Below are 41,669 nucleotides of genomic sequence, written 5' to 3'. Positions count from 1 at the left end.
TGGAGAGTCGGCGCAGTCAGGCCGCTCGATGAAGCAGGAACCCACCGAAGCGACCCGTAGATCATCACGCGGCGCCGTAGGAATCCCCTTCCTTTAGGACGGGGAGGATGTCAAATAGGCGACGGTCTTTTTCACCATTGCCTCGGCCTCCGTCTTGGTAACGAAATCGTCGGCTGCGGCGGGCAAGGCCAACGCGCACAGTAGGGTCAGCGGCAACAACGTGCGTACACGCAAGGATTGGACGATGTACATTGAAGCTCCCTGGAAAGAGCGCCCGGTTGGCGCAAGGTCCACGCTAGCACGCGTGCCGGTGCGGCGGTACACTCAGCACTGCTAGTGTCCTGAGTGTGCGCGCCAGGGCGGGACCTTAGTTGAAGCTCAAGCCGCCGGGATTGGCGTTGGTGACGGTTTTCGCCTTCAGGTCCACCGTAAAATGATCGCTTGGCTTGGCCGAGCCGAGTCCCTTGAAGATCGAGAACACCTGCTTGAACTGGTCCTGGAACAGTACGTGGACAGGGTTCTGGTCCGACGGCTGGGCGCCCACCCTGGCCGGAGCCGCCGGCTTGGCAGGAAACGCCGCCATCAATACCTTGTACATGCGCACCCGCTCCGCGCCCATGTCGCGCAGGGCCAGTTCGCCCGCATACACGGTGCGGTGGAAGTCGCCGTGGAAGTCGTAGGCGGAGACGTTGGCAAAGTCGTCCAGTTGCAGGCCCGCCGCCGCCGCCAGCTTGCCGGCGCGGCTGGTGGCCTCGGCCCAGTCGGTGGCCAGTTGCGCGGCCGGTGTTGGCGTGCCGGCCGCCGTTCCCTTGGCCGCGCATGACGCGGTGAGCGGCACGATGCCCGGCGCGTCCTTGAGCTGCGCCAGCGTGACCCTGGTGTCTAACTGCGACAAAATCAGCATCTGCTTCGCATTCAGGCTGGTCGCCGCTTCCTTCATCTCGCACGGCCAGTATTCATCCATGAAGCGCAGGCGCGACAACTCGCCGAAATAGTAGCGCGTAAATTCACCGTACGACCTGGTATCGAGGATGGCGTGGTTCCAGCGCTTCTTGATATCGACCTCGGCGCCGCTGCCTTGCAGGTAGGCGTACTCGCTCTCGTACAGCGCAAAGAGCTCGTTAAAGCGCGGCACGTTGGCCAGGGCCACGGTGCTCACGTCGACCGTGTCGGCATCCTTGTAGGTGAGCACCTTGTACGAGGCGCCGTACACGGCCAGCGACGGCGACTGCACATTGACCAGGAAGTTACCCGCAGCATCCTGATAGTCGTTGGTGCCGTTAAAGTGCATGTGACCGCCCACATGCAGGCGCAGGCCGGTGGCCGCCAGCGCCGCCGTGGTGGCCGCCGCCGGCACGCGCGCCGTCTGGAACGCGCCCGGCTTGAACACGGCCTTCATGGCGTCGGTCTGGTTGGCGTAGAAATCCATGGTCGGATAGTGCGAGAACGCCATCAATTGCTTGCCTTCGGCCCTGGCGCGCGCGGTGACCGACTTGATCCACTCCATCTGGTGCCGCTTGTGCGTGAGGACCTTGTTCCAGCCCGCATTGCCGGCGCCATCGAAACCCTTGAACGCCTTCGGGTTGGCCGGGTCGAACGAGGCGTTCGGGATAAACACGTTGGCATCGATCGACAGCAGCCACAAGCCCTTGACCGGCTCGACCAGGTAGCTCGAATCGATGATGTCGCTGCACTTCGTGTAAGGCTTGCCGAGGGCTTTTTCGCCGTCGGCCCGGTACATGCCGCCTTCGCCTTCGGCGCACATTTCGAACTGGCGGTTGCGCACGTCGCCGCCGACCATCGCTTCGGCGTAGCTGTATTTGCCACCCGGGTATTTGCTGAACGGGGTTTCCCAGTGCAGGTCGGCCTTGTTCGGCATGTAGCCAAAATCGGACAGCTTGGCGATCAGCTTTTCGTAGCCCATCTCCAGCAGTTCGTTGGTGCAGACGACGGCCGGGTCCTTGGCCTTGCAGCCCGCGTTCGCGCTGGCGAACACCTTCTGCTCCTTGCCGTCCCTGGTCAAAAAATCGCTCTTGCCGGCTTCGTCATCGTCGTACGGCTCGTTGGGGTCGTGATTGCCTGGTGCGATAAAGAAGCGCATGCCCTTGGCCTGGTACTCGTGCAGGATGGCGCTGATGCCGTTGATGTTGATCGGCTGCGCATCGTCCGAATAGTCGCCCGGCAGCGCGACCAGGCGGATGCCCCTGGCGAACGCGTCGTCCAGGGCGGCGCGGAAGGCGAAGTAGTTTTCGTTGAACAGGCGCGTCGAGGTGAGCTGCGCGTACATGGTGCGGATGGTGGCGTTCTTGCCATCCTTGGTGGGAATGCCGCTGAACTGCGCGCTCTTGAAGTCGCCGTACACGTCTTCGAAATGCACGTCCGTCATGAAGGCGACGCTCGGCGTCGCGGCCGGCGCCGCCACCGGGGCGGGCGCCGGCGCGGCGGCAGGTTCGTCCTCGCTGCTGCAAGCGGCCAGCAGCAACAGCGAGGCGGCGGCCAGGCCAAGGGACGGGCGAACGGAAAGTGTGATTCTCATGCATCGACTCCGGTGGACCGGCACCTGGCCGGGCGGGGTGGGGAAGCGCGCATTCTTGCATCGCAAAATGACCTGCTCATGACAGTCGCCTTGCGCAAGCACGCGCGATGCGCAAGAATGGTTCTCTTTCAACGACACTGCCGGCGTCCCGCGCGCCCGGCCTGGCACCATGTTGCGTCAATCTCTTGCTGTATTTATCGGGCCGGCACGCGCCATCGCGATGCTGGCCTTTGGGGTGGGCGCCTTGAACGTACACGCCGCGCCGGCCAGCCAGTGCTTCGGCAGCGTGAGCAAGGGACGGCTCGAAGGGGGCGTCCAACTGCCGGTATCGGGGCCGAACTTTTCCGCCTACAGCGCACAGGCGATCGCCGCCGGCCGCACCCACGTGCATGCGACGGTGGCGCGCATCATCCTGGACGCGTACGCGGGTGCGCAGGCGGCAACGCCATCGGCCAGGTTTGTTTACGGCGAGACCGGCATGGTCAACGGCGGGCCGTTCGCGCCGCACAAGACCCACCAGAACGGGCTGTCGGCCGACTTCTTCGTGCCGCTGCGCGATGCGCGCGGCGCGCCGGCCTCGCTGCCGGCCAGCGCCCAAAACCACTACGGCTACGACATCGAATTCGACGCCGACGGCCGCTACCAGGACTACCGCATCGACTTTGCCGCCTACGCCGAGCACCTGTACCAGCTCGACGCGGCCGCCAGGGCGCACGGCGCGGCGCTGGGGCTGGTGATCGTCGATCCGCGCTTCATGCCGGCGCTGCTGGCCAGCGCGCGCGGGCCGTGGCTGCGAACGCACATCCCGTTCATGAAGGGCAAGCCGTGGGTGCGCCACGACGAGCATTTTCATATCGATTTCAAGCTCGCCTGCGCGCCGCTTGGCGCCGCACCTGCAAGCCGTCGGCCATGATCAGCGCCACGCTGGAGGGCGAGCCACGGCGGGCCGATCAGGTTCGCGCCAGGCAGGCGCTGCTGGCGCCTTCGAAGCGGTCCAGTATCTCCATCTGCTCCGCGCGGCATGGCAGCTGTTCCAGCGCCTTGAATTGCGCAACCGTTTGCTGCGCAAGCGGCAGGGGGCTTAACAACAGGATGAACATGGCGCCCCAGAACGGCAGCGAGACGCAGCTGAAATGCGCAGCGTTGCGCGGCCGGGCCGATGTGTGCCAGTCGTCCTGGATGAAGTCCAGGCAATTGAACGCGGCGCAGATGCGCTCCACCACGCGCTTGTCGCCGGCGAATGGAACGAAACGTTCCGGCTTGGCCAGCATGCCCGGTATGCTCGAGTACTTGCTGATTTGCTGGTATGCCGCGCGATGCAGGAGATAGTCCTCCAGGCCGGCGTTCGATGCAATGTCGCCAAGATGGTCGGAGCCGAAGATCATCAGTCCCTGCAATCGGCCCATCGAGCTGGTGAAGTGGTCGGCGCACGGCTTTTTCATCAGTGGAGCATGGCGCCGGTAGGCGGCATCGAGCAGATGATAGTGCTTTCCGACCTCCGCGCCGGGCAGGAGGTTGCGCCGGCACAGAAAGTAATAGAACTGCGACTGTTCGCTCTCGTCGAGCAGCGACGGCGCTTTCTTGATGTTGTTCGTGAGGCTGGGCCAATTCTGGGGATACCAGTCGGGGTCGACGCCCTTGGCAAGGCCGGCTTCCTCTGTTGCAATAAAGGTCATGAAAATACCTTTGATTTCTTCCTTCGTGGCCATCGCTCCTCCTTCGCTAATAAGGAATCGGCCATATTACCTTAATGACAAGGTCGCCGCAGCTCGGAAGATACGCTCACAAGCTGTGGCCAAAAACTCACGAGGCGGGGCCTAACGCATCGCCAGTCGGAATGTTTACTTTCTTTGGCGACATGAAAATGGTACCCTGCGCTATTATGCGAAAAACATCATTATCTCCGCCGCCAGTCACCATCGAAACACTATGAACAAGAAAAAGTTGGGAATCATCGCCGCGGGCGTCGCCCTGTGCGCCGCCGCCGTGGCTGGCTATGCCATGTTCGGCTGGAAGAAGGCGCACCACGGCAAGGGCCTGAACATCGACCTGTCGCAGCCCGACGCGCTGATCGTGACCAAAAGCCTGTCGTCGCTGCCGCGCGACCTGCTCACCATTGCGCTGGCGCGCGACGTGCTGCGCGAGGATTTTGTGTTCTATTATGAGCAGAATGGCGACAAACTGGGCCTGCAGGGCGCCTTGCGCCGCATCGCCTACGAACATCAACTGGGCTGGGGCGACCAGTTGATCCGCACGGTGCTCGACGAGCCGGCCGACGTGGCCTTGTGGCGCGAGGAAGACGGCTCGCTCAAGCACTTTGCCATCGCCGTCTCGCGCAACAGCATGACGCGCCTGCTCGAACAAGCGGGCAAGGTCGCGCTCAAGGACACCCAGATGACGCTGGCCGGCGAGATTCGCGTCGAGGGCGACAAGGTCGCGCTGTACTCGCTCAATTATGCCCACAATCGCACTTTGCTGATCGCCGCGCGCGGCACCCGCATGGTGATCCTGTCCGATCCGGCCATGGTGTTCGGCGCCGACGGCAAGGCCGACGGCAAAGCCGAAGCGACCGTGGCCAACCTGCTCGCCGCCGATCCGAAAAAGCAGCAGGCCTTGCGCCAGCAGTTCCACCTGGACGCCCAGCCGGCCGACGGCCACAGCGTGGCGGTCAAGGCCGACGTGCTGGCCTTCGGCTACCAGCCGTTCTTCGGCGCGCTCGACGCGCTGCGCTTCGACTTTAGCAAGGGCCAGTGGCAGACGCGCGCGCTGGTCGACGCCGGCAAGCTGGCCGCCGGCGGCTACGACAACCGCGCCCTGTGGCCGGTGCTGCCGCATAATCCGGCCGCCTGCTTCGCCTTGCCCGCGGATTGGGCCGCCATGAAGACGGTGCTGGGCGACGTCGACGCATCGTCCAACGTGGCGCCCCTGTCCGAACAGTTGACGGGACCAGCGGCGGTCTGCTGGTACGGCACGTCGCGCCTGTACACGCCGCTGGTGGTGGCCACCCGCAAGGCGGGCGGCGGCGACGAACTGTATGGCGCGCTGTTCACGGCCGCCATCGGCAACAAGAAAAGCGGTGCGGTGCAAAAAACGGCCGGCCCGAACGGCGCCACGCTGTGGCAGCGCGAAGTCGCCACCGGCATCGGTCCCCAGCATCCGACCCTGGCGGTGAGCGGCCAGACCGTGCTGTTTTCGCCAGACCGCAAGCTGGTCGAACAGGCGCTCGCGGTCGCCCGCAAGCAGGCCCCGGCGATCGCCGACCGCCTGAGCGATTCCTCGCGCACGGTGGGCCTGATCGCGCCGTCCGCGCTGGCCGAGTTGATCCGCAAGGAAGCCTTCGACGCGCTGCCGTCCGCGCGCGAGCCGGTGCTGCGCGCCGCCGCCGATGCGCACCTGGTGCCGCGCCTGAACGCGCTCAAAAAATATCCGCCATACCGGCTCGTGCTCAAGTCGCTGCCCGCCAGTGGCGTGAGCTGGCAGCAGGTCGAGTGGCAGGCGATCGATAAATGATGGCAGTCACCCGCCGTCGCCTGTTGGGCCTCGCCGCCGGCTGCGCCGTGCTGCCGTGGGCGCGCGCGCTTACCGGCGCCCCGGCCGCCGTCATGCCCGCCTGCCTGTCGAAGGCGCAGAGCCGCGCCTTCCAGGCGTGGATGCTGCGCATCGTGAACGCGCAGATGGAGCAGGGCCCGTCGCCGCGCTGGCAGCACCGCGACTGCGCCGGCCTGGTGCGCTTTGCCGTGAACGAGGCGCTGACCGTGCATGACGCCAGGTGGATGCGCGCCAACGGCATCGGCAGCGATGGCCAGCTGCCTCCCGAACTCGAACTGACGCCGGCCCAGCAAGTGCTGCGCAACCGCTGGGTGCAGACCGGCGGCACGGTCGGCCATTATGTGTCGGCCATCGGCCTGGTGCAGAACAACAGCCGCTTCATCGGGCGCGACGTCAATCAGGCGCAGCCCGGCGACCTGCTGTTTTTCGACCAGGGCGACGAACATCACCTGATGGTCTGGATGGGCGCGCGCATCGCGTACCACACCGGCACCGTCACACCGAACGACAACGGACTGCGTACCGTTGATGTCCCACAACTCAAAACCTGGAAGGACACGCGGTGGCAACCAGCGGTCGACAATCCCAATTTCGCCGGCATGTTCCGGCTGGCGTTTTTAACATGAACAATCCAATCACACGCGTCATGGCGCTGCTGGTGCTGCTGTGTACCCTGCAACCGGCGCTGGCGCCGGCCCAGGAGGCCGAGGCGGTCGAGGTCCAGGCCAAGCCCGCCGCGGCCGGCGCCGCGCCGTCCGGCACCAATTACACCAGCTTCAAGGGCGAACCGTTCTTCCTGCTGTCCGACGCGGCCTACGGCAGCGGCGAAGTGGCCAAGGTGCGCCTGGAAGTGCCGGGGCGCGATATGGCGCGCTCCAACCTGGAGGAGTACGGGGGCGTCGATGTGCTGGTGTACCGCGTGCCCGAGCCGCTCGAGTTCCTGAAAAAGCAGCGCAACCTGCACCGCGTGCAGGTGGCCGGCAATTACAAGGGCGAGGGCTTGCTCAACACCCTGACCATGCTGTGGGACCGCTGGTGGAAGCAGTCGCGCATGGCCTGGCGCAAGCTGTTTTCGAACGATGCGCGCGAGGCGGTCACCAGCGCCCAGCCCAAGCTGGCCACCAGCGAGTCGATCACGCGCCCGGTGCCGTTCCGCCAGCAGCCGCAGTACGAGCCGCTCAAGGGCTACGATCTGGTCGACCGCTTCCGCTATCCGGTCTGGAAGGCGCAGATCGTCACGCCGCCGGCCGGCATCAAGATGGAAGGCTCGAGCAGCGAATTTATGGCCACCAGCGCCGGCAACGTGATGATCCCGATCGGCCAGCGCAAACCGGGCCTGTACCTGGTCGAGGCGATCATCGGCGAGCACCGCGCCACCACCCTGGTGTTCGTGTCGGACACGATGGCCATTACCAAGGTGTCCGCCAACCAGATGCTGGTGTGGGCAGCGCGGCGCGACAACGGCGCCGCGGTGCCGGACGTCGACGTCACCTGGACCGACGGTAGCGGCGTGCTGCAATCGGGCCGCACCGGCGCCAATGGCGTGGTCTCGCTCGATCGCGGCAGCCCTGAGCACACCTATGTGATGGGGGAAGACCGCAGCGGTGGCGTGTTCGTGTCCGAGAATTTTTACTACGACAGCGAAATCTATAACACCAAGGTGTATGCCGTTACCGACCGTCCGCTGTACCGGCCGGGCGACGAAGTCAACGTCAAGTTCATCGGCCGCGAATTTACCGGCGCGCGCGCGTCGCAGGCGGCCGTGACGGCGCCGCTGGCGCTGACCGTGTTCGATCCGAACGGCACGCCGCTGCTGACGCAGTCGCTGCAACTGACCGGGGAAACCGGCAGCGATACGCGCTTCCGCCTGCCCGACAACGCCGGCGCCGGCGGCTACGAACTGCGCTTCACCTACCGCGACACCCAATACGGCGCCGCCTTCCGCGTGGCCGACTACGTCAAGCCGCATTTCGAGATCAACCTGGTCCCGGCCAAGGCCGACTTCAAGACCGGCGAAGACGTCAAGGGCCGCATCGAACTGCGCTACCCGGACGGCACGCCGGTCGCCAAGGCCAGCCTGTCGTTGACCCTGCGCGCCCAGAAGAACGCCATGGTCGAAGGCGAATTGCGCTACAGCGGCGCGTTCCCGGTCGAATTGAAGACCCAGGAACTGGTCAGCGACGGCAAGGGCAATGTCGATTTCGTCCTGCCGCAGGCCAAGGACCCGTCGCGCTACATCCTCACCGTGCTGGCCTCGGATGGCGCGGCCTACCGCGTCAAGAGTACGCGCGAACTGATGATCGAGCGTTCGGCCAGCCAGTACACGCTCAAGGCGCAGCGGCGCTTCTCCGCGCCCGGCGAAACGGTGCGCTTCGACGTTGCGGCCGAGGCCACGGCGGGCGCCAAGCCGGTGCGCTGGGAGATGATCCAGTTAGAGAAGCAGACCAGGACCGAGGGCGTGTTCGACGCGTCCAGGCCGACCTGGGATGTCAACTTCCCGGCATCGGGTTCGTATCAACTAAGCCTGCGCGACGCCCAGAACAACCTGGTCGGCGGCACCAGCCACTGGGTCAGCGGCCAGGGCCTGGCCGCCACGCCGGGCAGCATCGAGATCGTGCTTGACCATGAACGTTACCGCGCCGGCGACACCGCCGAAGCGCTGATCACCTTCGCCGACCCGGTCGACCAGGCCTTGCTGACGCTTGAACGCGACAAGGTCGAACAGCTTGGCCTGCTCAGCGCCGGCGCCGACTGGATCAAGCCGGTGCGCGTGGCGCCGAACCAGTGGCGCGTGAGGATTCCCATCAAGGACGACTACGGCCCGAACATCACGTTCTCGGTGGCGTACACGCGCAAGGGCGACTTCGTGTTCCAGAACGCCGGCATCCAGATCGTCGAGCCGCGCATCGCGCTGCAGTTCAAGACCGACAAGGAAGTCTACCAGCCGGGCGAGAAGGTCACCATCGACGTCACCGCGCGGATGGACGGCAAACCGGTATCGACCCTGGTCACGCTGGGCGTGGTCGACGAAATGATCTACGTGCTGCAGCCGGAGATCGCGCCCGATATCGGCGACTTTTTCTATCACCCGCGCCGCAACAACGTGCGCACCACCGCCAGCCTGTCGTTCATCAGCTACGACCTGGCCGCCGGGCGCAGCGCCGGCGCCCCGGCGCGCCATAACTACAACGAGCGTGGCGTCAAGGTGCTGGAACGCCCGCGTCGCGACAATGTCGACACCGCCTTGTGGGCGCCCGCGCTCAAGACCGATGCCGACGGCCGCGCGCGCGTCACCTTCACCATGCCCGACGCGCTGACGCGCTGGCGCATCACCGGCCGCGCCATGGATGCGCAGGGGCGGGTCGGCCAGCACAGCGGCTATCTGCGCTCGGACAAGAACTTCTTCGCCAAGTGGACCGCGCCGGACTGGATGCGCGTGGGCGACGCGCCGCAGGCGTCGGTGGCGGTGTTCAACCAGACCGCCAGCGACCAGCCTGTTGAAGTAAGCCTTACCGCCGGCGCCGTCGTCAAGACCGAGAAGATCACCGCCCGCCGTGGCGTGAACTATGTGCAGTTTCCGCTGCCGGCCTACAGTGGCCCGATGCGCCTCGAAGTCAAACAGGACGGCAAGCTGGTCGACGCGCTCGACACCGAGGTGCAGGCATTGCCGGCCGCCTGGAACAGCCCGCGCACCCTGAGCGTGCCGCTGAGTGGCGTTAGCGTGCCGCTCACGCTGCCGGCGGACGCGCGCAATATCCGCGTGTCGTTCGCCAGCGGCGCGGCCAGCCACTTCGCGCGCATCGCCGACGACCTGATCGAGTATCCCTACGGTTGCGTGGAACAGACATCGAGCCGCCTGATTCCGCTGGCGCTCGGATTGCAGAACCTCGGCCCGGAAGCCGGCCCGGTGCAACTGCGCCTCTTGAACACCTTGCAGGCGCAGCGCCTGCGCCTGGTGTCGATGGCCGGTCCGGAAGCGCAATTCGGCTGGTGGGGCAATGCCACCGCCGGCAATTCGCTGATGACGGCCTACGCCTATTACGCCGACTGGTACGCGGCGCGCGCGCTGCGCATCGAGATGCCGCCCGAGCACTGGCAAGGTTTGCTGGCCATGTACGGCAAGGAAGGCCTGAAAGAACCGGTGCTGCACCGTGCGCTGACCCTGTGGCTGGCGCAGGAAATGGGCTTGCCGGTCAAGACGCTCGCTTCCGGCCTGGCCGACGAACTGGCCAAGACCAAACTTGACGCCAAGCCGGCCGCGCTGGCGCCGACCAGCAGCATGCTGCTCACCGCCGAAAGCGGCAACTCGCAGGCGCTGACCCTGGCCCTGCTGTCGGTGATCGCCGCCAACGATGGCGTGGCGCTCGCACCCGAACTGCAGGAGCAAGCCGGCGCCGCGTGGACCACCTTGCGCGCCAACCCGGCGCCACTGGCGCAAGCCTTGCTGATGCTGGGCGGGCAGCTGCCGGCCAGCCAGGCCGACGCCGTGCTGGGCGCGGTGCGCTCCGACATGGCGACCCTGGACCGCGCGCTGACCTTGGTGTGGGTGCAGAAGAAGCTGGGCGGCCCGCCGGCCGCAAAAGACCCCGGCGTTACGCTTGCCGGCACCTGGCAGAAATCGGCCAGCCCGCTCGGCCAGGCCTTGTTCCGCTGGCAGCCTGTAAAGGGTGTACCGACCCAGTTGCAACTGGCCGAAGCCGCGCCGGAGAACACGGTGGCCATCATCGAGTACGACAGCCGCGAAGCGGAAACGCATACGCTGCCGGTCAAGATCGAACGGCGCCTGATGCGCATGGAGCAGAAGGACAAGACCTTCAGCCCCGTGCCCGTGAAAAACGGCGAGGCGTTGCGCACCGACGCGCTGTACCTGGACGAAATCACGCTCACGCCGGCGGCCGGCGCGAAGTACCGCTATGGCTTGCTCGACGTGGCGCTGCCGCCCGGCGCCTCGGTCGAGGCGACCACCTGGGGCATGACGCTGGCCGGCGAGAAAAAGGAAGCGCTGGAAGCTGCGCGTCATGAATCGCGCCGCGAAGGCTACGTGGTGCCGGTCGAGCCGCTGGCCGAACCGCTGCGCGTGCGTCATCTGCTGCGCTTTGCGCAAAAAGGCAGTTACGTGCTGCCGCCGGCGCGCTACTACCGCATGTACCAGCCCGAGAACAAGGCGCTGGAAGGCGAGGGCAAGACCATGCGCACCTTGCAGGTCGAATAATGCCGGCATGGCGGTCAAGCCGATGCGCATTGGCGCTGGCGCTGTGCGCACCGCTGGCGCAGGCGGCCACGCTCGATGTGGCGTGGTGGCGCGACGGCCAGCTCAGCGCGCTGCAGCTCGACGACAAGGGTGGCAGCAGGCGCGCGCCCTTCGACGGCGCGCGCCAGGTGCCGCTGGGCAGCCTGTGGAAGCTGTTCGTGTATGTGTATGCGATCGACAAGAAAGTACCGACCCCGGACTACACCTGCGGCGGCCAAAAGAACGAGGAAGTGTACTGCTGCACCGCCGGCAAAAGCATCGCGCGCGACCTGGCGCTGGCGCAATCGTGCGGCCTGTTTTTCTCGCCGGCCCGGTTGATGCTGACGCGCCGCCCGTGGCGGCAGTATTGGAGCGGGCGTCTTGGGCGCGATGCGAGCGGCGAATACGACTGGCTGGCCGACCCGGCGAACCTGGCGCCGGAACGCCTGGTCAGCCTGCGCAGCCTGATGCTGGCGCTGGCCAGCATTCCGGCCGACAGCCGCAAGGACGCCGGGTCGGCGCTGCTGCACGTGGTGCTGGGCGCGCGCGGCGTCAACACCGCCAGCTGGTTCGGCAGCCGCCTGCGTGTGAAGACCTACTCGTGGCACCATCCGCAGCGCACGACCGAGCGGCTCGGCGGCGCGGCCGGCTGGCTGGCCGATGGCACCCCGCTGTGGTTCGGCGGCGCCGACACCAGCAGCCGCATCCTGGAAAAATGGGCACCGCGCCTGGCCAGTACCTTGCCGTCGGCGGCGGCGCCGCTTGATGCGGGCTGCGTGCTGGTCGATTACTTCGCGCGCTATCCGATCAAGGCGGTGGCGGCGGGGCGCAACGCCGCCGTGCCGGGACTGCTTCGCGGGCCGTACCAGGTGCGCTTCGAAAACGGCCGCAGCCTGGCGTTTTTCAGCCAGAACGACATGCTGCTGGAGCGCGATCCGCAGGGCCGGACGCGCCTGACCGGACGATTCGGGGTCAACGAGTACGTGGCGCGCGTGATCGATCGCGAGGGCGGTACCAGCGCGCCGGAGGCGGCCAAGGCGCTGGCGGTGGCGGCGCGTACCTATCTGCAGCAGAACGCGCAGTGGGCCGAGGGTTGCCAGCGCATCGCCGACAGCAGCGCTACGCAGCGCGTCGCTCCCCAGCCGGCCAGCGTGGCGGCGCGCGCCATCGCCGACTGGACCGACCAGCTGGTGCTGTCCGGCGTGAACGTGCGCTATCACGCCGAGACGGCGTCGAAGGACACCATGGCGTGGAGCCAGGCGGTGGGGCAGGCGCAGCAGGGAATGCGTTTCGACGCCATCCTGACTGCGGCCTATCCCGGCGCCGACCTGACCACGCTGTCGGGCGGCGACTCGCAGCAGTGCGTGCGCCTGCCCGGCGCGCAGGCGTGGCTGGCGCGCGAACTGCCGCAGTGGGAGCGCGTGCTGCGCAAACAGGCCGGCTACGAAACACCGGCCGAACCACCGGCGGTATGCCACCTGGTGCGCGGCGCGCCGTATTCGGAGCAGTCGCGTAACCGGATCTATCTGCGCGGCCTGGCCAGCCGCGAGGACCGCATCACCCTGGTACACGAGTTCCTGCACCTGGGCCTGCGCAAGCACCCGAGCGGGCAGGATGAAGTCCTGGTCGAACAACTGGCGCGGCGCCTGGTCGATACGCGCCTGGAAGCGCATCAATAATCCCACCACACCTGATCATGAAAATACTGTTGATATCCGCACTGCTGTTGTCCACCACCGCCCTGGCCCAGGTGAAGATCGACTCGCCCAACAGCGGCTGGCGCAATTCCAAGGGCGCCAAAGAGGCGTATTCGCAGGATGTGAATTATCCGGCGGCGTCGGTCAGCGTGCAGGAGGGGCAGAGTCCGACGGCCGAGATTCGCGGGCGCATCGCCTCCAAGGGCAAGAGCAAGCCGGCCACCCTGGTGGTCAACGGCGTGGCGATGCCGATGGCGGTGCAGGAAGACGGCAGCTTCGCGCGCCCGTACGCCTTCGGACGCGGGTCGAACAGCGTGGAAGTGCGCTCGCCCGACGGCAAGGCGCGCAACCGCACCCAGTTCCTCGATTCCTACGCCGGCAAAACCCAGTCGCGCCTGCGCGTGGTGCTGTCGTGGGACAGCGACGGCACCGATGTCGACCTGCACGTGGTCGCGCCCGACGGCGGCCACTCGTGGTACGGCAACCGGGTCATGCCCAACGGCGGCGCGCTCGATGTCGACGTCACCACCGGTTATGGCCCGGAGATCTTTTCCAGCGCCGCGCCGCCGAAGGGGAACTACCACGTCTATGTGAACTATTACGGGGCTGGCCAGGACAGCGGCATCCTGACGGTGGCGCAGGTGGCGATCATCACCAACGAAAATTCACCGAACGAGCGCCAGGAAGTGGTGCGCGTGCCATTGCGCGCGCCGGGTGAACTGACCTTGGTCAAGTCGTTCGTGTTTCCTTGACCTGCGCTCCGAAAACAACGCCCTTCATCGGCGCTTTGACAGTTTTTGAAAGGCATGTAAAACTGTCGTCAGGAAATACGATCCTGGCTGCGTACCGACCGCGCCAGTCTTATGACGAATTGGAGTGCAAGTGAGTACTGCAGCATGGATCTACGATGCCAGCATCGTTATCAGGAACGCCCGGCAACCGGAGGCGTTCAACGCGATTCGCACATCGTTCGAAGGATGCGACTCCTTTTTCGCCGAACGCGCACGCGCCGAACGCGACTTCCCGGCTTTCCTTGAATCGATCGGCTTCACCAGCCAGCGCCAGGAAGGCGCGCTGCTGATTGACGGCGGCGATATCGAGATCATCACCAACTGGCTGATTCGCCTGTTCGACACGCTCGGACCCTTCGTCGAACCGGGCGGTGTGCTGGAGATCCGCGACGAAGAAGGCGAGCAGATGACGTTCTGCTACGACGGCAAGCAGATGGACATCGAATTCAGCGAGTAATGTAAGGCGGCGGCGCGCCGCTTCATGCTACATTGGCACCCCATCAATTTTGCAGGAGTGCCGCGTCATGCCACCGAATCCCGACATCGCCTCAATCCGCGCCGACCTGCTCGACGAGATGGCTGCCTATATGGCGCGCTGCGCCGAAGACCCGGACAACGAGCCCCCGTACGGCAAGGCCGAAATCGCCGCGTGTGCGAATATCCTCGATGCATACGCCGCCGCCATCGACAAGCTCCCCAAGCCTGCCGACCATGCAGCGATCATGAAAGAAGTTGAACGCGTCGTCGTGGCCCTCAACGAGTTCGATGAACGCGCCGGCGGCGTGATCGAGACCGAAGAGCGCGAAAAACTGTGCGACATCATCTACCTGGTTGCCAAGGACGCCGGCCTGCAAGCCGACCAAGACATCACCGAACAATGGCGCGACTGGTAAATACAGGCACTGCGACACGCACTGCGACGCGCACCTCGCGCGCAACCTTGCAATTTATATAGTCCAGACCTATACTTCGCCGGTAGTCAAGCTTCTGGTTCTGGCAAACAATCGTTTGCCGGATTAAATGGGAAGCCGGTGCGCTCCTTCACGGAGCAAAGCCGGCGCTGCCCCCGCAACGGTAAGCGAGTCAAGGATGTGCATCACGCCACTGTGCAAAGCATGGGAAGGCGCATATCCCGGAAGTGGGCTTCGGCCCCGCCACTCGCCAGCCCGGAAACCAGCCGAAGCGGTAAGTCGTTTGTATCGCGGAGGGCGATCCAGGTGGATCGCTGCGTACCGCACCCATCTCAGGTTCCTTCTCCCCTTGCAAGCCCCCGGTTGCCGGCCTTGGCAAGACGCGCGCGTCTGCATTGGACTGGCTCTATGCGCAGTGCTTTTGGAAGGAATGCCATGTCGTCGATCCGCAGCGTCACCCCCACCTTTGACGAACAAGTCCCGTTTACCGCCATCAAGGAGCGCATCGTGCAAGCCATGTGCGCCGCCAGCCTTGGCGCCGTGCTGCTGTTCGGCGCCGGCTTCGCCTCGATGGAAACGCTGCACAACGCGGCGCACGACAGCCGCCACTCGGCCGGCTTTCCATGCCACTGATTCGCAGCGCGCCCGCAACGGGCCTGGGCACCTTTAACCGCATCCTCGCCAGCGCGGCGGCGGCCGGCATTCTCGCCGGCCTTCTGCTGACCGGCGTGCAACAGGTGCAAGTGGCGCCCATCATCCTGCAGGCCGAGGTGTTCGAAAGCGCCGCGCCCGTAGCGCTGGAAGTGGCGGCGCCGCACAGTCACGCCGACGCCACGCCGCACGAGCATGCGGACAATGGTGCCCACGAAAGCGCGCATGAACACGGCGGCTGGCAGCCGGACGACGGTCTTGAACGCACCTTCTACACGGCGCTGGCCAATATCAGCGCCGGCGTCGGTTTTGCGCTGCTGCTGGCGGCGGCCATCAGCCTGCACGGCCGTGCAAGCGGCTGGCGCGCGGGCCTGTTGTGGGGCGCGGCCGGCTACACGGCGTTCTTTGTCGCGCCCTCGATCGGCTTGCCGCCCGAGCTGCCGGGCACCGTCGCCGCGCCGCTGCTGGCGCGCCAGCTCTGGTGGACCGCCACCGTCGCGGCCAGTGCCGGCGGCCTGGCGCTGGTGGTCTTCGCCAAAAACTGGCCGCTCAAGATCGCCGGCGCCTTGCTGCTGTTCGTGCCGCACCTGGTCGGATCGCCGCAGCCGGCGGTCCATTCGAGCAGTGCGCCGCCCGAGCTGGCACGCAGCTTCCTGTACGCGACCTTGCTCGCCAATGCCGCCTTCTGGCTGGCCATGGGCGCGCTGTCGGGCTACTTCTACAAGAAGTTCGGCTGACCGATGCGCACCCACGACCGGCACGTGTTCATGTGCGTCGGCCCGCGCTGCACCGAAAACGGCGTGCAGGCGCAGGCCGTGTTCGAGCATATGGGGCGCGAGATCGATGCGCGCCCGGACTTGTGCGTCAAGCGCACCCGCACCCACTGCATGGTCGCGTGCCGCAATGAAGGGCCGATCGTGGTGGTGTATCCCGAAGGCGTGTGGTACCGGCGCGTCGATGAAGCGGCGGCCGCGCGCATCGTCAGCGAGCACCTGATTGGCGGCACTGAAGTGACCGACCTGATTTTCCATCGCATCGGCGAAGGCGACACACTCGTGGCGGACAATGACACCTGATTTTCCTCAAGGCCCGGGGCCCATCGCGCTGCTTACCCACGCATCGAACGACCTGACGGTCCTGCACCACGCCGTAAGCCAGTTGCCGCCCGAGTTCGGCGCGGTGGCGGGCGTGAACCTGCAAGGACTCGACGCTGACGGCGCTACGGCGCTGCTCACGCGCGAGGTGCAGGGCGCGCGCATCATCATCTTGCGCGTCCTCGGACGACTCGGCAGCGTCCCTGGTTTTGCCGACCTGGTCAGTCATGCGCGCCGCACCGGCCAGCACCTGATCGCCATCAGCGGCACCGGCGAGCCCGATCCGGAGCTGGCCGCGGTATCGACCGTCGCAGCGGACGTGCTGCAACAGACACTGAACTACTTCCATTGCGGCGGCAGCGGCAACCTGGCGCAGTTGCTGCGCTATTTGTCTGACCACCTGCTGCTGACCGGATTCGGGTACGAAAGCGCGCTGGCGCTGCCGGAACACGGCATTTATCATCCCGACCTGGCGCAGGGCGCCGCCATCGACGACTGGCTGGCGCTGCGCAATGCCGGCGCGCCGAGCGCCGGCATTGTGTTCTACCGCGCGCATTGGATGAGCGGGAACACGCGCTTCATCGACGCGCTGCTGGGCGCCCTGGAAAAGCGCGGCATGAACGTGCTGCCGGTGTTTACGTCGTCCTTGCGCAGCGGCGCCGGCGGCGCTGGCGCGCTGCCGGACGCGCTGCGCTACTTCAGCGACGCGCGCGGGGTGCATATCGACGTATTGATCAACACGACATCGTTCGCGATGGGCGAGATTACGCCTGGCGGCCCCACGCCGGCCGGCTGGTCGGTGGGCGTGCTGGAAACGCTGAACGTGCCGGTGCTGCAAGCGATCACCAGCGGCATGACCCTGCCGCAGTGGGAGCAGTCCGCGCGCGGCCTCAATCCGCTCGATACCGCGATGAACGTGGTGCTGCCCGAATTCGACGGGCGCATCATCACCGCGCCGGTGTCGTTCAAGTCGCGCGCCGCCGGCCTGCAGGGCGACGCGGTCGACTACGAGCCGGTGCCGGACCGGGTGGCGCGCGTGGCCGGCATCGCCGCGCGCTTTGCACGCCTCAAGCACGTGCCCAACGCCGAGAAGCGCGTGGCCTTCATGTTCACCAATTCGAGCAGCAAGGCGTCCCAGATCGGCAATGCGGTCGGGCTGGACGCCCCGGCTTCGCTGATGCGCATCCTGGACGCCATGCGCGATGCCGGCTACGACGTCGGCCAGCCGCCCGCCGACGGCACGACGCTGATCCACGACCTGGTCGCGCGCTGTTCCTACGACCAGATTTACGTGACCACCGAGCAGTTGCGCAACGCCGCCGGCCGCGTGCCCGCCGCGCTGTACGCGCAATGGTTTGCCGAGCTCACGCCCGACATGCAGGAGAAAATGAGCGGTCAGTGGGGCGCGGCGCCGGGCGAAGCGTATGTGTGCGACGGCCACCTGGCGCTGGCCGGTATCGAATTGGGCAATACCTTCGTCGCGTTGCAACCGCCGCGCGGCTACGGCATGGACCCGGACGCGATCTATCACCAGAGCGACCTGCCGCCGACCCACCACTATTACGCGCTGTACCGCTGGCTGCGCGATGTCTGGCGCGCCGACGCCATCGTCCACGTCGGCAAGCACGGCACGATGGAATGGCTGCCCGGTAAAGGCGTGGGCCTGTCGCAGAACTGCTTCCCGGACGCCTTGCTGGGCGACTTGCCGCTGTTTTACCCGTTCATCATCAACGATCCGGGTGAAGGTTCGCAGGCCAAGCGGCGCGCGCACGCGGTCGTGGTCGACCACCTGACGCCGCCGATGACCACCGCCGACACGTACGGCGCGCTGGCGCAGCTCACGCAACTGGTCGACGAGTATTATCAGGTCGAAGTGCTGGACCCGGCCAAGCTGCCGCTGTTGCAGCAGCAGATCTGGGAACTGGTCAAGCAGACCAACCTGAATGCCGACCTGCAGGCGCGCCTGCTGCACCACGATCATGATCACGACCACGATCATGGACACGGCCATCACCACCATCACGACCATGATCACGATCACGGCCACGACCATCACCACGAAGAGGACGGCGAGCTGCCGGCCGCGCTGGCGTCGATGGGTGGCTCCGACGTGGCCCACCTGATCGAAGATCTTGACGGCTATCTGTGCGAGCTCGGTTCTGCCCAGATCCGCGACGGCCTGCATATCCTGGGCGGCGGCCCGGACGCGGAACAAATGCCGGCCATGCTGGTATCGCTCACGCGCCTGCCCAACCTGGATATTCCGGGCCTGCAGGCCGAAGTATCGAAGCTGTTCGGCCTGACGATGGACCTGCTGCTCGACCAGAAGGGCCGTCGCATCAACGTGGCGCCGGCACTGGCGCGGCTGGCGCAGTGCGCCGTGGTCACGCGCTCGGATGCGCTCGACGCCATCGACGCCTTGTGCCTGCGCTTGTTTACCGAACTGGCGGCGCGCGAATATCGCCCGGCCGCCATCGATGATGTGCTCAACCTCGTCTTTGCCGACATCGATGGCGAGCAGGTGGCCGCGCCGCTGCTGCAACCGGCCCTGCGCGTCAAATCGAGCATGCTCTCGCAAATGGGAAAGGCACGTCCCGCGCCCGCTGCCGTGCGCGCTGCTGTTTCCCCCATCGCTCCGGTGGCGCCGGCAGTCAATCGTTTCGACGCGCTGCGCGCAGTGCTCGGTTTCGCGTGCAGCCAGCTGGTGCCGAACCTGGCGCGCGCCACCGACGAAATCGACAACCTGATCAACGGCCTGTCCGGCGCATACGTACCGGCCGGTCCGAGTGGTTCGCCCACGCGCGGCATGGCCCACATCCTGCCGACGGGCCGCAATTTCTACTCGGTCGACCCGCGCAGCGTGCCGTCGCAATCGGCCTGGCGCGTCGGCCTGCAACTGGCGCACGAGGTATTGACGCGGCACGAGCGCGAAACCGGTGAATATCCCGAGAGCGTCGCCATCAGCATCTGGGGCACCAGCGCAATGCGCACCCACGGCGACGACGTGGCCCAGATCCTGGCGCTGCTCGGCGTACGCCCGGTATGGCGCGCCGAAAGCCGCCAGGTGAGCGGCGTGGAAGTGATCCCGCTCGACGAACTGAAACGCCCGCGCATTGACGTTACGACCCGCATCAGCGGCTTTTTCCGCGACGCGTTCCCGCAACTGATCGACCTGATCGACGATGCCGTGAACACCGTCATCGCCCTCGACGAACCGCTCACGCACAACTTCGTGCGCAAGCACTACCTGGCCGAACTCGGAGGCTGGATCGAACAGGGACTGAGCCCGGAAGAGGGCGCGCGGCGCGCATCGTACCGCGTGTTCGGCGCCAAGCCGGGCAGCTACGGCGCCGGCATCCTTCCCTTGATCCAGCATAAGAACTGGGAAGCCGACGCCGATTTCGCCGAAGCCTACGTCAACTGGGGCGGCTACGCCTACGCGCGTGGTGAACAGGGCGCCGACCAGCGCGACGCCTTCAAGGTGCGCCTGTCCGGCGTGCAGGTCGCCCTGCACAACCAGGACAACCGCGAACACGACATTTTCGACAGCGACGACTACCTGCAATTCCACGGCGGGATGATCGCCACCATCCGCGCGCTGACCGGCCAGCAGCCGCGCCACTACTTCGGCGACAGCGCCGACCCGGCGCGCGCGCAAGTGCGCGACCTGAAGGAAGAAACCCTGCGCGTGTTCCGCTCGCGCGTGGTCAATCCCAAGTGGCTGGCCAGCATCCAGCGCCACGGCTACAAGGGTGGGCTGGAACTGACGGCCACCGTCGACTACCTGTTCGGCTACGACGCCACGGCGCAGGTGATGGACGACTGGATGTACGAAGACGTGGCCCAGGCCTACGGCTTCGACGACACCATGCAGCGCTTCCTGGAAGAAGCCAATCCGTGGGCGCAGAACGCGATTGCCGAACGCCTGCTGGAAGCGGCCAGCCGTGGCATGTGGGCCGAGCCGCGTCCGGAAACGCTGGCCAAACTGCGCGAGCTGTATCTCGATAGCGAAACCCTGCTCGAGGCACGCGGCGAAACGGCGCGCAATGGATAAGATGAAGATCATGAATTTTCCGTTTTCGGCCATCGTCGGCCAGCCGCAGTTGCAGCGCGCGCTGATGCTGTGCGCGGTCGATCCCGGCATGGGCGGTGTGCTCATTCGCGGCGACAAGGGCACGGCCAAGAGCACGGCGGCGCGCGCGCTGGCCGACGTGCTGCCGCATATCGACACGGTCGCCGGCTGCGCCTACAACTGCGGCGCCGGTTCGGTGTCCGAGCACTGCGACACCTGCGCCAGCGGCGCGCCGCGCCTGGCCCCGGTACCATTCGTGACCCTGCCGCTGGGCGCGACCGAAGACCGCGTGATCGGCAGCGTTGATCTTGCGCGCGCCCTGCAAGGCGGCCAACGCGTGTTCCAGCCTGGCTTGCTGGCGGCGGCGCACCGGGGCGTACTGTATATAGATGAAGTCAACCTGCTGGCCGACCATCTGGTCGACGTGCTGCTCGACGTGGCGGCGATGGGCGTCAATTCGGTGCAGCGCGAAGGGCTGTCGATCCGCCACCCGGCGCGCTTTACGCTGGTCGGCACCATGAACCTGGAAGAAGGCGACTTGCGCCCGCAGTTGCTGGACCGCTTCGCCCTGATGGTCGAAGTGGCCGCCCCGCGCGACAAGAAAGTGCGCTCCGAAGTGGTGCGCCGCCGGATCGCTTTCGAAGCCGATCCCGCGGCATTTTGCGCAACGTGGGAAGAGCAGCAGCAAGCCTTGCACAGCCAACTGGCCGAAGCTCAGCGCCTGCTGCCGCAGGTGGCGCTGGACGACGCCATGCTGGACCTCATCAGCCACCTGTGCTGCGAGTTCGAGGTGGCCAGCCTGCGTGCGGACATTGTCATGCATAAGGCGTCGCGCGCCCTTGCGGCACTGGACGGGCGGCTGCAAGTGACGCCGGCCGATCTGCGCAGCGCCGCCGAACTGGTGCTGCCGCACCGGCGCCGCCGAAAACCGTTCGAACAACCGGGCCTCGATCATGACCGGCTGGACGAATTGATGCGCGACGCATCGCCGCCGCCGCCGGCGCAGGACGACGCCAGCGAATCCGGCGACGGCGAACAAACGCCATCCGATGAACAAGGCGAAGAGCAGGTGTTCGCAGCCGCCCCCAGCGCCGCCGCGCCGCGCATCGTGGTCGAATCGACCTCGGGCCACAGCAGCGCGGGCCGCCGCAGCGAAGCGATGGGCGCCACGCGCGGAAGAGTGGTGCGGGCCGTGCCCGACCAGCAGCCGACCAGCATCGCCATCGGCGCGACCTTACTCAGCGCCGCCATGCGCGAGCCCGGCCACGTGCAGGTCACGCGGGCCGACCTGCACCAGCAGATCCGGGTCGGCAAAAGCGCCAACCTGATCCTGTTCGTGGTCGACGCCTCCGGCTCGATGGCCGCCCAGCGCCGCATGGAAGCGGTCAAGGGCGCCGTGCTGGCCCTGCTGACCGATGCGTACCAGCGGCGCGACACGGTGGCCGTGATCTCGTTCCGGGGCCAGTCGGCGCACCTGCTGCTGGCGCCGACGGGTAGCGTGGAGCGTGCGCAGCAAGGTTTGTCCGACCTGCCGACCGGCGGGCGCACGCCCCTGCCGCACGCGCTGCACCTGGCGCTCGACACGCTGGAAAAATCGGCCCATCGCGCCCCGGCGCTGATGGTGCTGCTCACCGATGGCAAGGCCAACGTACCGCTGGCGGCCGATGGCGACGCCTGGCGCGAGTCGCTCGACCTGGCCGGCAAGCTGGCCGAACGCGGCGTGCCCGCGCTGGTGCTCGATACCGAGAGCGGCTATTTGCGCCTCGGACGCGCCGCGCAACTGGCGCACACCCTGGGCGCCGAATGCCTGACGCTCGAGCAGCTGTCGGCCGACAACCTGGCGCTGACGATCCGCGCGCGCCTGGCGCCCACCTGACAACACGGAATATGAGGAGCAGTTTTACATGATTATTTGCATAGGCGCGGGACCCGGCGATGTCGGCTACCTGACGCAGCGCGGCGCGCAGCTCATTCGCGAGGCCGACGTCGTCGCCGGCTTCGACGCGGTACTGAACGTGGTCCAAAGCCTGATCCCGGCCGAGGCCCATGTCATCGGCATGGCCTACCGCGACCAGGTCGCGCAGCTCGACGAGGTGGCGCGCCTGCACCATGCGGGCAAACGCTGCGTGGTCGTGTTCATGGGCGACATCCACTTCAGCGGCTTCCAGTACCTGGAACGGGTCGAACGCGCGTGCGGCCACCCGGTCGAATCGCTGCCCGGTATTTCGTCGGCCCAGATCCTGGCGTCGCGCGCCAAGGTGTGCTTCGACGAGACCACCTTCATCACCTTCCACCGCCGTGGCGACCTCGATCCGTTCAAGCGCCACCTCGTGCATGTGCTGCAGGACCAGCGCAACGCGATCGTGATCCCGTGTCCTTGGGATGCGGCGCGCTCGTTCATGCCCTGGCATATCGCGGCCTACCTGCTGGAAAACGGCATCTCGCCCGATCATCCGACCGAAGTGTGGGAAAACCTGACACGCGGTGAAGCCGAATGGCATGGCAGCCTGCTCGAATGCGCCAGCCATACCTGTTCCGACATGAGCATCATGCTGATCCGTACGCTCGCGCCGATGGCCAGCCAGATCGAGGCGGCGCCCGCACCATGACCCAACAAGAAAAGCTCGGCATCGTCGTCGCGGGCCACGGCAGTCGTGACCCGGACGCCGTGCGCGAATTCGAAGCGCTGGTCGAACTGGTGCGCGCGCGCGCGCCGAACGACGTTGTCACGCATGGCTACCTGGAGTTTTCCAGCCCCACTATCGCGGAAGCGGTGCAGGCCAATCTGGCGCTTGGTGCGCGCCAGGTGGCGGTGGTGCCCGGCGTGCTGCTGGCCGCCCGCCACGCCAAGAACGACATGCCGGCCGAAGTGCAGGCCATGGCGCGCGATTACCCGGATATCGATTTCCATTTCGGCGCGCCGATGAACCTGCACCCGCAACTGCTGCAACTGGCGCAGGAACGCATCGTCGAAGCCGAGGCAGGCTCGCCGCTGACGGTGCGCCGCTCCGACACCTGCCTGGTGCTGGTCGGACGCGGCACCACCGACCCGGACGCCAATGGCGAAGTGGCCAAGCTGGCGCGCATGCTGGAAGAGGGCATGGGCTTCGGCGGCGTCTACGTATGCTATTCGGGTACGGCCACGCCGCTGGTGGCCGACGGCCTGCGCGCCGCCGCCCGCATGGGCTACCAGCGCCTGGTGGTCTTGCCGTTCTTCTTGTTCGACGGTGTGCTGGTCAAGCGCATTTACGCGGCCGCCGACGACCTGCGCGAGCGCGAACCGGGGCTGGAAGTACTCAAGGCCGGCTACTTCGGCGTGCATTCGCATGTGGCCGACGTGATGATCGAACGCGCGCGCGAGGCGGTGGCCGGGCGCGCCGCGATGAACTGCTCGCTGTGCAAATACCGCGTCCAGATCGTCGGCTTCGAGCAGCAGGTGGGCGAGCCCCAGCAGGCGCACCACCTGGCTGTGCGCGCTCTGCTGGCGCAGGCGCCGTTGGTATCAGCAGCGGCGGCAGCGCCAACGTATGCGCCGTACGAGCCGCATCCGATCGAGGCGGAGAGCTTCCAGATTATCGGCGCAGGGCGCGACTGGTCGGGGTTTCCGGCTTCGCACATGACGATTCTCCAACGCCTGGTGCATACCAGCGGCGACTTCGGCGCGGTCGACGACATGTACTTTTCGCCGGGCGCGGTCGAAAGCGGCATCCTGGCGCTGTTGCGCTGCAAGCGCGTGCTGACCGATGTGACCATGGTGCAGACGGGCCTGAAGCGTCAACTGCTCGAAACGCTTGGCATCGACACCTGGTGCGGCGTGCATGACCGCGAAACGCACCTGATGTCGGCGGCCGAAGGCATTACGCGCTCGGCGGCGGGCATCCGGCGCGGCTGGCAAAAGTTCGGCAACGACGTGGTGCTGTCGATCGGCGACGCACCGACCGCGATTGCCGAAGCGGTTCGCCTGATCCGCGACCACGGCTGGCGCCCGCAACTGGTCATCGGCCTGCCGGTCGGCTTTGTCGGCACGCGCGAAACCAAGGACGAGCTGCGGCGCTGCCTGCAAGTGCCGCGCATTACCAACAGCGGCACGCGCGGCGGATCGCCATGGGCGGCGAGCGTGGTCAATGGCCTGATGATTGACGCGCTCAATCAGCTTGCAGGGTATGAAACGCGTTGAACGGGTTCGCTTCGATCTTTCGGTCCTGGCGTTAAACGGGCTGCGGCGCGGCCGCACCACAGGCAGTTGCGCCACGGCGGCGGTCAAGGCGGCACTCGGCCTGCTGCTGCACGGTGTACGCAGCGAGGCTGTCCGGGTCAGCCTGCCCGATGGTGCGCATTACCTTGAAGTGCCAATCCAGATGGTGGGTTGGAGCGACGGCGGCGCAGCGCGGGCCGAGGTGTTGAAAGACGGCGGCGACGATCCGGACAACACGCACGGGGCCACCATCTTTGCCGAAGTGCGGCGCAACGATGCGCGCGTGGTGCGTTTTTTTGCCGGGCGTGGCGTCGGCACGGCGACCCGTCCCGGCCTGCGCGTGGCGGTGGGCGAGCCGGCGATTAACCCGGTGCCGCGCCAGATGATGCGGCGCGCGGTGGAAGAAATGCTGGACGACGCCATGGCGGAGCCGCCCGACAGCGGCTTCGACCTGACCATCGGCTGCGAAAACGGGGACGTCATCGCGCGCAAGACCTTCAATCCGCGCCTGGGCATCGTGGGCGGCATCTCGATTCTCGGCACCTCGGGGATCGTGGAGCCGATGTCGCTGTCGACCTGGATCGCGTCGGTGGAAGTGTATGTGCGGGTGGCGCTGGCCGCGAGCACCGAGAGCGTGGCTTACCTGCCCGGAAAAATCGGGCGCGAGTTCGCCAGCGGCGTCCTGGGCCTGCCGGACGAACGCTCGGTGCAGATCGCGAACTTTCTCGGCGACGCGCTGGACTTCACCGAAAAGGCGCTGCGCGAATCCGGTCGCAGCCTCGATGTGCTGTGGCTCGCCGGCCACCCGGGCAAGCTGGCCAAGGTGCTCGACGGGTTTTGGGATACGCATTCGAGCAAGAGCAACATGGCAATGGCCGGCGTCGCGCGCGTGGTCGCGCAGATGGGCGGCGATGCGCAACTGGTACACGAGATTGAAAATGCAAACACAGTGGAAGCAGCAATGGAACGTTTAAAGAGTGAGCCCTTCGCCAGGGCGGTGTGGATCGAGATCGAGCGCCGTATCGGCATGCTCGCGCGCGCGCGCGTGCCGTCGGTGAAACGCCTCGAAGTGCGCCTGTTCGACCTCTCCGGCAACCCGCTCGGGGTGGACGCGTGAGTACCGGCACCCTCTGGGGCATCGGCGTCGGCCCTGGCCCGGCCGGCTACCTGCCGCTGGCGGCGCTGGACGCCCTGCGTCGCGCCGACCTGGTCTACGCGCCGCGCGCGCGCGGCGCCGGGCTGTCGGTCGCGCTCCAGTGCCTGGCCGGGATCGACATCGACCCGGCCAAGCTGCGCGAGATCGAATTTAACATGGACCCGGACCGCTCGGTCCTGAGCGAGCACTACGCGCAACTGGCCGACGCCATCGCGCTGGAACTGCGCGCCGGGCGCGACGTGGCCTACCTGACCATCGGCGACTCGCTCACCTATTCGACCTACGGCTACGTGCTGGCGGCCCTGCGCGCGCGCATTCCAGACCTGCCGCAGCGTACCTTCCCGGGCATTACCAGCTACGCGGCCGCCGCGTCGGCGCTGGCCTGGCCGCTGGGGGAGGGCAAGGAGCGGGTATTGATCTTGCCATGCCCCGAAACGGCGGAAGAACTGCGCAGCGACATTCTGACGCATGACATCGTGGTGCTGATGAAGGTCGGCGCGCGCCTTGGCTGGGTGCTCGACCTGCTGCGCGAGATGGGCATTGCCGAGCACTGCGCGTTTGCGCGCCGCATCGGCCTGCCCGGAGAATTGCTGGCCTCCGGCGTGGGCGACCTGGTCGCCAACGACGCGATGGGCTACCTGGCCACCTTGCTGGTGCGCCGTCAACCACGGCAGGAGAGATAAGATGAAAGTGTACTTCGTTGGAGCGGGCCCCGGCGCCGCCGATTTGATCACCCTGCGCGGCGCGCGCCTGTTGGGCAGCGTCGACATGGTGCTGTACGCCGGCTCGCTGGTGCCGGTCGAAATGCTGACGCACTGCCGCGCGGACGCCGAAATCATCGACACCGCCAAGCTCGATCTGGAGCAGCAGCAGGCCTGCTACGTGCGCGCCCAGGAAATGGATATCGACGTGGTGCGCCTGCACTCGGGCGACCCGGCCATCTACGGCGCCACCGCCGAACAGATGCGCCGCCTCGATGCGCTGGGCATTGCCTATGAAGTGGTGCCGGGCGTGTCGTCGTTTACCGCCGCCGCCGCGGCGATCAGCGCCGAGCTGACCAAGCCGGAAGTGTCGCAGAGCGTGATCCTGACGCGCGTATCGGGCCGTGCGTCGGCCGTGCCGGAACGCGAATCGATCGCGCGCCTGGCCGAACACCGCGCCACCATGTGCATTTTCTTGTCCGGGCCGCACCTGAAAAAGATCGTCGGCGACCTGTCGCTGCACTATCCGCAAGATACGCCGGTGCGCCTGGTGTACCGCGCCACCTGGCCGGAACAGAAAATCTACCAGGGCACGCTCGGCACCGTCCTGGAAGACACCAGGCGTGGCGAGTGGAACCTGACCACGATGATGCTGGTCGGCGCGGCGCTCGACAAGGATGTCGCCGTCGAATCGAGCCTGTACTCGAAAGACTTCACGCACCTGTTCAGGGTCGTCAAGAAGAACAAGGCGGAGGCGGCGTCGTGAACGCAGCGCCGGCCATCTGGCTGGTGCGCACGCATGGCGAGGAGCTGGCGGCGGTGCTGCAAGCGGCGCTGGGCGCCGAGGTGTTTCGCCCGTGGTTGCAGGAAGGCGTCAGCCACAAGGCGCAGTTTGCCGAAACCTACCGCCGGCACGCGCAGTGGATCGTGATTGGCGCGACCGGCATCGCGGTGCGCTTTCTCGACGGCCTGGCGACGGACAAGCATACCGACCCGGCGGTCGTGGTGCTGGACGAAGCGGGGCGCTTTGCCATCTCGCTGCTGGCCGGGCACGAAGGCGGCGCCAATGCGCTCGCTTACAAGGTCGCGCGCACGGTCGGTGCGACCCCGGTGGTGAGCACCGCCACCGAGGCCTTGAAGCCGCTGGTGGTCGGCATCGGCTGCCGCAAGGGCGTTCCTGTGGAGCGGATCGAGGCGGCGGTGCGCCATGCGCTCGGCCAGCGCCGTATGGAAGAAGTGCGCGAGATGGCGACCGTGGACCTGAAGGCGAACGAAGCGGGCCTGCTGGAATTTTGCGAGCTGCATGGGCTGCCGCTGCGCGTGTTCGCGCGCGCGACCCTGGTGGCGCGCCCGTGGGTCAGCGTGCCGTCGGACTGGGTGCGCAGCAATGTGGGATTGGATGGCGTATGCGAGCCGTGCGCACTGGTCGCCAGCCCGCGCGGTGCGCTGCTGGTGCCAAAAACGTGCCTGGACGGCGTGGCCGTCGCGGTAGTTGAAGATAAATGGATGGAGATCTGATGAGTGGTGTATTGAATCTGGTGTCGGTCGGTCCCGGTTACGAGGACCTGATCGCACCGCGCGCGATTGCGGCGTTAAGGGACAGCGATGTGATCGTGGCGTACGAATTGTATTTGCGCTGGATCATGCCGCATGTGGAAGGCAAGGAAATCCACACGCCGCCGCTGACGCAGGAGCGCGAACGCGCCTTGCTGGCGATCGAAAAGGCCCGTGGCGGCGCACGCGTATCGCTCATTTCGAGCGGCGACATCGGCATTTACGCGATGGCCGCGCTGGCGTACGAAGAAATGAGCGAGGACGACACCTACCAGGTCAAGCTGATCCCGGGGATTACCTCGGCCAACGCCTGCGCCTCGCTGCTTGGTTCGCCCTTGTCGCACGATTTTGCCACCCTCAGCTTGTCGGACTTGCTGTGCCCCTGGGAGTGGATCGAGCACCGCGCGCGCCACATCGCCAAGGCCGACCTGGCGTGCGTGATGTACAACGTGCAAAGCGCCAGCCGCCAGCAGGGCGTGTACCGCGTGCTACAGCTGATGCTCGAATCGAAGGCACCGCATACCCTGTGCGGCGTGGTCAAGAACGCCTACCGTCCGGGTCAGGAAGTGAGCATCCACCGGCTCGACGAACTGCCGTCGCTGCAGTTCGACATGCTCACCACCATCGTGGTCGGCAACCGCTTCACCCAGCGCAAGCGCGGGCAGATTTTTACGCCGCGCGGCTACAACGACTGGGACGCCAAGGCCGACAGCACGCTGCCGCAACGCCAGGAACTGCCCGATGGCGGCGTGTGGGTATTCTCCGGCACCAGCGACGGCAATGCGCTGGCGGCGCGGCTGGCAGCCGGCCAGGCGCGCCCGGTGGTGGTGTCGGCGGCGACCGACCATGGCGGCGACGTGGCGATCAAGGCTTGCCCCGGCGCCACCGTCTGGGCCGGGCGCCAGGGCATCGAGGCGCGGCGCCAGGCGCTGGTGGCCAGCGGCGCGAAAGTGCTGGTGGACGCCACCCACCCTTACGCGACCAGCATGTCGGAGCAGTTGATCGGGCTGTCGCGCGAACTGGGCATTCCTTACCTGCGCTACGAGCGGCCGAGCAGTTTCAATGCCGATGGCGGCACCTTGTGCGCGTCGCCGCAAGACGCCGCCGCACGCGCCATCGCGACGGGCCAGCGCATCTTCCTGTCCACCGGGTCGAAAGACCTGGCGACCTTTTTGCATGCCGACGGCGCCGGCGACAAGCAGTGGTTCGCGCGCCTGACGGCCGAGCCGGAATTTATCGAACGCGCGGTCGCGCTGGGCGTGCCGCGCGAGCGCATTTGCGCCATGCAGGGGCCGTTCTCGAAGGATTTCAATATCGCCTTGTGGCGCGACTGGCAGATCGACTGCGTCATCACCAAGGATTCGGGCGACGCCGGCGGCTACGCGGCCAAGGTGGAGGCGGCAAAGGCACTCGGCATCGAACTGCTGGTGGTGCAACGCCCGCAGGTCGATTACCCGGCCATGTGCAACAGCGCCGATGAATTGATCGCGCAACTGGCAAAGCTGGACCTGGCATGAGGCAGCCGATCCCCGTCACCATCGTGACCGGCTTCCTCGGTTCCGGTAAAACGACGCTGCTACGCAGCCTGATCGAAAAGCGCCAGAGCCGCCGCCTGGCGCTGTTGATCAACGAGTTCGGCGAGATCTCGATCGACGGCGCGCTGGTGCGCGGCGAAGCGGGCGCGGACGACCAGGTGCGCGTGCATGATTTTCCGTATGGGCTGATCGCTTACGGCGACGACGAACTGTTTTTGCCGACCATGCGGGCGATTGCCGCGCGCCGCGCGAATGTCGATCACGTACTGATCGAAACGTCCGGCCTGGCCCTGCCCACGGCCATCATGGAGATGCTGCAAGGTCCCGAGCTGGCCGAGGACTTCATTCTCGACGCCACCCTGGCGGTGGTCGATACGCCGCTGCTGCTGTCGGACCAGTTCGAGAACGGCAGCGGCAGCGATGCGGCGGCCACGGTGTTCGGCCAGCAGCTGGAGTTTGCCGATGTGGTGGTGCTCAACAAGATCGATGACCTGGACGACGACGCGCTGCTGCTGGCGGAAACCCGGGTACGCGAGCGCGCGCCGAAGGTGCGTTTCCTGGAACTGGCGCACAAGGCGCAACTCGACATCCGCCTCGCGCTCGGGTTGCGCCTGCACCAGCCGACCCGCACCGAGCACACCCACAGCTACACGCCGCTGGCCACCATGCCCGGTCCTGGCGCCGGTGTGCTGGCCGAGCAGGGGCGCTTGAACGGGCATGCGCATTCGGGCCTGGCCGCGCATTCGCACGGACTGGCCACGCACAAGCATTTTCACGAGCAGGACCCCGGCTGGCTGTCCTTCGTGCTGCGCAGCGATGCCCCGCAAAGCGCCGACAAGGTGCGCCACGCCTTGCAGGAAGCGGTGCGGCTCGAACCGGTCTTGCGCAGCAAGGGCTTCATTCGCACCAGCGAGACCGGTCAGGCGGTGCTGGTGCAGGGCGTGCGTTCGCGCGTGATGATCAGCGTCGACGCGGTGCGGCCGGCGGCGCGCCGCTCCGAACTGGTTATCATCGGTTATCACGCCAGCCGCACGCGCGTGGCGGCGGTGCTGTCGGAACTGACCGGAACCAGCTGGCGATAAGCGCCCCGGCCATTCATTCATTTTTCTCATCTTGGAGCTTCACATGCAATCTAAATTCATCCGTACCCTGGCGCTGGCGCCCTTGTTCTACTGCGGCGCGGCGCTGGCCCATCCCGGTCATGACGGCGGCTTGCTGGCCGGTCTGGCGCATCCGTTTTCGGGCCTCGATCACATGCTGGCCGCCGTCGCCGTCGGTATCTGGGCCGCGCAGCTGGGCGGGCGCGCGCGCTGGTTGCTGCCACTGAGCTTCATCGCCTTGCTCGCCGCCGGCGGCATGATGGGCATGGCGGGCGTGGGCATCGCGGTACTGGAAAGCGCGATCATCGCGTCGGTGCTGGTGCTCGGCCTGTCGATCGCCTTCAAGGTCAAGCTGATGCCGGCGCTGGGCGCGTTGATGGTCGGTGCTTTCGCGCTCGTCCACGGTCTTGCGCATGGCGCGGAAATGCCGCACGTGGGCAGCGCCGCCATGTATTTTGCGGGCATCGTGGCGTCGAGCGTCGTGCTGCTGGCCGGCGGCATGGTCGCCGGTGCGGTTTTGCGCCAGCAGCAGGCATGGCTGCGCGGCGTGGGTGCGGTGATCGCGCTGGGCGGCGTCTGGATCGGCGCGGCTTTCTAAAGCAGCTGGGCGTGCTCTGCGCTCATGCCAACGGCCAGCGGGCCGCGTTCGCACAGGGCGATGTCCCAGTGCTGGTTTTCTACTGAAGGGAACAGCGCGGCGCCGGCCAGCACCAGGCGGCTGCTCGCTTTCCACAGGGGGAGCGGGATGTCGGCGTCGGCGCCGGCCAGCTTCCAGCTAGCGTACACGATATGCGGGCCGTGCGCGCGCATCGCCACGGTCACGCGCAGGCCGCCGAGGCGGTGCGGTGAGGGCAGTTCTTGCAGCAGGTAGCCGCGCGCGCACGGCAGATCGAGCAGTTGCACCAGGTCGGCCAGCGCAATCAGCGCACCGTTGCCGAGCACCGCGGCGTCACTGTCTTTCTCGTAACTGATCGCTGAAAAAATCTCCGCACCGCCATCATCCGACACCGGCACGAACTTTAGCGGGTAGACCGCCGCATCGCGCAGGTAGCGGCGCGCTTCGGCCGCGCTGTGCAGCATTCGCACACCATCGATGGCGCAAGCGGCGCAATTGAACAGGGCCGCCACGCGCGGGCAGGGCAGGGCATGCGCCTGCATCGCGGCATAAAACGCGATCCGGTCGGGCGCGCAGGCAGCTTGCGGCGCTTGTGGGCGTGGCGCCGGCAAGGCGTGGAACATCCGCCAGATCAGGTCGTACGCCTGCGCGAACCCGCTTTTGTGCATTGCGTCCGCCTGGCTGAAGTAAAACATGGATTTCCCCTGCTGTTTGTGTGGGCGCAACATTCCTATAGGTAACGTTACCGCGAAGAATTAGCAGCGAGCATGATGCAAGCCAAGCTTGGCGCCAGCCGTGCGAAAACGCCACAGCTTGGCCCGGTACAGCACGGATGCGTCCGCCACCGGCTGGCGCGAACCGGGCCACACGATCGCGCTGCAAGTGGGGGATATTGTCTTGGCCAACCCGCAGTTCCGGATCATGCAGGGTAGGGATGCTGCCGGGGCGGCCTTGCCTGGTACGCTGAGCGGGCGTGTTAAACTTTGCCAAACAGGCACTATTTTCAGGAGGAATCACATGACGCATCCGACCGGTTCGGACCATCCGGACCCCGCTGCGATAGCGCCGTTCATCGCCGAACTTGCTGCGTATTTTGACAGGCCCTTGAACCCCGACTATGTCGGTAACTTCGACATCGAACTCAATTTGCTGGACCGGGCCCAATCCGAGGAACTGACAACCATCCTTCAGGATGGGAGCCTGGTGACGATCCACGGCGGCGTTGTGCTCGACGATGGCAACACCAGTGACCATCACTTGTACCTGACGCGTGGGCCATTCGCCGGCGGGATCCTGTTTCTTCCGCACGACAGCGACTTTTGGAATGTGGCCTTCGTTTCGCTCGACGCCTTCCTCGACGCCGTCAAAAGCGCCTGGGAAACCAACACCTGGCTGAGCGACAACCATCCCCCGACGACGCCCTTGCACCGCGATCCGGCCGTCCTTGGCACGTTCATCCATGACTTGCTCGACCGCGACGAGGAGCGTGAAGAGTGCGTCATTCAATCGGCCATTTACTCCCTCGCGCCGGTCGATCCGGACTTGCTCATGCGGCTGGCGCTCCATCCGAATTTTCTGTATGCCGAGGCGGTGGCGGGGCAAATCGCGACGTATCCAGCGCTTGCGCTGCGGCCGCTCGCCCAGTTGTGCAGTGAGCACAAGGTCGGTCAGGTTGCAGGGGCGGGACAGCGCGCCCTGGCGGCGATCGACCGCTTGGGTAGCACCCCCGGCCCGGATGGAGAAGTGTAAAAGATGAGACAGCGCAAGAGGCCAAAGCGCAAAAAGGCCCTCAGCCTGGCCAGTGATGGGCGCAATACGCTGGCCGAGGCGCGCAGCAAGGCGTGCAAGTGAAATGATCCGTTCCGAAACGGCGCAAGCCATGGTGCTTCGCCGCTCCGAAGGTGACCCATCGTCGGCACGCTACGAAAAATTCGCGGTGCAATCCTGTCAATTATCCAGGCAAGGCGACTACTGGGTTGTTTGCGTCAATCCAGCCGCTTACCTCCTGCATGGACGCGCCGAGCATTGCCTCGTTGGGGCGAATGCGCATCTGCTCGACGTCATTTCCGGCCAGATTGAAACAGTCGCGAGCTGCAGGCCTGTCGAAGACTATCTGCAGGATAAGTATGACGTGCAGGGTGCCGCGGGAATGCACTACATGCTCACGCCCGCGTTTGATCGCACCGACAAGGCGGCAGTGATCCGTATTCGGCAGGCATGCGGCTGCTCGATGCGGGAGGCGATGAAACTGGCCTCGCCGGAGCATCATTGCTGGCTTGCCGGACCGCGTCGTGTGTTGCGATGGGCCCAGGGCGAACTGACGCTCAAGAACATCGTCACCGATATCATCCTCGCGCCCGATGCAGAGGACGCAGTCGACATCGACGACAGCATATGGCACTGGGACTTATTGAAAGCCAGGCTGGCGCTCAGGATACGCGCCGTGTAACATGGCTTGTCGTTCCACTTCAGCTTAGCGAGTCCGGCCGCATCGACTGCCCGGACATCCGCCACCGGCAGGGCGGTGGTAAACCGGCTGCCCTTGCCCGCGCCTGCGCCGCAGGCGCTTACACTGCCGCTGCGCAGCTCCGCCAGTGTGCGCACCAGCGCCAGGACCGGCCCGAGCCTGCCGATGGGGAATCAAGCGCGTCGATAGTAATGACTGCTGGTTCCCGATTACCGGCACCGAGACTTGGTATTGATGGCGCAGGAAGAACGCGGTCGTGTGGATGATCAGGCAGCCATTAGCGGTATCACAACAGGCGGTGCAGGCGCAACCGTGTGCGCGCCGCGCGTCCGCCCTCCAAAACAGACGGGTGTGGTGTCTGTTGGACAAAGCTTCTCAATTCAATCGGCATGACAATTTCCCGAATTTTTTCATGCTATAGTTTCTTGGCAATATGGTTCCGCAAGCCGCCAAGGGAAGTCGTACCTGCTACGGCGTGGTATCGAATCGATTGCAGCGACGGCGTGTTTTTCATTTGGCGTATTGGTTGACATTGAGGTGGCCTCACGTGCCGGTCGTCACCACTGAGGCTCAGGTGAATTTCCCACAGAAGGAAGCCTGCCATGAAGCGCACACCAGAGTCCCCGGCTCAGTCCGAAGCCAAGGCCCGCTCGGGCATTACCGGACTTGACGAGATGACCGGCGGCGGCCTGCCGCGCGGCCGCACGACCTTGCTGGCCGGCGGCCCCGGTTCCGGCAAGACCGTGGTGTCGCTGCAGTTCCTGGTCAATGGCGCCCGCCATTGCCACGAGCCGGGGATCTTCGTCGCCTTCGAGGAATCATCGGAACGCATCGTGGCCAATGCGCAAGGCTTTGGCTGGGGCATCGCCGAATTACAGAAAAATAATCAACTCTGCTTCCTGGACGCGCAGCCCGCGCCCGACCTGGTCTTGTCCGGTCATTTCGACTTGAGCGGCATGCTGGCGGTGCTGGACGCACAGGTCAAGGCATTGAATGCCAGGCGTGTTGTCGTCGACGCGCTCGATATTGTGCTGGCGCTGTTGCCCGACCCCTTGTCGAAGCGGCGCGAGATATACCGGCTGCACGACTGGCTGCTGTCGAATGGCTTGACGGCCATTATCACGGCCAAGGCCGACGTTTATACGCCAGGCGCGGTGGTCGAGCATTCGCTCGGGTTCATGCAGTTCATGGTCGACTGCTCCATGCTGCTCAATCATAGCGTGGTGCTGGGCGTTTCCCAGCGCAATATCCGGATCCAGAAATATCGCGGCGCGGTGTTCGACGAAAACGAATCGCCCTTTTTGATCAGCAAGAATGGCTTCGAAGTGGCCGTCGCGCGCACCCTGGGCCGGCTCGATACGCTGGTCTCGAGCGAACGGGTGTCGAGCGGTGTGGAGCGGCTCGACACCATGCTGGGCGGCGGCTATTACCGCGGCGCGAGCGTCCTCATCACCGGTTTTCCCGGCACCGCCAAGACTACCCTGAGCGGCGCCTTCGCCGAGGCCGCGTGCCGGCGCGGCGAACGCACGATGTTCGTCAGCTTCGATTCCGACGGTTCCGAAATCGTGCGCAACCTCAATTCGGTGGGCATCCGCCTCGAACCCTTCGTCCGGAGCGGCGTGCTGCGCATGGTCTCGGCGCGCACCATTACCGGCAGTGCCGAGACCTACCTGGGGCGCATCAAGGCGCTGGCCGAGGAACACCAGGCGCGCTGCCTGGTCATCGATCCGGTCTCGACCCTGTCGAAGTCGGGTAACGAGATGACCGCGCACAATGTCGCCGAGCGCCTGATCGACTGGTCCAAGGGGGCCGGCACCACGCTCGTATGCACCAGCCTGCTCGACGAGATGGCGTCCCAGAACGAGGGCGGTTCGCCGTTGCAGATATCGACCCTGGCCGATACCTGGATTCACCTGAACTACCTGGTCCAGGGTGGCGAGCGCAACCGTGGCATGTCGATCATCAAGTCGCGCGGAACTTCGCATTCGAACCAGGTGCGCGAATTGATCTTGAGCGACAAGGGCGTGACCCTGGCCGACACCTACACCGCCGGCGGCGAAGTGCTGATGGGGACGATGCGCTGGCAAAAGGAGAGCGCCGAGAGGGTGGCGGCCGAAGTGGCCGAAGCGGCCGCCAGGCTCAAGAAAGTGCGGCTCGACGCCGAGGAAGCCGAGCTGGAAGTGCGGGTCAAGTCCTTGCAGGCCGAACTGATCGCCAAGCAGGCCGAGAAAGCCCTGCTGGCCAGCGCGGCCGAGAGCCGTGCCCGCGAACTGACGCGCGGGCGCAGCGAAATGGCCGAATTGCGCGGGGCCGACGCCGCCCAGCCGCAAGCCGGTGCGCCATGAGCGAGCCTGCGCCCATGTTTGTCTTTCGCCTCTACGTGGCGGGCGAGGCCCAGAATTCGGTGCAGGCCCGGGCCAACCTGCGCGCCCTGTGCCAAGCCTATCTGCCCGGGCGCCACCAGATCGAGGTGCTCGATGTGTTTCGCGAACCGGCGCGCGCGCTCGAGGACGCCATCTTCATGACCCCGACCCTGATCAAGCTCGCTCCCGCCAGCGTGCGCCGCATCGTCGGCACGCTCAGCCAGACCGAGTCGGTGCTGCTGGCGCTCGGGCTGGAGGAGCGCCTGCCATGAACAGCGGCCTGGAAAGCGGGACCCAGGGCGCCGAAGTGACGGCCCTGATCGCCGCGCTGCAGGCCAATGTGGCGCGCCTGGAAGAATTGACCGGCGGCGAAATCGATACCATCACCGATCCGCATGGCCAGCCATTCCTGCTGCGCCGCGCCCAGGCGCAGCTGCGCCTGAACGACGCCAGCCGGCTCGATGCGATCCTCAACTCCTTGCCGGCCTACATTGCAATCCTCGACGCCGATGGCGCCATCATGTCGGTCAACCAGGCGTGGACGGCGTTCGGCAAGCCGCTGGCCCTGGGCGCGGCCGGCCCGGGACATGCAGTCGGCACCAACGTGCTCGAGCAATGCGCGCTGGAGGACGGTCCAGGCGCGGCCCAGGCGCTCGAGGTGGCCGACGGGATCGGCCAGGTGCTCGCCGGCCGTACCCGCCATTGGTCCTTCGAGTACGCCTGCGGCGCCGGAACGACCCAGTCGTCGCTGCTGCTGACCGTCACGCCCCTGGCCGACAAGAATCTGCATGGCGTGGTCGTGATGTACATGGATATCAGCGAGCGCAAACGCGGCGAGGACGAGCTGCGCCGCTTCCGCACCGCGATGGATTGCACCGACGATGCGATTTTCCTGCTCAACTGCACCAGCATGCGCTTCGTCGAACTGAATGCCGCAGCCTGCAGGATGCTCGACTATTGCCGCGAGGAATTGCTCGACATGGGGCCGTGCGATATAACGGCCGAGTCGAGCTTGGAGCAGATGACGGCCTTGTACGAACACCTCAAGGCCAACAGCGGCAGCAGCCTGTCGGACGAGATGGCGTTGATCCGCAAGGATGGTTCCCAGGTGCATGTCGAGTTTCACCAGCAAGCCTTGCAATCGGGAGGGGACTGGATTATCGTCGCCGTGGTGCGCGATATCAGCGAGCGCAAGGAGGCGGCGCAGCGCCTGCAGTACCAGGCCCATCATGACGGCCTGACGGGTTTGCCGAACCGCACCTTGTTCTACGATACCCTGACCCGGACGCTGCAGCAGGCAACCGAGCATGGGTGGACGCTTGCCGTGCTGTTTCTCGATCTCGACAACTTCAAGGCCGTCAACGATACCCTCGGTCATGGGGTGGGCGACGACCTGCTGGTCCAGTTCGCGCACCGCCTGCTCGGCTGCGTGCGCGCGCGCGACACGGTCGGGCGCCTGGGCGGCGATGAATTCGGCGTGATCCTGGTGACGCAGGATGAACAGAACGATGCCGCCGCCGTGGCCTGCAAGATCCGCGAGGTGCTGCGCACCCCGTTCGTATTGGGCCAGCATGAATTGCACGTCACGGCCAGCATCGGCATTACCATGCACCCGCTCGACGCCAGCCAGCCCGACGAACTGATCAAGTACGCCGACACGGCGATGTACCGCGCCAAGCACGCCGGGCGCGATACCTTCCGCTTTTTCACGGCCCAGATGAATGTCGAGGTGCTGGCCCGGCTCGAGCTGGAAAAAGCCTTGCGGCGGGCCTTCGAGAATGGCGAATTCGTCCTGCACTACCAGCCCAAGGTTGCCCTCGACAGCGGCAGCGTGGCCGGCGTCGAAGCGCTGCTGCGCTGGGAGCGGCCGGGGCATGGCCTGGTCGCGCCGGACCTGTTCATCGGCTCGCTCGAGGATACCGGGCTGATTCTGAAAGTCGGCAGCTGGATCATCGATCAGGCCTGCCGCCAGGTCGGCCAGTGGCTGCTCTCGTCGGTGGGGCGCTTGCAGGTGTCGGTCAATGTGGCGGGGCGCCAGCTGGCCGAGGGCGACATCAACGCCGATTTCGTCGCCGCGCTGGCGCGCCACGGCGTGCCGCCCGAGCTGCTTGAAGTGGAACTGACGGAAAGTTCCCTGATGGCCAACACGGACCGCACGATCCGCACGCTGAGGGACTTGAAACGGCTCGGCGTACACATTTCGATCGATGATTTCGGTACCGGGTATTCGAGCCTGGCTTACCTGCGCCGCTTCCCCATCGACAAGCTCAAGATCGACATTGCCTTCATCCGCGAAGTGACCAGCAATCCGGACGATGCGGCCATCGTGCAGGCGATCGTGGGCATGGCCCACAGCCTCAAGCTCGAGGTGATCGCCGAAGGCGTCGAGACGGCCGCCCAGCTCGCGTTTTTGAAACGCCATCGCTGCGACCAGGTGCAGGGCTATTTTTTCAGCCGGCCGCTGGCGCTGCCCGCGCTTGAAAGCTTGCTGCTCAAGGACCGCCAGATGCCGCTGCCCGCGGCGCCAACGCCGCCCCATCGCAAGACCTTGCTGCTGGTCGACGACGAGGCCAACGTGCTCTCTTCGCTGCGGCGCCTGCTGCGCGACGACGGCTACCACATCCTGTGTGCGGGCTCGGCCGCCGAAGGGTTCGACCTGCTGGCGCAGCACAGCGTCCAGGTGATCGTCTGCGACCAGCGCATGCCGGACATGAACGGCACCGAGTTCTTCGGCCGGGTCAAGGAAATGTACCAGGACAGCATCCGTATTATCCTGTCCGGCTACGCCGATCTCGACTCTGTCATCAAGGCCGTGAACAAGGGGGCGATTTACCGTTTTTATACCAAGCCATGGGACGACGCCGTGTTGCGCGCCGACTTGTGCGAGGCCTTCCGCCAACACAGCCTGTTGCACGACGCCGAACCGGACCACGGCAACTGCGCCTGTCCCGCCAGCGACTATCAGACCGGGAGCGTCGCCCAGCTCGCGCAAGCCGACGGCCCGCCCGGGTGAGCTCACGCAAATGAGCGCAAGGCGGCGAAGGCCGGGACCGCGCCAACGCTGCGCGTTCGGATGAGCGCGATTTAGCCGACCGCCGTGCCCATTGCCGCGGTTTGGTCGACCATGCCGGCCGCGCGCATGTCCGCCGCCGGCAGCTCGATGGTAAACCGGCTGCCTTGGCCCGCGCCCTCGCTGTACGCGCTCACGCTGCCGCCATGCAGCTCCACCAGTTTGCGCACCAGCGCCAGTCCCAGCCCGAGCCCGCCGGTGGCCCGGTCCGGCGTGCGCCGCCCCTGCGAAAACAGTTCGAACACGCGCGGCAGCAGTTCCGGCTCGATGCCGTTGCCGTTGTCGCTCACCTCGATGCTGACCCGCTCGCCGTCGCGCGCCAGGGTCACCCGGATCGACGACTGCGGCGGCGAATACTTGGCGGCGTTGACCAGCAGGTTGGTCAGCACCTGGATCAGGCGCGTGGCGTCGCCGCGCACCCAGTATTGATCTTCTCCGCAGACGGTGTCGAAGTGGTGCGCGCCCTTGAGCATGGCGCCCATGGTCTGTTCGACGGCGGCGGCCAGGATGGCGCGCATCGACACCGGTTTTTTCTCCAGCGTGATCAGGCCGCGCGTCACCCTCGACACGTCGAGCAAGTCGTTCACCAGGTGATTCATATGGTCCACCTGGCGCGAGATGATGTCGCCCGCCTGGCGCATCTGTTCGGGCGAGATATTCGGCATCTTGAGCAGGTGGGCGGCGGTGCTGATCGGCGCCATCGGGTTGCGCAGCTCGTGCCCGAGCATGGCCAGGAATTCATCCTTGGAGCGGTTCTGGCCCTCGGCGATTTCGCGCGCCTGCTGCGCTTCGGACAACAAGCGTTCGCGCTCGGCCGAGGCGCTCGCCAGCAAGTGGGCGCCCAGGTACACATTCTGGTCGAGCCGGTCGACTTCCGTGATGCCCGAGTACAGCGGCAGCCGGGTCGGCCCGCTCACCATCGCGCGCGCCGCCTCGCCGGTGCGGGCAATCGCGCGGGTGACGCGCGCGCTGAACAGCAGGGCGGCGGCGCCGGCCAGCAGCAGGGCGATCAGCAGCCCCGATACCGAATAGAGCACCGTGCGGCGCGCGGTGCCGTCGATCGCGGCGCGCGGGGCCGACATCGCCACCCACCAGCCCGACACGGTGGACACGGTCAGCATCGCGTAGCGTCCGTCCGCCGTGGTCACCAGGCCGTTCTCGCGCAGGCGGATCGCGACCAGCACCGGCGGCGGCGCCAGGCTGCCCACGGCCGCGTGCTTGCCGTTGCTGGCCAACAGGCGGCCCTGGCGGTCGTACACGCTGAAGGTGGTGCCCTCGGCGTCCGGCGCGGGCAGGGCGCGCAGCAGGTCGTCGACGTCGAAGCCATAGCCGAGCACGTAGCGCACGCCATTGTCGAGGAACACTGGAAAGTCGACTTTGACGACGTAGTTGTCGGGTAATTTGCCCGGCAACAGGTCGGAGATGGCATACGCCGCGCTCGAGAGCATGCGGTCGACCCGGGCGCGCTCCCTGGCGCGGGTGTCGGGCAGGCTTGCATCCGGCGGGCGGGTGGTATCGACCAGCAACTGCCCGCTGTCGTCGAGCAGCTCGATCCAGGCGCCGTCGTTGCCGGCCATCGCGCGCGCCTTGATGCCGAACTGGGCGATTTGCCCGGATTCGAGTTTGTTCGAACTGCTGAGACCGCGAATCAGGCCGATCGCCTGGTGCCACTGGCCATCGACGGCGATCGAGGTGGCGCGCGCCGCCAGTTTCATGGACAGCACGGCGGCGTCGCGCTCGGCCTGGATCAGGCGGCTCAGCGGGACGGTGGAAAACAAAATCACCGGCGCCAGCGCCGCCACGATCATCAAGGCAAGGAAGGACCGAATCTTCATGATAACTCTTCCGGGAGGACACGCCTGCGCGAGCGGAGTCGCCCAAGCATTGCATCCCATTAAGCTTAGCATGTCTTTACGATCAAGATTCCTATTAGTATTTCTTTACTGTTGGATTAGGGTAACGCCACTTGACGCGGCGCTCCCCATGCGTTCTAAGGATTCCAGCCGAGGCCGTTGTTCCAGGCGGAAAATACCTTGGCGCGCGTGGCAAACCCGGCCGTCATTTCTTCCTCGCTCAGCAGGTAGCCGCCGGCCCGCGCCGCCAGGTCCAGCGGCGCACCCTGCAAGTCGGTGCTGCCGCATTCGCGCCAGCCCGACAGCGCGTTCGGCTGGACCGGATTGGGCGCCGGCTGGCCGTTGACGCCAGGTCCGGCCCAGCCGGCCTGGGTCACGTGGACGTCCATCTTGCAGTTGACCGGTTGCGCGGCAAACCTCGCCCTTCAGGGCGGGGTCAAGAGCGCGAACGGCGCAGCCGTCCGGTTTGGTGCGTCTAGTGCGGCGTCTGCTGCTGTTCGATGTACTGCCGGATAACGGCGATAGGCG

General features: G+C 66.1%; 33 protein-coding genes and 1 riboswitch. Of the genes, 27 read left to right on the top strand and 6 right to left on the bottom strand.

Annotated elements, in window-relative coordinates:
• Positions 1 to 93: 93 nt before the first annotated feature.
• Together F1735_RS21485 and F1735_RS21480 are read right to left on the bottom strand one after the other, a co-directional pair.
• Positions 94 to 252 carry a hypothetical protein gene (locus F1735_RS21485; RefSeq protein ID WP_167238846.1) on the bottom strand — a complete coding sequence of 53 codons (159 nt, stop codon included), beginning with the start codon at positions 250 to 252 and terminating at the stop codon, positions 94 to 96.
• Between the two features lie 115 nt (positions 253 to 367).
• A complete protein-coding gene (locus F1735_RS21480; RefSeq protein ID WP_222853047.1) occupies positions 368 to 2,536 on the bottom strand; it encodes a metallophosphoesterase family protein in 2,169 nt (722 codons plus the stop codon).
• Positions 2,537 to 2,705: 169 nt separating this feature from the next.
• Here F1735_RS21480 and F1735_RS21475 point away from each other — a divergent pair, with 169 nt between their 5' ends.
• Complete coding sequence (locus tag F1735_RS21475; protein WP_229505889.1) at positions 2,706 to 3,449, top strand: penicillin-insensitive murein endopeptidase; 744 nt, start codon at positions 2,706 to 2,708, stop codon at positions 3,447 to 3,449.
• Between the two features lie 37 nt (positions 3,450 to 3,486).
• On the opposite strand, the gene F1735_RS21470 is transcribed toward F1735_RS21475, so the two are convergent.
• Positions 3,487 to 4,212 (bottom strand): hypothetical protein, encoded by a 726-nt coding sequence (locus F1735_RS21470; RefSeq protein WP_167238845.1) that lies wholly within the window; start codon positions 4,210 to 4,212, stop codon positions 3,487 to 3,489.
• A 253-nt stretch (positions 4,213 to 4,465) separates the two neighbouring features.
• On the opposite strand from F1735_RS21470, the gene F1735_RS21465 reads away from it, so the two are divergent.
• From F1735_RS21465 to F1735_RS21365, 21 genes are all read left to right on the top strand, one after another.
• Complete coding sequence (locus F1735_RS21465; protein WP_167238844.1) at positions 4,466 to 6,046, top strand: DUF2138 family protein; 1,581 nt, start codon at positions 4,466 to 4,468, stop codon at positions 6,044 to 6,046.
• The gene (locus tag F1735_RS21460) at positions 6,043 to 6,711 is read left to right on the top strand and encodes a DUF1175 family protein (protein WP_222853046.1); all 669 of its coding nucleotides are present in this window, start codon (positions 6,043 to 6,045) and stop codon (positions 6,709 to 6,711) included. Before F1735_RS21465 ends, F1735_RS21460 begins: the two co-directional genes overlap by 4 nt.
• Positions 6,708 to 11,297: an alpha-2-macroglobulin family protein gene (locus tag F1735_RS21455; RefSeq protein ID WP_167238843.1), complete on the top strand. Its 4,590-nt coding sequence runs from the start codon at positions 6,708 to 6,710 to the stop codon at positions 11,295 to 11,297. The genes F1735_RS21460 and F1735_RS21455 overlap by 4 nt, the downstream gene beginning before the upstream one ends.
• Entirely contained in the window at positions 11,297 to 12,994 is a 1,698-nt protein-coding gene (locus F1735_RS21450; protein ID WP_167238842.1) for a DUF2300 domain-containing protein, read from the top strand. The genes F1735_RS21455 and F1735_RS21450 overlap by 1 nt, the downstream gene beginning before the upstream one ends.
• Positions 12,995 to 13,011: 17 nt before the next feature.
• Complete coding sequence (locus tag F1735_RS21445) at positions 13,012 to 13,764, top strand: YfaP family protein (RefSeq protein ID WP_167238841.1); 753 nt, start codon at positions 13,012 to 13,014, stop codon at positions 13,762 to 13,764.
• A gap of 130 nt (positions 13,765 to 13,894) precedes the next feature.
• The gene (locus F1735_RS21440) at positions 13,895 to 14,260 is read left to right on the top strand and encodes a hypothetical protein (RefSeq protein WP_167224225.1); all 366 of its coding nucleotides are present in this window, start codon (positions 13,895 to 13,897) and stop codon (positions 14,258 to 14,260) included.
• A gap of 67 nt (positions 14,261 to 14,327) precedes the next feature.
• Positions 14,328 to 14,696, top strand: a complete 369-nt coding sequence (locus F1735_RS21435; RefSeq protein WP_167238840.1) for a hypothetical protein — start codon at positions 14,328 to 14,330, stop codon at positions 14,694 to 14,696.
• 78 nt (positions 14,697 to 14,774) lie between these two features.
• Positions 14,775 to 14,999: riboswitch (cobalamin riboswitch) on the top strand.
• Between the two features lie 150 nt (positions 15,000 to 15,149).
• The gene (locus F1735_RS21430; RefSeq protein ID WP_166888775.1) at positions 15,150 to 15,347 is read left to right on the top strand and encodes a CbtB domain-containing protein; all 198 of its coding nucleotides are present in this window, start codon (positions 15,150 to 15,152) and stop codon (positions 15,345 to 15,347) included.
• Entirely contained in the window at positions 15,338 to 16,102 is a 765-nt protein-coding gene (locus F1735_RS21425; protein WP_167238839.1) for a CbtA family protein, read from the top strand. The genes F1735_RS21430 and F1735_RS21425 overlap by 10 nt, the downstream gene beginning before the upstream one ends.
• A gap of 3 nt (positions 16,103 to 16,105) precedes the next feature.
• Complete coding sequence (locus F1735_RS21420; RefSeq protein WP_167238838.1) at positions 16,106 to 16,441, top strand: (2Fe-2S) ferredoxin domain-containing protein; 336 nt, start codon at positions 16,106 to 16,108, stop codon at positions 16,439 to 16,441.
• Complete coding sequence (locus F1735_RS21415) at positions 16,431 to 20,513, top strand: cobaltochelatase subunit CobN (protein ID WP_167238837.1); 4,083 nt, start codon at positions 16,431 to 16,433, stop codon at positions 20,511 to 20,513. The genes F1735_RS21420 and F1735_RS21415 overlap by 11 nt, the downstream gene beginning before the upstream one ends.
• A 10-nt stretch (positions 20,514 to 20,523) precedes the next feature.
• Positions 20,524 to 22,407: a magnesium chelatase subunit D family protein gene (locus tag F1735_RS21410; RefSeq protein ID WP_187364316.1), complete on the top strand. Its 1,884-nt coding sequence runs from the start codon at positions 20,524 to 20,526 to the stop codon at positions 22,405 to 22,407.
• A 28-nt stretch (positions 22,408 to 22,435) separates the two neighbouring features.
• A complete protein-coding gene (locus tag F1735_RS21405) occupies positions 22,436 to 23,140 on the top strand; it encodes a cobalt-precorrin-7 (C(5))-methyltransferase (protein WP_166870018.1) in 705 nt (234 codons plus the stop codon).
• Positions 23,137 to 24,708, top strand: coding sequence for a precorrin-8X methylmutase (locus F1735_RS21400; RefSeq protein ID WP_167238836.1), 1,572 nt, complete (start codon positions 23,137 to 23,139; stop codon positions 24,706 to 24,708). The genes F1735_RS21405 and F1735_RS21400 overlap by 4 nt, the downstream gene beginning before the upstream one ends.
• On the top strand, positions 24,695 to 25,843 hold the full coding sequence (cbiD, locus tag F1735_RS21395) for a cobalt-precorrin-5B (C(1))-methyltransferase CbiD (RefSeq protein ID WP_167238835.1): 1,149 nt from the start codon (positions 24,695 to 24,697) through the stop codon (positions 25,841 to 25,843). Before F1735_RS21400 ends, cbiD begins: the two co-directional genes overlap by 14 nt.
• Positions 25,840 to 26,565: a precorrin-2 C(20)-methyltransferase gene (cobI, locus tag F1735_RS21390; protein WP_167238834.1), complete on the top strand. Its 726-nt coding sequence runs from the start codon at positions 25,840 to 25,842 to the stop codon at positions 26,563 to 26,565. The genes cbiD and cobI overlap by 4 nt, the downstream gene beginning before the upstream one ends.
• 1 nt (position 26,566) lies before the next feature.
• Positions 26,567 to 27,349, top strand: coding sequence for a precorrin-4 C(11)-methyltransferase (cobM, locus tag F1735_RS21385; RefSeq protein WP_167238833.1), 783 nt, complete (start codon positions 26,567 to 26,569; stop codon positions 27,347 to 27,349).
• Positions 27,346 to 28,101: a cobalamin biosynthesis protein gene (locus tag F1735_RS21380; RefSeq protein WP_373888562.1), complete on the top strand. Its 756-nt coding sequence runs from the start codon at positions 27,346 to 27,348 to the stop codon at positions 28,099 to 28,101. Before cobM ends, F1735_RS21380 begins: the two co-directional genes overlap by 4 nt.
• Positions 28,101 to 29,654 carry a precorrin-3B C(17)-methyltransferase gene (gene cobJ, locus F1735_RS21375; RefSeq protein ID WP_167238832.1) on the top strand — a complete coding sequence of 518 codons (1,554 nt, stop codon included), beginning with the start codon at positions 28,101 to 28,103 and terminating at the stop codon, positions 29,652 to 29,654. The genes F1735_RS21380 and cobJ overlap by 1 nt, the downstream gene beginning before the upstream one ends.
• On the top strand, positions 29,651 to 30,754 hold the full coding sequence (locus F1735_RS21370; protein WP_167238831.1) for a CobW family GTP-binding protein: 1,104 nt from the start codon (positions 29,651 to 29,653) through the stop codon (positions 30,752 to 30,754). Before cobJ ends, F1735_RS21370 begins: the two co-directional genes overlap by 4 nt.
• 43 nt (positions 30,755 to 30,797) lie before the next feature.
• Positions 30,798 to 31,370 (top strand): HupE/UreJ family protein, encoded by a 573-nt coding sequence (locus F1735_RS21365; RefSeq protein WP_167238830.1) that lies wholly within the window; start codon positions 30,798 to 30,800, stop codon positions 31,368 to 31,370.
• On the opposite strand, the gene F1735_RS21360 is transcribed toward F1735_RS21365, so the two are convergent.
• The gene (locus F1735_RS21360; protein WP_167238829.1) at positions 31,367 to 32,083 is read right to left on the bottom strand and encodes a hypothetical protein; all 717 of its coding nucleotides are present in this window, start codon (positions 32,081 to 32,083) and stop codon (positions 31,367 to 31,369) included. The two genes, F1735_RS21365 and F1735_RS21360, sit on opposite strands and share 4 nt — an antisense overlap.
• A 322-nt stretch (positions 32,084 to 32,405) precedes the next feature.
• Here F1735_RS21360 and F1735_RS21355 point away from each other — a divergent pair, with 322 nt between their 5' ends.
• The 5 genes from F1735_RS21355 (at position 32,406) to F1735_RS21335 (ending at position 39,231) form a co-directional block, all read left to right on the top strand.
• A complete protein-coding gene (locus F1735_RS21355) occupies positions 32,406 to 33,137 on the top strand; it encodes a hypothetical protein (RefSeq protein ID WP_167238828.1) in 732 nt (243 codons plus the stop codon).
• A 103-nt stretch (positions 33,138 to 33,240) separates the two neighbouring features.
• A complete protein-coding gene (locus tag F1735_RS21350) occupies positions 33,241 to 33,837 on the top strand; it encodes a hypothetical protein (RefSeq protein WP_167238827.1) in 597 nt (198 codons plus the stop codon).
• 620 nt (positions 33,838 to 34,457) lie between these two features.
• The gene (kaiC, locus tag F1735_RS21345; protein ID WP_167238826.1) at positions 34,458 to 36,200 is read left to right on the top strand and encodes a circadian clock protein KaiC; all 1,743 of its coding nucleotides are present in this window, start codon (positions 34,458 to 34,460) and stop codon (positions 36,198 to 36,200) included.
• 14 nt (positions 36,201 to 36,214) lie between these two features.
• Entirely contained in the window at positions 36,215 to 36,490 is a 276-nt protein-coding gene (locus F1735_RS21340) for a circadian clock KaiB family protein (RefSeq protein ID WP_167238825.1), read from the top strand.
• Entirely contained in the window at positions 36,487 to 39,231 is a 2,745-nt protein-coding gene (locus F1735_RS21335) for an EAL domain-containing protein (RefSeq protein ID WP_167238824.1), read from the top strand. Before F1735_RS21340 ends, F1735_RS21335 begins: the two co-directional genes overlap by 4 nt.
• 71 nt (positions 39,232 to 39,302) lie before the next feature.
• Here the strand turns inward: F1735_RS21335 and F1735_RS21330 are convergent, their stop codons facing one another.
• Together F1735_RS21330 and F1735_RS21325 are read right to left on the bottom strand one after the other, a co-directional pair.
• Positions 39,303 to 41,123 carry a sensor histidine kinase gene (locus tag F1735_RS21330; protein ID WP_167238823.1) on the bottom strand — a complete coding sequence of 607 codons (1,821 nt, stop codon included), beginning with the start codon at positions 41,121 to 41,123 and terminating at the stop codon, positions 39,303 to 39,305.
• 155 nt (positions 41,124 to 41,278) lie between these two features.
• Entirely contained in the window at positions 41,279 to 41,530 is a 252-nt protein-coding gene (locus F1735_RS21325; RefSeq protein ID WP_167238822.1) for a hypothetical protein, read from the bottom strand.
• Positions 41,531 to 41,669 lie beyond the last annotated feature (139 nt).

This window comes from Massilia genomosp. 1 (genome assembly GCF_011682185.1).
GTDB classification, from domain to species: domain Bacteria; phylum Pseudomonadota; class Gammaproteobacteria; order Burkholderiales; family Burkholderiaceae_D; genus Telluria_A; species Telluria_A rubra.
Note: the sequence above shows the minus strand (reverse complement) of the source record. Positions and strands in the feature narration are given on the sequence as shown.

What these genes read in the sequence shown, in the direction of transcription:
- F1735_RS21465 (WP_167238844.1), top strand. Translation starts at nt 4,466, where the DNA reads ATGAACAAGAAAAAGTTGGGAATCATCGCCGCGGGCGTCGCCCTGTGC.
- F1735_RS21405 (WP_166870018.1), top strand. Translation starts at nt 22,436, where the DNA reads ATGATTATTTGCATAGGCGCGGGACCCGGCGATGTCGGCTACCTGACG.
- F1735_RS21455 (WP_167238843.1), top strand. Translation starts at nt 6,708, where the DNA reads ATGAACAATCCAATCACACGCGTCATGGCGCTGCTGGTGCTGCTGTGT.
- F1735_RS21485 (WP_167238846.1), bottom strand. Translation starts at nt 252, where the DNA reads ATGTACATCGTCCAATCCTTGCGTGTACGCACGTTGTTGCCGCTGACC.
- F1735_RS21460 (WP_222853046.1), top strand. Translation starts at nt 6,043, where the DNA reads ATGATGGCAGTCACCCGCCGTCGCCTGTTGGGCCTCGCCGCCGGCTGC.
- F1735_RS21330 (WP_167238823.1), bottom strand. Translation starts at nt 41,123, where the DNA reads ATGAAGATTCGGTCCTTCCTTGCCTTGATGATCGTGGCGGCGCTGGCG.
- F1735_RS21435 (WP_167238840.1), top strand. Translation starts at nt 14,328, where the DNA reads ATGCCACCGAATCCCGACATCGCCTCAATCCGCGCCGACCTGCTCGAC.
- F1735_RS21400 (WP_167238836.1), top strand. Translation starts at nt 23,137, where the DNA reads ATGACCCAACAAGAAAAGCTCGGCATCGTCGTCGCGGGCCACGGCAGT.
- F1735_RS21340 (WP_167238825.1), top strand. Translation starts at nt 36,215, where the DNA reads ATGTTTGTCTTTCGCCTCTACGTGGCGGGCGAGGCCCAGAATTCGGTG.
- F1735_RS21355 (WP_167238828.1), top strand. Translation starts at nt 32,406, where the DNA reads ATGACGCATCCGACCGGTTCGGACCATCCGGACCCCGCTGCGATAGCG.
- F1735_RS21425 (WP_167238839.1), top strand. Translation starts at nt 15,338, where the DNA reads ATGCCACTGATTCGCAGCGCGCCCGCAACGGGCCTGGGCACCTTTAAC.
- F1735_RS21370 (WP_167238831.1), top strand. Translation starts at nt 29,651, where the DNA reads ATGAGGCAGCCGATCCCCGTCACCATCGTGACCGGCTTCCTCGGTTCC.
- cbiD (WP_167238835.1), top strand. Translation starts at nt 24,695, where the DNA reads ATGAAACGCGTTGAACGGGTTCGCTTCGATCTTTCGGTCCTGGCGTTA.
- F1735_RS21430 (WP_166888775.1), top strand. Translation starts at nt 15,150, where the DNA reads ATGTCGTCGATCCGCAGCGTCACCCCCACCTTTGACGAACAAGTCCCG.
- F1735_RS21325 (WP_167238822.1), bottom strand. Translation starts at nt 41,530, where the DNA reads ATGGACGTCCACGTGACCCAGGCCGGCTGGGCCGGACCTGGCGTCAAC.
- F1735_RS21470 (WP_167238845.1), bottom strand. Translation starts at nt 4,212, where the DNA reads ATGACCTTTATTGCAACAGAGGAAGCCGGCCTTGCCAAGGGCGTCGAC.
- F1735_RS21480 (WP_222853047.1), bottom strand. Translation starts at nt 2,536, where the DNA reads ATGAGAATCACACTTTCCGTTCGCCCGTCCCTTGGCCTGGCCGCCGCC.
- cobJ (WP_167238832.1), top strand. Translation starts at nt 28,101, where the DNA reads ATGAGTGGTGTATTGAATCTGGTGTCGGTCGGTCCCGGTTACGAGGAC.
- F1735_RS21420 (WP_167238838.1), top strand. Translation starts at nt 16,106, where the DNA reads ATGCGCACCCACGACCGGCACGTGTTCATGTGCGTCGGCCCGCGCTGC.
- F1735_RS21450 (WP_167238842.1), top strand. Translation starts at nt 11,297, where the DNA reads ATGCCGGCATGGCGGTCAAGCCGATGCGCATTGGCGCTGGCGCTGTGC.
- F1735_RS21360 (WP_167238829.1), bottom strand. Translation starts at nt 32,083, where the DNA reads ATGTTTTACTTCAGCCAGGCGGACGCAATGCACAAAAGCGGGTTCGCG.
- cobM (WP_167238833.1), top strand. Translation starts at nt 26,567, where the DNA reads ATGAAAGTGTACTTCGTTGGAGCGGGCCCCGGCGCCGCCGATTTGATC.
- F1735_RS21365 (WP_167238830.1), top strand. Translation starts at nt 30,798, where the DNA reads ATGCAATCTAAATTCATCCGTACCCTGGCGCTGGCGCCCTTGTTCTAC.
- F1735_RS21445 (WP_167238841.1), top strand. Translation starts at nt 13,012, where the DNA reads ATGAAAATACTGTTGATATCCGCACTGCTGTTGTCCACCACCGCCCTG.
- F1735_RS21350 (WP_167238827.1), top strand. Translation starts at nt 33,241, where the DNA reads ATGATCCGTTCCGAAACGGCGCAAGCCATGGTGCTTCGCCGCTCCGAA.
- F1735_RS21335 (WP_167238824.1), top strand. Translation starts at nt 36,487, where the DNA reads ATGAACAGCGGCCTGGAAAGCGGGACCCAGGGCGCCGAAGTGACGGCC.
- kaiC (WP_167238826.1), top strand. Translation starts at nt 34,458, where the DNA reads ATGAAGCGCACACCAGAGTCCCCGGCTCAGTCCGAAGCCAAGGCCCGC.
- F1735_RS21415 (WP_167238837.1), top strand. Translation starts at nt 16,431, where the DNA reads ATGACACCTGATTTTCCTCAAGGCCCGGGGCCCATCGCGCTGCTTACC.
- F1735_RS21410 (WP_187364316.1), top strand. Translation starts at nt 20,524, where the DNA reads ATGAATTTTCCGTTTTCGGCCATCGTCGGCCAGCCGCAGTTGCAGCGC.
- F1735_RS21475 (WP_229505889.1), top strand. Translation starts at nt 2,706, where the DNA reads ATGTTGCGTCAATCTCTTGCTGTATTTATCGGGCCGGCACGCGCCATC.